The following is a 53,842-nucleotide window of genomic DNA, read 5'->3' on the forward strand; positions in this document are numbered from 1 at the left end:
CGAGCACTTGGCCGCCATTCGCCTTCACGACCTCCGACGTGTTCTTTTCCAACGCCTTTCCGAACGCATAATCGGCCGTCAGGAAGTACCAGGTCTTGCCACCTTGCTTCGTCACGGCCTGGCCGGTGCCGTTGGCAAGCGCGACGGTATCGTAGGCGTAATGGACCGTATAGGGCGTGCATTGCTCGTTGGTCAGCGCATCAACACCCGCGCCCACGTTGATGTACGGAATCTTCTTTTCAGCGGCAATCTGGTTGGTCGCGAGCGCGGTCGCCGAATTCGTGCCGCCGATGATCCCGTTGACCCCGTCGCGGTCAATCCACTCGCGCGCCTTCGACGCCGCAATGTCCGCCTTGTTCTGGTGATCGCCATAAAGCAATTCGATGGGCTTGCCGTTCACCTTGCCGCCGAAATCGTCGATCGCCATGCGGATGGCTTCGAGACCTCCTTGACCGTCGGAGTCGGAGTAGAGCCCTGAAAGATCTGTAATGAAGCCAAGCTTGACTGAGTCGGCCGCTGCATGCGCCGTGCTCGCGGTGATGCTCAGGATGGCTGCCGCAACGAGGCCGCACGCAGAGCGTCGGGCGAGTGTGTTGTTCATTCTTGTCTCCATCGGTTGTCATGGGCGGCTTCTGACCGCTAACCCAATGCTCGTGCTCGTACGAGCAATCCGTCAGCACCGAAAATATCCGTTGGAGAGGAATGAAGTCAAGGCGTACGACACGCTATTGCGGCTTTACTCCACATCGTCATCATCCGGGGCAGCGGTTTCATGAGTCATCGCGGCGTTTGCGAGCGAGGCCACGACCGGCGACGCTTGCTTGCGCTCGCTATACCGGTCAGTCAGGTAGGACGAACGATCGCGCACGAGCAGCGTGAACTTGATCAGCTCCTCCATGACGTCCACCACCCGGTCGTAATAGGCCGACGGTTTCATGCGGCCGTCGGCATCGAACTCCTTGTACGCCATGGCGACAGATGACTGGTTCGGGATGGTCACCATCCGCATCCATCGGCCGAGGACACGCAATGCGTTCACCGCATTGAACGACTGCGATCCGCCGCTGACCTGCATGACCGCGAGCGTGCGGCCTTGCGTGGGCCGCACAGCGCCAATTTCGAGCGGGATCCAGTCGATCTGGTTCTTGAATACCGAGGTGAGCGTTCCGTGCCGTTCCGGGCTGCACCAGACTTGTCCTTCCGACCACGCGGATAACGCGCGTAGCTCCGCTACTTTCGGATGCTCGGCTGGAACGCTGTCGGTGATCGGCAAGCCGTGCGGGTCGAAGACTTTTGTCTCGGCGCCAAAATGATTGAGGATGCGTTCGGCCTCCAGGGTGAGGAGGCGGCTGTATGAAGTGGGGCGAAGCGAGCCATACAGCAGCAGAATTCGCGGCGGATGGGTTGCAACAGATTCAGGCGCCAGCTTGTCGATACTCGGAACGTCGACATGCGCGTGGCTGATATTAGGCATTCCTGATGACATTAGCGAACCTGCTTGCCTTTGGCGTCGATCACAACCTCACCGCCTTCCTTGCTGAACGGCCCTTTCTGTGCATCGGGCAGTATCTCCAGAAGCAATTCGGACGGCCTGCATAAACGCGTGCCTGCAGGCGTCACCACGAAGGGGCGATTGATGAGAACAGGGTGCGCCAGCATGGCGTCGAGCAACTGTTCATCTGTCAGGGCCGCATTAGCGAGACCGAGTTCCGTGAACAGTTTCTCCTTCTCCCTGATCGCTTGCCGGACGCTGAGCCCCGCATCCTTGATCGTTTTGGAAAGCGTGTCGCGAGTCGGCGGCGTCTTGAGGTACTCGATCACTTCCGGTTCAACGCCTGCATTGCGGATCAGCGCAAGGGTATTGCGCGACGTGCCGCAAGCGGGATTATGGTAAATCGTGATGGTCATGCAATGAGTCTCCATGAATTGTTTAAGAGCGACTAGCTCTTTACGCACGCTGTTAGCGAGAACGTTTCGACAACATCTTCACCGAACACGTGCCGCCTTCGCAGCAATTTTCGGTGAGGAAGCCAATGAGCCCGCTCATGGCGTCGAAGTTCGCTGAATAGAAAATGTAGCGCCCATCCTGACGTGCATCCACCAGTCCGGCGTGCGAAAGGTCTTTCAGATGAAAAGATAGACCCGATGGCGAGACGCCGAGTTGCTGGGCAATGTCGCCGGCCGCGAGACCGTCAGGACCCGCCACGACCAGCGTCCGAAAGATTGCCAGCCGCGACTCGTGCGCAAGTGCGCCCAGTGCGCGGACTACGGTGTTTGAGTTCATGCGCCAAAGCGTACGACAAACGGTTTTACATTTCAATAATTATTGAAATGTAAACTAACGCGATGTAAGCAATCTCTAAAGAGACGCTCATGTTTGCCGTTAAAGGGTATGGGCCGGATGACGCCGCCAGCCTCGGTTGCGTTTCGCAGCATCGACGCGCGCCACCGCTCGGATATCGATGTGAGATATGAAAAGTGAGACGACATGTTTTCGACGATTAAAGGTCGCCTGGGTATTGCCATGGCGCTTCTGGGTCTGTTGCTGATCGTGATTGGCGGACTGGGGCTTTGGGGAATGAGCCGCGGTAACGACACGACACGCGGCCTCTACATGAACCAGATGCCTAGCGCTGTCGCGGCCGGCAACGCCGAAATGTTCACCGCCCGTGAGCGGCTCAGTTTCGATCGGGCGGCCTTGCTGGTTGGCAAGCCCGAGGCGGCGGAAACCGCCATTGGACGCGGCACCTTGATGCGCACGCGCGCGGACAAGGAATGGGCGACCTACGCGGCGCTGCCGCAGGGACCGGGCGAACACAAACTGGCTGAGGACTTCCAGGCCAAGCGCCTTGAACTCCAGAAGCTGATGGACGACGGTTACGCCAATATCAGGGCGAACGATGCAGACAAGATCGTCGCTTCCGCCGAAGCCATGCAGGTTGCGTTCAACCAGCTGGCCGCGTTTGGCGAAGCGCTTCGCAAGTACCAGTTCGACTCAGCCAAGAGCGACTACGACAACTCGCAGGAATCGTTCGGCGACTTCCGTCTTATCAGCATCGCGTCAATTTTGGCGGGTCTCGCGGCCGCCATGTTCTCGTGGCTGTCACTGCGTCGTTCGATCGGGCGTCCGCTCGAAGAAGCGCTTGCGCAATTCGATGCCATTGCCGCCGGCGATCTGCGCCGCGAGCTGATTGTCACCTCGCGTGACGAGATGGGACAACTGCTCTCGGGTCTCGCGAAGATGCAGGCCAGCCTGGTGAATACGGTACGCACGGTACGCTCGGGCAGTGAGTCCATTGCATCGGCGACCAAGCAGATTGCGGCTGGCAATATCGATTTGTCTTCGCGTACGGAAGAGCAGGCGTCGGCGCTGCAGGAAACGGCATCGAGCATGGACGAGTTGACCGGCACCGTGAAGCAGAACGCAGAAAACGCGCGTCAGGCGAGCTCGTTGGCCGCCAATGCGTCGGACATTGCGAACAAGGGCAGCTCGGTGGTTTCACAAGTGGTCACCACCATGGGTGACATCAACCAGAGTTCGACGAAGATCGCCGACATCATCACGATCATCGAAGGCATCGCGTTCCAGACCAACATCCTCGCGTTGAACGCAGCGGTGGAAGCGGCGCGTGCGGGCGAGCAAGGACGAGGTTTCGCGGTGGTCGCGGCAGAAGTCCGCAGTCTCGCGCAACGGTCTTCAGCGGCTGCGAAGGAGATCAAGGAACTGATCAATACATCGGTCTCGCGCGTGCAAACCGGCACGACGCTGGTGGGCGATGCGGGCCGCACGATGTCGGAAATCATCGGCGCGGTGCAGCGCGTGACGGACATCATGGGCGAGATTGCAGCGGCGTCCGAAGAGCAGAGCAGCGGTATTGAACAAGTAGCGCGCGCGGTCACGCAAATGGATGAAGTCACCCAGCAAAATGCGGCGCTGGTGGAAGAAGCCGCGGCCGCTGCGCAATCGCTGGAAGATCAGGCGGGCGCGTTGAAGGCGGCAGTTTCTGTGTTCCAGTTGGACGACCGGGGCCTGGATGTCAAGCCGGCGCTTGGCGCGAAACCTTCGCATGGCGCGGCGCACGGTGTTGCGCATCGTGCGCTAGCGGTACCGAAGAAACGCGCGATTGCTGTGAGTTCGAGCGTAGTTGCGGCCGCGGCAGGGCTCAAGACACCGGCGCTGATCAAAGAGAAAGCGAAGCCCGTTGCATTGGCTGGCGCTGCTGATTGGGAAGCGTTTTAACTAGCAGCGTTCTTGTTGTCTAGCGAGCGCAGGGAGGCGGTGAACGCCAGCGTCTCCCTGGTGCTTCAGGCTCGCGATTCACTTCACGGGCAAGGCCGGCGGACTCGTTCGCTTCATGCGCCTTCTTTCAAGGAAGGTCCATAGCGTCAATCCACCGTATGCTGCATATCGCAGAATGGTGGAAGCGACAGTAATCCACGTCGCGTCTTCCCAGCCGATATCAAGCACCAGCCGCACGGCATTCTCGGCCGTCAGCCCCAATCCCCATACCAGCGTCATCTTTTGAATGACCGCTACGAGATCGGGATTGTCACGCCACCATTGTTCGAACTGAGCCGTTCCTCCGTCCTGTTCGCGGGCGACGGTCGATCGTCCGAGATAGAACACGAGTGGCCTTGGAAACGCGAGTGAGATCAAAAACGCGATGCCGATCAAACCCGAGATGACAGGCTCTTCAAAAAGCCGCGCATGAGCGTTGTCGATAAAAGATGAAACCGCCAGCGACAATAAAGTACCGACCAGTACGATCGCGCTGAGCGCATCGAAGTGATGAAAGCGCAGAAGGTCCCATGTCATCCACGCTATCAGCGGCAGCGTGGACGCAGCCAATGCTCCCGAGTGGCCCCACTGCGGATACGCAAGGTGATAGGCGAGCCACGGGAAGAGTACGTTGATGCAGATCGCCGATAAATATCGGACCCGGTTGTTCATATGAATCGGCTGAGTGCTGACGCGGCCAGATCGTTAGACAAACAAAAATACCACGGCCCGTTTCACGCGTTGCTGGCGTAACCCTTAAGGGTTGAAACAAGAAATGCTGCTAACTGCTTAGCGCTGCTTGAGCGTTGAAGCATCAAAGCATCTGAATGCAAGGCTGATGCGCGGCCCATCGACGCCGCTCATCTTCGGTATGCCGTGATTATGCGTGAATTGCGAGGCGTAGCTCATGAGGAGCACGCTGCCCGCGTGCAGGTCCACATTGAGCGTGCGGCCCTTGCCCGACTTCGCGCGGATTGTCATGCGTCGGGTCGCCCCCAGCGAAAGGATTGCTATAGGCGCTTTCTGCACGAGCCCTTGGGTCTTGTCGTTATGAGGCGCGACGCTGTCGTTGCCATCGCGATACAGATTCAAACCGACGCTATTAAACTGCGCGCCGGCAATCGCGCGCACTTGCACGGCTGCCTCCATCAGCGGTTCCGGCAAGTCCGGTGCGTCCAGCGAGAAATGCGCCATCAGCCGCGGGACATCGACCTCGCGGTCGTACATCAAGCGACGCTGATTGCCCCACGTCACATGGTCAAGCGTCTGCTCAAACCACGCGCGTGAGATCGCCTGCGGGATCACGCCGGGCAGGTAACGAATCCCGCTTTCGGCGTCTTCCACAAGGTCGAGCGGTACGGCATCGAACAGATCGTTTTGAAACACGTCGATTCCTTTGCTGGCTATTCCTTGCTCTATTGATCAGTCCGCCGCGAACGGCAATTCGCCCTGAACGGATTGCGGCTCGGCGACATAGGACCCCGCCGGCAGTAACGCCGTCACGCGTACACCGAGCAAACGCAGGCGCCGGTCCAGCGGCACGCGCTTCAGGCACTCGGTTGCAGCGCGACGGATCTCCGTTGCATCGGCTGTTGGAAACGGGACCGTCAGGTCACGCGTGACCGTGCTGAAGTCGTTGTAACGCAGCTTGATGCCGACCGTGCGTCCCTCGTACCCTTTGCGACGCAGGTCGTCGGCCACGCGCGTACAGAGGTCGGTGAACGCCGCCGACAGCTCCGCGCGATCGTGGCGTGCATGCAGGTCGCGCTCGAAGGTGGTTTCGCGGCTCATCGACTTCGGCTCGGAGCTGACCACCACCGGCCGTTCGTCGAAACCTTGGGCTACTTCCATGAGCCATGCCGAGTAAGTCCGGCCAAAGCGGGCCTGCAGTATCTCGGGGTCCGCGCGTGCCAGATCACCGACAGTTTCGATGCCGATAGCCGCGAGTTTTTCATTCGCCTTCGGCCCAATGCCGTTCACCTTGCGTACGGGCAGCGGCCAGATTCGCAACGGGATGTCAGCGGGGGTGAGGATGGTCAGGCCGTCGGGTTTATCGAGTTCCGAGCCAATCTTCGCCAGCAGTTTGTTCGGCGCGACGCTGATCGAACACGACAGGGCGGTCGCGTCGCGCACGGCCTGCTTGATGCGTGCTGCGGTCTCGGCGGGATCCCCCGGCAGGTCCGTCAAGTCGATGTAGATTTCATCGATACCGCGGTTCTCGATCTGCGTGGTGAACGTGGCCACGGCCTCCTTGAAAAGACGCGAGTAGTGCCGATACGAATCGAAGTCGGTGGGCAGCAGGATGGCGTCCGGCGCGAGTACGGCGGCTTTCATCATGCCCATGGCGGAAAACACGCCGAACGCGCGCGCTTCGTAGGTCGAAGTGGTGACAACGCCACGGCCCGTGTAATCGCGCAGCCGCTTGAAGCGGCGGGTGCCGTCGGGCAGTTCTTCTGGCGTGGCGTTCCTGCCGCCGCCGATCACGACGGGTTGACCGCGAAGCTCGGGATAGCGCAGGAGTTCAACGGACGCATAAAAAGCGTCCATGTCCAGATGCGCGATGTGCCGCGTGGCTGTCACCGGAGCGCTCCGGGATGGGAGCGGTTCAACGCCGAAGACGCGCGAGGACCGGGAATGCTGATGTTTCCATTGGGATCGGACATGATCAATAGCTGTATGGATGTACAGTATTTTACATCAAAAGTTCGGGGAGCAATACCTTAGCTAAACCCGCTCAAGATCACGCGAGACGCGTACAGAAGCGTCGCACGGCAGGCCACTTGAAGTCTCGATCCTCATCTAACTCAAGACTTCTCCTGTCCCTCTCCCAACGTTTCCATGACGTGGTCAACAAAACAGCGCAGTTTGAGTGTCATTTGACGGTCGGCAGCGTAGAGCAGATGGATCGGTCGGAAAGGGCCTTCGTATTCCGAGAGTATCTGAATCAAGTGGCCCGACGCGAGGTCCTCGGCAACAGCATGTTCATAGCCGAGCAAGACGCCAAAGCCGTCGCGCGCTGCACGGTGCAGGGCGCTCCAATCGTTCATTCGCAAGCGCCCCTTCACAGGCACCTTTGTCACCCGGCCATTACGCTGGAATTGCCAGGTCCGGCTGAGTTCCGAGGCCCAAGGAGCAAAACTCAGGCATTCGTGACGAGCCAGATCAGCGGGTTGTCGCGGTACGCCATGTTTGCGCAGGTAATCCGGCGATGCGCAGGCCAATTTCATAGTTCGCATGGAACATCCGGAAGGAGCGCTGTGGAACAAGCACGTTCTTCCGCACATCGATTATTTGAAAACGCTGGTCGAACAATGCCGTTTGCTGGCGTCAGGTCCCGTCAGAGGCGCCCCGCTGCGGGCGGGTTTCCTGGTGATGCGGGCAGATAACCGCGGGGAGATACAAAGCATGATCGACGACGACCCGTTCGCACAGAAGGGTGTTATCAGCGCGCTGACCATCGAGGAATGGGACCCTCTCTTTGGCCTGCTTGCCGACTATTCGTCCAAACAGTCGCCGGCCGATTTGGCCGAGGCGCGGTAGTTCGTCCTTACTCTCCCCACCCGACACCCGCATTGACCAGTCGTTGGGCGGGATTTTATTCAGTTCAATCATTGGAGCCTGCCATGCAATACGAACTCACTACGCTTGCGTGCGCGCCGCTTACGGAGGGGGCTGTGGCCGCTGCGGCGCACGACTGGATAGCGCAAGGCGCCGGCCGATTACTGGGCGCATGGCGTACCGAGATCGGCGAGCTTTTCCAGGTCAAACTGCTGCGCCAGTTCGACACCGCAGATGCGCTTGAGGAAGAGCGCAGTCGCGCGCTCATGGATCCAGCACCGTTCGGAATCTCGGACCCGGCGATACGAATAAACATGGAACGCCATGCGCGGTTCCCCTTCTTACCGGAGGTCGAGCCCGCGATGTTCGGAAGCTTCTACGAGTTCAGAACCTATTTCCTGAAGCCCGGCGGTCTCGCGCCAACCCTAAACGGTTGGCGCGATGCCATCGCGCCTGCGGGCGATTACACGAGACATCTGGTCGTCAACATGTACGCGTTGGACGGGCCACCGCGCATCACACATATCTGGGGATTTTCCAGCCTGGAAGAGCGCGCTGCGCTGCGCACACGCCATTACGCCGACGGCCTCTGGCCGCCGAAGGGCGCTCCTCAGCAAATCGCGAAAGCGACATCAACGATTTGCATACCGGAACCTTACTCGCCGTTGCGATGAAGATCGGCAAGGCTCATGAGGTCATTAAAAGCGGGAAGCTATTGGAAACGCGGTGGTTGTTTTCGACGCTTAGGAATTGAAGTCGTGAGGGGATGCATGGCGATCTTTGACGACTGCACGGGGGCGGCAAGATTTATTCGAGTTTCCCGTCATCCGACGCTTTTAGGGGCGCGGATTCGGGATACGCGAATGACCGCAATTGTCTGGTCTTAAGTTATCGAGGAACGCTGAACTCAGGAACAGGTCTTCGCCGCAGCTAGCGGTCGCTTACTCAAGCACTTTGTTCGGCGTGGCGCTGAACGAGATGAACCGGGCAATGGACCACTTACCATCAGGCTGGCGCTTGAAAATGTCCATCCCCGCTTCCGTACTCACGCTCGACTCGCCACCCTTCTGCGCAGTCAGCGTCCAGAACAGCCGGACGACGGCGATATCGCCGGAAACGATGATCTCGCGAACATCAGGACTGTCGTAATGGAGTTGCCACCCAGGTTTCGCCAACACAGCACTGAGCTTCCTGCAGATCGCGTCTCGGCTGCCATCGAGCGCGTCAGGAACGGTCGAAACCAGATCAGGGGCGAACAGGTCACAGACTCCTGCTGCATCACGAGCGTTAAACGCCATCGTCCAACGCTGCAGCCGTTCCAAAATGGCGGCCTTGTCTGAATCCACGTCTGCGTGAGCCGGAGTCACCACGCTGACGCTGCTTAACACAACGGCAATCGCCAGCAGCCATCGGATCATGGGAGGTCTCCAATCAATCGGGGTTGCTGCCATTTTATAGGGATCGACAATGCGCGATATTGAGTGCGGGCGGCCAGCATTCGGTTACGGGACGGCGGCCACCATGATCACCCAGCCGTTCGAATGTCCGCTCCATCGTGAAAGCGGACCTGCCGGGCGCTGACTCGCGGTCCTGTAATCGCTAGCCGTGACGCCCACGAGAGACGCGTGTCAGCCTTGCATTCATCGCGTCGGCTTGCATTTATGCATCCAAACAAAAAAATCTTCCCTACGGCCGTTTTGTGATATCGGTCGAATTGAACGCATGCGCTCGGCCGCACTCACTTCGGTTCGTTGTTCGCGTCTGCGCAGCGACTCACTAACGCGAGATAGCTTGCCCCGCGAAACCAACTATGCGGCGCTCCGTCACCTTTAACAATCGGACAAAGGCTCCGTCATGGATACGATATTGCCTGCTGCTTCGCCGGCTTTTACGCGAGTTACTCGGATTGCCTTGGTCGCAGCCGCGATCACCCTCTCAAATGTTTCATTCGCTACTGCACCGGGTATACCGGTGCCCCCTGTCAGCAAGAAAATTCCTCACGGCCCGGTGGCAGGTACCCAGATGTCAGAGGCCTACGTACGTAACCTTGCGAAGGTCGCGTACATTTGGGGATGGCCGATGGTGAACATGCACAACCGCCACATCGTGTTTTCAAAGGTGCCCGAATCCGGCCTCGGTGATGGCGTGTTGCCGCTGGCTCCGCTGAACCGGTTGACGATGCTAACCGACTACATCAAGCCGGAAGAGCGAGCCGTCGCGACACCGAATCAGGACGTCGTCTATGGCTTCGGCCTACTGTGGCTGGAGAAGGAGCCGGTTGTATTCCAGGTGCCAGATTTCGGCGACCGTTTCTGGCTTTACCAGCTCGGTGACCAGCGCACCGATACGTTGGGCGGCGTCGGCAAGATGTACGGGACCAAGCCCGGCTTTTACATGGTGGTCGGTCCGAACTGGAACGGTAGTGTGCCCAAAGGCATCAAGCAGGTATTTCGCTCGCCCACCAATCTCGCGTATGTGATCCCGCGCGCATTCCTCGACGATACCGCACAGGATCGCAAGACCATTCAGCCACTGGTGAACCAGATCATGGCGTACCCGCTTGGCGAGTACGACGGCAAGATCAAGACCAAAGACTGGTCGAAGATTCCCACGTTATCCGATCCGTCCGGCGGCTCGCAGGGCGGAGGGGGCGAAACCCAGTGGGTCAAGCCGGAAGCCTTCTTCGCCGAACTGCCGGCGGTCATGAAGGAAGTCCCGCCACAGCCCGGCGAAGAGGTGATCTATGGCTGGATCGGCTCGTTGCTGGATGCCGCCGCGAAGGATCCGAAAATCGCCGACACACTCAAGCAGGCAGCCATCGACGCTGACAAGGAGATGATGCCCGAACTGCATCAGTACTCCTTTGCGGGCGTACCGGTGGGCAACGGTTGGGTTGCCCCGATGAACGGCGCGGAGTTCGGCACCGACTACTACAGCCGCGCCGCCGCTGCGAAGGCGAATATTTTTGCCAATCCGCGTCGCGAATCGGCCTACTACGGCCTCGAATATGCCCCGGACAAAACGCGCCTGAACGGCGCCAGCGCATATCGCGTTACCTTCGCAAAGGGTGAGTTGCCACCGGTCAATGGTTTCTGGTCGCTGACGCTTTATGACAATGAACATTTCTTCGCGCCGAACGACATCAACCGGTTCTCCGTCGGCACGAAAAACAAGGATCTCGTCTATGGCGCCGATGGTTCGCTGACGGTTTATGTGCAACACGAACGCCCTGCGGCGGACCAGGTGGCCAACTGGCTGCCGGCGCCCACAGGTGACTTCGAACTTTTTATCCGCGCGTACTGGCCGAGAGCCGAACTCCTGGAGGGCAAGTGGACCCCGCCAGCGGCGGAAAAGGCGAACTGAGTGAATGCGGGATCTCGGGCTCCGGTTTGGTGAGTCCGGCCGACCGATCAAAGCGGGATGCGTTACGTAACCGGCACCGCGCTGTGCGCCCATCGATAGGGGAAACTCAACGTGAATGCTGTCCGCACCTTGTCGTTGTCCGTCGCCACGTCACTATGCGTCGCGGGTTTGCCAACGCTCGCAGCCGCACAGACCGACGCGAACACGCCATCGTCAATCCAGACACCTCGGCCGCGCGCCGCGCAGACCGGCTTGGCATCGACGCTATTGAGTTGCATTGTGCCCACGGCTATCTGATTCATGAGTTCCTCTCCCCGATTTCGAACAAGCGGACCGATGAGTTTGGGGGGACGCTCGTGGATAGAATGCGGTACCCGTTGGAAGTCTATGACGCAGTGCGCGCTGTTTGGCCCAGGCACAAGCCTCTTGGTGTCAAAGTTTCGGCGACGGACTGGATAGACGCGGGGTGGGACATAGAGCAGACCATCGAGTTCGCGAAGGCACTGGAAACGCGTGGAATTGACTGGATCGACGTATCTTCAGGCGGAATTTCGCCCCTGCAGAAAATTGCGTTGGGCCGGGCTATCAGGTTCCGTTCGCCAACCAGATCAAAAGAGCAACTGGCGTGACGACTATCTGTGTTGGTTTGATAACGGACGCAAAGCAGGCTGAGGAAATTCTATCGAGTGGCCAGGCGGATGCCGTGACTATCGCCCGAGGCATGCTCTACCACCCACGTTGGGCGTGGCACGCGGCAGCGACTCTCGGCGCTACTGTCGAAGCCCCCCGGCCATATTGGCGCGCACCCCCGCAGATGCATGCTGCAGTTTTCGGCGAAGTCGTGAACGGCGCACGATGAAGGGTTCGATGCCTGACATTGCTCGCCCCGCGTTCTCCGATCGCGCGAGCGAACAATTTCAATCATCGCGCCCGACGGTCGCTAGCGAGACGGTTGAAAGTCTCTTGCGGGTCGAGGGCGGTCCTGCACAAATAGACCTTTAACAAGCTGAATCACGCATTCAGCATCGGCCGGGGCTCGGCCACCGTCGGACTTTCGCCGGCGCCTTCGGCATACGTATGTTCACGCAGGGCTTATCCCGAGAAGTTGGCGAACGGGGAATCACAGTCAACAATATTCAACCGGGTCCAATCGATGCGGATCTCAATCCTGCGGCTGGTGATTGGGCAACCCCTCAATTGGAGATGACGGCGCTCAAGAGATACGGGCAAGTTGGTGATATCGCGGCCATTGTCGCTTTTGTTGCCAGCGACGAGGCGGCGTATATCACCGGGGCGAATCTTACGGTCGATGGCGGCACGAATGCCTAGCTTTAGGATCGACTCACGGCAATGACGCTTCACTGCGCCGGAAACTTCGCCGCGCGCACAAACTCGATGAACCGTGCAGCCACGGCGTTATCCCGGCTCGCTTGCCACGCCAACCCGACTTGCCAACGGGCAGCCGGATCGCGCAACGGCAACACCCTGGCATCCCGCAACAAATACTTCGCCCGGGACGGCAAAAATGCAGCGCCGACGCCCGCGGCGACAGCAGCGAGAACGGACTGGATGTCATCGGTCTGCTGAATCACTCGCGGCACGAAACCATGCTCGCTGCACCAGCGATCTATCTGCGCTGCTAGTCCGGGGCCACTGCTGCGCGCGAGCGCGATCAACCCGGGTCCGTTGAGATCATTAAGGTCGGCTGGAAGGCGCTTCCATTTTGCGTGCTGAGGCACGGCGAGCGCCAAGGTCTCGCTGAGCAAGGGCACACACGACAATTCCCTATCGGCCGGCATGCGAAGGAAGCCGACATCGAGCTTCCCCGCAAGAATCCGGCGCGTCTGCTCGGCGGAAGAAAGATCATTGAGCGACACGCTGATGTTCGGATTCAGCCTTCGAAATTCCGCGATCAATTGCGGCGCCAGGGTCAAGGTTGAAAGCCCAAGCCCCACGCGCAGATATCCACGCTTGCCACTGCTCGCTTCGCGCGCCCGCGCGACGAGTTCGTCCGCATCGCGTACCAGCGTTTGCGCGCCGCCAAGGAACTCGGCGCCAAACGATGTCAGCTCGGCGCCATGCCTGCCGCGTTCGAAAAGACGCGCACCCAATGAGTCCTCCAGCGCCGCGACCTGTTTGCTGAGAGCAGGCTGGGTGACATTCAGCGCTTCGGCGGCGCGGCCGAAATGATGAAGCTCGGTCACGGTCAGGAAGGCGCGTAGAAGTTTGAGTTCCATTCCGTAAAGTAATTGAATATGTAAAATGATTCATTTTACTTATCGAATGCCTGGCGGTCCAATGGACTCTTCAAACGGCTCTTTCGTCAGGCGGTACACGGCATGTCCTCATCCTCATGTTCCCCCTTCAAGGTTGCGGCGGTCCCGCTTAGCTCGTTGCGCGGGAATGCATCGCAGAACGTCGCGAACATGTCGGCGTCGCTCGCCGATGCCGCGCTTCAAGGAATCTCGCTGGTAGTTTTCCCCGAGTTCAGCCTCGCTGGATACGGCGATACCCTGAAGCTGCGTCGCCGCGAACTTGTAATGCTCGCCGAGCCGCTTGATGGTCGCTCAATCGATAAAGTCGCTAATTCAGTGGAGCGCACCGGCGTGGCCGCGGGCGTGGGTTTTATCGAGCGTGCGCCGGATGGAAGGTTGTTCAACAGCTATGTGATTTGCATGCCGGACGGCGTGCGATGTTGTCACCGGAAATTGCAGATGGCAGAACATCCCGCCATTGAGCGCGGCGAGCAATACACCGTGCTGGATACGAAGTGGGGCGTTCGTATCGGCATCTTGATTGGCGCAGATAATTACCTGATCGAGAACGTCCGCGTGACAGCGCTGATGGGCGCGACATTGCTCGTTGCGCCACATCGGACCTATGGGTTGGACGGACATGGAGAGTCATCGCTACAGCGGCTTTCCACCGGGCAACGAGTCCGGCCGCCTGGATCACAAACCGATGCAGAAGCCGACTGGTTGCGACGATCCTTAATCGCTCGAGCATCCGATAACGGAATGTTCGTAGTCTTTAGCAATGGGTCGAACACGGGCGATCATCAACACGGCACGATCATCGATCCCGCCGGACAAGTGCTAGCGGAACAAGAAACCTCATCCAGCCCGACGGTTTCTGCAGAAGTGAACCCCGGCCTGATAGCGGAAAGCGTCGGCCAGCAATGCCTGACGGCCCGTCGCTCGGATAGCAACGGGCCGTTCGTCCGCTCGGTATTGCCACGCGGAAACACCTTTGCGGAGCGCAGCGGTGCCCCATCAAGAGGGGCAATCGCGCTGGGCTTCGCGCAGGTCAGCCGTATCCGCCAGACTTAGCGATTAATGCTCAACCTTCACTCCGCCGATCGCTTCCAGTTCAGCGAGCACCGCGTCCGACAAGCGCAACTGCGCGGCCTGCAAGTTCTCCCGCAGATGCACGACCGACGACGTGCCCGGGATCAGCAAAATATTCGGCGAGCGATGCAAAAGCCAGGCAAGCGCCACTTGCAAGGGTGTCGCGTCGACCGTTTTTGCGACTGTGGACAGCACGGACGATTGAATCGGCGAGAACCCGCCCAGCGGGAAGAACGGCACATACGCAATGCCCTGGCTCGCGAGTTCATCGACGAGGGTGCCATCGTCCCGTTGCACCAGGTTGTACTGGTTCTGAACGCAGACAATCTTCGCAATGCCCTGCGCTTCAACAATCTGCGCCGCGGTCACGTTGCTTAATCCAATGTGACGGACAAGCCCCTCGCGCTGGAGTTCGGCGAGCGCGGTGACCTGCTTTTCGATCGATCCTTCCGATGGCGAATGGATGCTTCCCATGATCCGCAAGTTGACCACATCGAGCACGTCCAGGCCGAGATTGCGCAGGTTGTCGTGCACGCCGCGCCGGAGGTCCTCGGGTTCCATCGCCGGCAGCCATGAGGCGTCTTCACCGCGAACGGCGCCAAGCTTGGTGACGATCACCAGATCATCCGGGTACGGGTGAAGCGCTTCGCGAATGATCTGGTTGGTGATGTGCGGCCCGTAGAAATCGCTGGTATCGATGTGATTGACGCCCGACGCCACTGCTTCGCGCAGGACGGCTATCGCCGCATCATGGTCCTTCGGCGGCCCGAACACGCCGGGACCGGCCAGTTGCATGGCGCCGTAGCCCAGGCGATGTACCGTGCGGCCAGCAAATTCAAAGGTGCTAGTGGGGATGGAATTCGACATGACGCTCTCCTTGGTGGATGTGCACGCAGTATGGAGATGTTTGCGTTGTTAGATAATCCGGTCTAAATTGCACGGGTTGTTTAAAAATGTGCACAGTGACCATGGAATTAAATGATCTTGCCGCGTTCGTGTCGGTTGCTGGCGCAGGCGGATTTCGCGACGCAGCCCGGATCAGCGGCGTTTCCGCCTCCAGCCTGAGCATTGCCGTGCGCCGCCTCGAAGCGAAACTGGGTTTGCGTTTGCTCAACCGGACCACCCGCAGCGTGGCTCCGACGGAACCGGGGTTACGTCTTATCGAAAAGCTGGCGCCGTTGTTCAGCGAGATGGAAGCATCGCTCGATGTCCTGAACCTGTTCAGGGACAAGCCAAGCGGTACGCTAAAACTCAATGTGCCATCGAGCGCGGCGCGGATCGTGTTGCCGACTGTTATCGCGTCGTTTCTTAAAGCTTATCCCGATATTCGCGTGGAAGTCGTGGTCGAGGATGGTTTCGTCGATGTGCTCGCAATTGGTTGCGATGCCGGCATTCGTTACGACGAACGGCTTGAGCAGGACATGATTGCCATTCCTATCGGTCCACGCGTGCAGCGCTTCGCGACCGCTGCGGCACCGGAATATCTCGATGCGCACGGTCGGCCCGAGCATCCGCGTGAGCTGCTTTCACACGCGTGTTTGCGCGGCCAGTTTGCGGGCGGCGCGAAGCCGACGTGGGATTTCGAGCGGGACGGGGAGGTGGTGCGGCTGGATCCTACGGGGCCGCTGCTGGTCAGGCCCGGCGCGGCAATGGAGCTTGCAATCAGTACCGCAGTGGCGGGCGTGGGCGTGTTCCACATTTTCGAGGGAATGCTGCGTCCGTATCTGGATAGCGGCGCGCTGGAACCGATCCTGGAACCGTGGTGGCCGTCCTTTTCGGGGCCATTTCTCTACTATCCGGGGCGTCGGCATTTGCCCGCGCCGTTGCGCGTTTTTATCGATTTCGTGAAGGCGGGTGATTTGTCATTGAACCTGCCGCCCCTTTGACCTACACCTCCGCTTCCACTTGCGGCACGATCGAACTCAACCAGTCCGACAGCGCGACGAACGGTTCGTCGTGGGCAATTTCATCGGGGGCGACGAGGTAATAGCCGGACTTGCCGGACATCGGCTTATTCAGCGGCACGACCAGCCGTCCGGATGACAATTCGTCAGCCAGCAAGATCTCCGGCAGCAGCGCGACGCCCAAACCGGCCTGAGCCGCGCTCGTGAGCATCGTGAACAATTCATAGCGCGCACCGCGTACCGCTCGTACATCGTGCTCAAGTGCGTTCAGGCGAAACCAGGTGCGCCAGGCGTCGGGACGTGTCGATAAATGCAGCAGCGGCAAATCCACCAGTTGCTCGAGCGAAATCGACGAACCGGCCGCACTCCCATTCCCGTTCCCATTCGCATCGAGCAGGGAAGGGCTGCACACCGGCACGACGTTGCCCTCGCGAAACAGCAGTTTCCCCTGCGTCCCGGGCCAGACCGAATCGCCGAAATACAGCGCGGCGTCGAAGGGCGAATCGCTGAACAGGAAGGGCTCGGTGCGGATGGAGAGATTCACGGTGATATCCGGCCGCAGCGCGCGAAATTGCGGCAGGCGCGGGATCAGCCACTGACTCGCCAGCGTGGGAACGACCGCTATCTCCAGAATCCGTCCCACGCCGCGTTGCGCCATCAATTCGAGCGTATCGCGCTCAATCCGGTCGAGATTCTTGCGCACGAGCGCCGCGTAATCACGTCCATGCACCGTCAGCACAATGCGCTTCTTGATGCGCAGGAACAAAGCGACGCCCAGCCGGCTTTCCAGTCCCGCAACCTGACGGCATACCGCGCTTTGCGTAAGCGAGAGCTCATTGGCCGCGCGGGTGAAGCTTTCGTGCCGTGCGGCGGCCTCGAAGATCTGCAAGGCGACCAGATTGGGAATACCTTTTCTCATGTTTTACCGGTACCGTTTGCGAGTCGCGTATAGACGCGATTAATCGACTTGGTGCAATTTGCGAATGAAGTGATGAGTTTATATCAATTGCGCGGCTTTTTGCCGCCCTCCAGAATCGGCTTCCATTGAATCGCCTTACCGGGTGTCGATCCGGGCCTTGGGCTCGCACCTCGCTTGATCAGCCGGAACTGGATAAATGAACTCGAATCTCGCCGCGTTGCTCGCTGTTGCCATTCCGGAATCCGATGTCACCGGGTTAGTGCGATTGATGAACTTGCCCTCTGTGCTCGCCGATGCCACCCCGGGCACCGTCACACGCGCCGAACTCGCGCAGGCCATGAACATGGCGCTGTTCGCCGACGTGCTCAAGCGCGTACCAACAGGCCGCGCTTATACCGATGACCTCCTGCACACCCAAACCCGCGTTCAGTTCGACCACGGCGCGTTGCGCACCGTGCGTTGGGCCGAATCCGGCGCGTTGCCCCCGGGCGAAGCCGCGTTCACACGACTCCTGAAGCCGCTGGGTTTTGTGCTGAATGGCACGTACCCGCTCGATCGCATCAAGATGACGGGGCGCTCGTACATGCACGTCGATGCCCCCGATGAAATCGCCCAGTATTTCGTGAGCGAGTTGCATCCCGAACGTTTCAGCGCCGAATTCCAGCAAGCCGTGACGAACGTGATCGGCGAAAGCGTAGATCCGCTGGCGCCGCAAGCGGTTGCATCGCTGGCCGAGCTGGAGCGCGACCATTCGCTGCCGCTGGCGATTGCCCTCGAGCTGCTGCCCGTGCTCGTGCGCTGTTTCGAGCGCCAGCACCCGGTGCCGCGTCTCGCGGACTATGAAACGCTGCGCGCCGAGTCGGCGGAAATGGCGTGGATCGCGACCGAAGGCAACGCGTTCAACCATGCGACCGACCGTGTGGACGATGTCTTCGCCGTTGCCGATGCCCAGCGCGAGCTCGGCCGTCCGATCAAGGACAGCGTCGAAATTTCGAAGTCAGGCCGGGTGCGCCAGACGGCGTTTCGGGCTGACCCTGTGCGCCGGGTGTTCGTTGGCGCGGACGGTGCGCGGATCGAACGCGACGTGCCGGGTTCCTTCTACGAATTCATCAGCCGCGATACGGTCATGGACGAGGCTACCGGCCGAGCCAGACTCGATCTCGGTTTCGATGCCGGCAATGCCACCGGCATCTTCAAGATGACGGCGGCCGCGTGAATTGCGCCGCTCACTCCGCCGACCTGTACGACTTCACGGGTCCCTTCAAGGCGCCGCAAGGCTCGGCGATCCGCGAGCTTTTCAAGTACCTCAGCCGGCCCGGCATGATTTCGTTCGCGGGCGGCTATCCGTCGAAGGATCTCTTCGACCGCGCGGGCATCGGCCAGGCAATGGGGGACGCTTACGCCTCCGATCCGATTGCGTGCCTGCAATACGGCGACACGGCGGGTTCGCCCGCCCTGCGCCGCGCGATCCTGCGTTTGATGAGCGATCGCGGCGTGACGCGCGAGGTGGACGACGTGATCGTGACCACGGGCTCGCAGCAGGGTCTCGACCTGCTCATCAAGATCCTGGTCGCGCCAGGCGATGCCGTGCTGATCGAAGAGCCGGCTTACCCGGCCGCGATCCAGGCGTTGCGACTCGCAGGCGCACGTTTGATCCCGGTGCGCACCGACGCCCAAGGTATTGACGTCGATGCACTCACCGGGCAGCTCGAAGCGCTCGATCCGGCCACGCGGCCGAAGCTGCTCTACACGGTGCCGACCTTCGCCAACCCGACCGGCGCGACCTTGCCGGCGGCGCGTCGCGAAGCGCTTGCACGGCTGGCGATGCGGTTCCGTTTTGTACTTGTCGAAGATGATCCCTACGGCGAGCTGCGTTTCTCCGGTGAGCCGGTAAAGCCGATCACGGCGCTCGCCGATGCCATCCCGGGTGCGAGCGACTGGATCGTCTATTTCGGCAGCCTCTCGAAGATCGTGGCGCCGGGCTTGCGCATCGGCTGGTCGATTGCGCCGCCTGCCATCACGCGCCGCATGCTCGTGGCAAAACAGACTACCGATCTCTGCACCTCGCCGCTCGCGCAGGAAACGGCGCGTCACTACCTTGAGCGCGGGCGTCTGGCGGAACACGTGCAGACCATAGCGCTGGCTTACCGCAAGCGTTGCGAGGCGTTGTGCAGCGCGCTGCGCCAGTTTGTTCCCGATGAAATCGAGTACGTGATGCCCGAAGGCGGCATGTTCGTCTGGGCGCGATTGAAGGGCGGCCGTCATTCCGCCGATGTCCTCAAGCGCGCGATCGAGCAGAACGTGATCTACGTTCCCGGACCGGCGTTTTACGCGCGTGACCCGGACGAATCGAGCATGCGGCTGTCGTTCGCCGCGGCGCCGGGCGAGGCCGAAGTGTTCGAGGGCGTGCGGCGGCTCAAGCTCGCGCTGGCGAGCCGGTAGATGCCGGTCCTGTTCAAAGGCAACCTGCCGCATCGTTTCCCCAAGGCTCGCCAGATCCGGCGAAACGCGTTCTAATCGGATAACCTGAACGCAGATGAGTGCTTGACTGAGTGTAGTTGGTTCCTTCAACGCACCAAGTCGTGCCGATTAATCAATTGCAGCGGTTTTTTTAAGCCCTGAAACTCTGCTCCGACGAATGTGTGCTTCAAGCGCTGGAGCGGGTTTCAGAGCGGTGTTGACGGATCGTGGCCTTCGGGCTGCATCGCAGCGCCCGGCAGCTACCCGACATAGAGAGGAAGTGATGAAACTGAACGATATTCTTGGCGAACTAGGTGTAGATCTCGGGCAATGGAAGGGCGATGCCCTGACGGCGCGTTCGCCGCTCGACGGCGCGACGCTGGCTGGTTTGGCCGTGGACACCCCCGCCGATGCCGCTCGCAAGATCGACGCTGCTCACGCCGCTTTCCTCAAATGGCGTACCGTGCCCGCGCCGCAACGTGGCGAACTGGTGCGCGTTTTCGGTAATGTGCTGCGCGAACACAAAGCTGCGCTCGGCGGCCTCGTCACGCTGGAAGCGGGCAAGGTGACGTCCGAAGGTCTGGGCGAAGTGCAGGAAATGATCGATATCTGCGATTTCGCCGTCGGCTTGTCGCGCCAGCTTTACGGCCTGACGATCGCGTCCGAGCGTCCGGGTCATCGGATGATGGAAACGTGGCATCCGCTGGGCGTGGTCGGCGTGATCTCCGCGTTCAACTTCCCGGTCGCGGTGTGGTCGTGGAATACGGCGCTGGCGCTGGTCTGCGGCGACGCGGTCGTCTGGAAACCCTCGGAGAAAACGCCGTTGACGGCTATCGCCTGTCACGCGTTGTTCGAAAAAGCGCTCCGTGAATTCGATAAAACCCATCCGGGCGTGGCGCCCGAAGGCCTGAGCCAGTTGCTGCTTGGCGCGCGTGACGTGGGCCAGGTGCTGACCGAGTCGCCGAAGGTGCCGCTGGTCAGCGCGACCGGCAGCGTGCGCATGGGAATTGAAGTGGCGCAAGTGCTGGCGCAGCGGCTGGGTCGCAGCATCCTTGAGTTGGGCGGCAACAACGCAATGATCGTTGCGCCCAGCGCCGACCTCGATCTGGTCGTGCGCGGCGTGACCTTCTCGGCAGTGGGTACGGCGGGTCAGCGTTGCACGACGCTGCGTCGCCTGATCGTGCATACCAGCGTGGTCGACCAGTTGCTGCCGCGTCTGGAAAAAGCGTTTGGGTCGGTGAAAGTGGGCAGCCCGCTCGAGTCGGATACGCTCGTCGGTCCGTTGATCGACCGTGCTGCGTTCGATGGCATGCAGAAGGCACTAGGCGATGCCCGCGAGCAAGGCGGCAACGTGAAGGGCGGCGAGCGTGTGGATGTAGGCGGCCACGCCGATGCGTACTACGTGCGTCCGGCATTCGTTCGGATGCCTGCACAAACCGCCGTGGTCGAACGCGAGACCTTCGCGCCCATCCTCTACGTGATGACCTACGACGACTTCGCTGAAGCATTGCAATTGCAAAACGGCGTGCCGCAAGGTTTGTCGTCGGCGATCTTCACGAACGACATCCGTGAAGCCGAGCAATTCATGTCGGCGGCGGGCAGCGATTGTGGCATTGTGAACGTGAACATTGGCACGAGCGGCGCCGAGATTGGCGGTGCGTTCGGCGGTGAAAAGGAAACGGGCGGCGGCCGTGAGTCGGGTTCCGACGCGTGGAAGGCTTATATGCGCCGCGCGACCAACACGATCAACTACAGCCGTGAGTTGCCGCTTGCGCAAGGCGTGAAGTTCGACGTTTGATGTAATCGAATTAGAAACAGAAAAAGATTTAAACCTGGCGTCCCACCCCTCGCCACTTCTTTCGTCCGCTTGCACGCGCCAACCGCGGCGCTTGCCCAAGCGGATGAAAGACCTCCGCGGTCATCCCCCGGTTGTTGCACTCGTTGCACTCGACTCTGTCCCTTGTCCCGTTTGACACCGCTGCATCAGAGGCGTGTTCCGCCTGTCCGCGTGCTGTTTTTGCATTGCTTTTGCGTGAATGCCCTGCGTCCGTTCAACTGTTTTTCTGCTAGACCCTGGAGGCCACCGTGTCGTTTCTCGTGCTGGACAAACTGACCAAAGCCTACGGCGACCTGAACGCCGTGAGCGACGTGAGCCTCTCGGTTGAAAAAGGCGAATTCGTTTCCCTGCTGGGGCCTTCGGGCTGTGGCAAGACCACGACGCTGCAAATGATCGCGGGTTTTATCGATGTCACGCGCGGGCGGATTTCGCTCGATGGCAAAGACATCACGAACGTGCGTCCGAACAAGCGCGGCCTGGGCGTGGTGTTCCAGAGCTACGCGCTGTTTCCGCACATGACGGTTGCGCAGAACGTGGGCTTCGGGCTGGAAATGCGCGGTATCGGCAAGGCTGAATGCGCGGAGCGGATTCGCGAGACGTTGTCGCTCGTGCGGCTCGATGCGCTGGCGGCGCGGTATCCGCGTGAACTGTCGGGTGGTCAGCGGCAACGGGTGGCCATTGCGCGTGCGTTGGTGATCAAGCCGCCGGTACTGCTGCTCGATGAACCCATGTCCAACCTCGATGCAAAGCTGCGCGAAGAGATGCAGTTTGAGTTGCGCGGGATTCAGCGCAAGGTCGGCACGACGACGGTCATGGTGACGCACGATCAATCGGAGGCGCTGTCGATCAGTGACCGCGGGTCGTGATGGAAGCAGGGCGCGTGACGCAGGTTGATTCGCCGTACCGGGCGTATGAACGGCCGGAGAATCGTTTTGTGTCGCAGTTCATCGGCAAGGCGAACATGCTTGCGGGCAAGGTGACCGAGGCGCGTCACAACGAAGTGCACGTGGACCTCGGGCATGACCTGACCGGCATTGCGTGCATTGAAGCGGGCACGATATGGCGTGAAGGCGATACGGTGACCTTATGCATTCGCCCGGAAAAACTGCACTTGTGCGCGGTGGGAACGGGGCGCCTGTCTGCCACTGTCACGAGCCGCTTTTTCCTTGGCAGCCAATGGTTGTATCGCGTCGATACCGCCATTGGTGAAGTGCTGGTTTGCAGCCAGAACGAAGGCACGGAGCCGGTAGCAGAGGGTGCGATGGTTGGTATCGACTGGCATCGTGACGCCGTGCGCGTGCTTCAGGAAGTGAGCCATGGCTAGTACCATCGACTCGACGGGTCCCGACAATAGCGGCGCGCTGAAGAACGATCGCGCGCCGTGGCACGCATTCGTGCCGCCCTGGCTGATGAGCCTGCCAGCGTTCATCCTGTTCGCGGTCCTCGTGCTGACGCCGCTCGCGATGACCGTTGTACTGACGTTCTATCGCTTCGATCCGGCCAGCGGTCCGATCGCGGCGTTCCAGTTCGGCAACTATGTTGAAGTGCTGACGGACAGCTACTACCAGATCATCTTTGCGCGCACGTTCGGCATCGCAATCCTGACCACTTTGTTGTGCGTGGCGATCGGTGCACCCGAAGCGTACGTGCTGTATCGCATGCGCGACCCATGGCGCTCGATGTTCCTGCTCGTGATCCTTGCGCCGCTGCTGGTGTCAGTCGTGGTGCGCGCATTCGGCTGGAGCATGTTGCTCAACACGGGCGGTATCGTTAATCAGTTTTTAGGACTGTTCGGCATGGGTCCGTACAAGCTGGAGTACACGACCTTCGCGATCGTGATTGCGCTCGTCCACGTCATGCTGCCGTTCATGGTCATCCCTGTCTGGACCTCGCTGCAGAAGCTCGATCCGCAAGTGGAAAATGCGGCGCTCTCGCTGATGGCATCGCCCGCGACCACGTTGCGGCGCATCGTGTTGCCGCAGATCGCGCCGGGCATTTTGTCGGGCAGCCTGATGGTGTTCGGTTTATCGGCGAGCGCGTTTGCGATCCCCGGCCTGCTCGGCGGCCGTCGCCTGAAAGTAGCGGCCACCGCCGTCTACGATGAATTCCTCGGCTCGCTCAACTGGCCGCTTGGCGCGACCATCGCGATCCTGTTGCTGATTGCGAACCTCGTGATCATGATCACGTATTACCGGGTTCTGGAGCGTCGTTACTCCAGAAGCCTCGGTTAAGGAAAGGAGACCGCTGCAATGCGAAAGAACGGCCTCGTTGCCCTGAGTTTTCACACGCTCGTGATCCTGTTCGTGCTGGCGCCGCTCGTGATCATCGTGCTGGTTGCGTTCACGCCGGACCAGACGCTGACGCTCCCCACGCACGGTTTCTCGCTGCGCTGGTTCCGCGCGATTCTCGATTACCCGGATTTCATTTCGGCATTTTTCAACAGTATCAGGTTGGCGTTTGCGTCGGCTACGCTGTCGCTTGCGCTGGCTTTGCCGGCGGCGCTTGCTATTGGCCGTGAGCGTTTTCCGGGGCGCGAATTCCTCAATGGTTTGTTCCTCTCGCCGCTAGTGATTCCAAGTCTTGTGCTCGGCATTGCGTTCCTGCGTTTCTTCGCGATGATCGGCGCCACCGGCTCGTTCACGTGGCTTGTCGCGGCGCACATGATCATCGTCACGCCGTTCGTGATGCGGCTGGTGCTGGCCTCGGTGAGCGGCATGGATCGCAGCATCGAGCACGCGGCGCAGTCGTTGGGCGCGGATCGATGGACATCGTTTCGCCGTATCACGCTACCGATGATCCTGCCGGGCATCACGGGCGGCTGGCTGCTTGCGTTTATCAACAGTTTTGATGAACTGACCATGTCGATCTTCGTCACGTCGCCGCAGACCATTACGTTGCCGGTGCGCATGTACATGTACGCGACGGAGTCTATCGATCCGATGATGGCGTCCGTATCCGCGCTCGTTATCTTTATTACGGCCGGCGCGATGATCGTGCTCGACCGCGTGTATGGACTGAACCGGATCCTGATTGGTACGCATTGATTCGCTCGGCTCCCACGACTTCACTCTACGCAATGACCAATCTTCCCAGCGCAACACTGACCGGACAGCCGCATACCGCAACCGATGCCGCGCCGCAATTCGTGCGTCTGACGGAAGTGCATCGCAAGCAGGTGACGTTGACGCTGGACGGCGTTGCGATCACGGCCTTGACCGGCGATACGGTGCTGAGCGCCATCCTGCTGCATACACGACGAGTGCGCGACACCGAGTTCAGCGGCGAACCGCGGGCGGGATTCTGCCTGATGGGCGCGTGCCAGGATTGCTGGGTACAACTGGAAGAGGGCACACGGATTCGGGCGTGCTCGACCTTCGTCAAAGAAGGCATGCGCGTCATGACCCGGCCTGCCGGAGCGAACGGAACGTGAGTACGACCATCGATAAAAAAAGCATGCATCGGGTCGTCATCGTGGGTGCGGGACCGGCCGGCGTGAGGGCGGCTCAGACGCTGGTGGCGGCGGGCATTGTGCCTGTCGTCATCGATGAAGCGCCGCGTGCGGGTGGCCAGATCTATCGCCAGCCGCCGGCCGACGCGGGTTTTGTCCGCAGCAAACGGCTGCTGTATGGCATGGAAGCAGCCAAGGCCGACGCGGTGCATTCGACCATGGCAGGGTTGCTATCCCGGCTCGACTATCGGCCGGACACGCTGGTGTGGGGATGCGGCGCGGCGCAACTCGATACCTTGCATGCCGGACGCCAGCGGACGGTGCCTTATTCGCACTTGCTGATTGCGACCGGCGCGACTGACCGCGTGCTGCCGTTTGCGGGCTGGACGCTGCCGGGCGTCTATACGCTCGGCGCTGCGCAGATTGCGCTGAAATGGCAAGGCTGCTCGATTGGGCGTCGCGTGGTGTTGGCGGGAACCGGGCCGTTGCTTTATCTCGTGGCGTATCAATACGCGAAGGCGGGCGCGCGGGTGGAGGCGGTGCTCGACACCAATCCGTTCTCGCGCCAGGTCGCCGCGACGCCGCGTTTGTTGCGGCAGCCGTCCACGTTCACCAAGGGTTTGTATTACGTCGGCTGGCTGATGGCGCATGGGATTCGTATCGAACGTGGCGTAACGCTCGTGCGTGCCGCGGGCGACAAAGCCGTGCAGGCGATGACCTATCGCATTGGTGATGACGAGCAAGAGCTGACCATTCCCTGCGATGCGGTTGGATTCGGGTATGGCCTGCGTTCTGAAACGCAGCTTGCCGATCTGGCGGGCTGCCGTTTTCATTTCGATGCCCTCAATCGTGCGTGGTTGCCGGAGCGCGATTCAGCCGGCCGCACGTCGGTGCCGGGTGTTTATATCGCCGGCGACGGCGCGGGTATTGCCGGTGCCGATGCTGCGGAACTGGCCGGCCGTCGCGCAGCGCTTGCGATGCTGGAAGACTTGGGGCATCGGGTTGAGAACGCTGACGTTCAGGCCCAGGCTGCGAAGCTCGATCGGCAACTGGCGAATATCGCAGAGTTTCGTATTGGGCTGGAACAGGCGTTTGCGCCGCCCGCCGATTGCGCGTCGCACTGGCCGGATGACATGACCGTGTGCCGTTGCGAGGAGATCGATGCCGGCACGCTGCGCCGCTGTATCCGAGCTGGCGAGGCAAGCGAGATCAACCGGCTGAAGGCGCTTACGCGCGTTGGCATGGGTCGCTGCCAGGGACGTATGTGCGGCGCGGCGGTGGCGGAATTGCTGAGCGCGGAGACGGGCAAACCGATCTCCGAAGTCGGACGTTTGCGCGGACAGGCGCCGATCAAGCCTGTGCCTTTATCGATAGCGATGATGGACGAGGCATCCGCAGCCGATCATCTCGCCGCGATCCCGGAGCACGCGCGCGATGACTGAGACTTTGCGGTTTGACGTGCTGGTGGTGGGCGGCGGGTTGGTGGGGTCATCGACGGCTTTGATGCTTGCAAGGCGCGGGCTTAAGGTTGGGCTTTTCGAACGCCGATATTGCGGCGCGCAGGCGAGCGGCGTGAACTATGGCGGCGTGCGTCGTCAGGGGCGGCCGGCCGAACAATTACCTCTGGCGGTGCGTGCACGAGCGATCTGGGATCAGTTGCCGGAACTCGTGGGCACCGATGGAGAGTTCGTTGTATCGGGGCATTTGCGGCTCGCTCGCAGCGAGGCGGATCTTGAGGCGCTCGACGCGTACGCGCAGCTTGCCAACCCGTTCGGCCTCGATTTGCAGGTGATGAGCGGACCTGCGTTCAGGCGTCGATACCCGTGGCTTGGAGCGGCTGCCGTGGGTGGCTCGTTGTGTCCGGGTGATGGTCATGCCAATCCGCGCGTGGTGTCGCCTGCGTTCGCGCGTGCGGCGCGTGCAGCGGGTGCGGATGTCCGTGAGCAGACTACGGTGACGAACATCGCGCGCGCGGGGGATCGGTTTGTTGTTGAGGCGCGGCATGACTCGGGGGCTGCGATCGAGGTTCAGAGTGACTGGCTGGTCAATGCTGCGGGCGCGTGGGGTAACACGGTGGCCGGGTACTTTGGCGAGACCATTCCGATGCAGCCGATCTATCCGAATATGTGGGTGACTGAGCCGCTGCCCTATTTCATCGATCACAATCTTGGGGTGTATGGCGGCGGTATTTATGCCCGACAGGTGTCGCGTGGCAATGTGGTGATTGGTGGTGGTCGTGGGATTGGCGATGGTGAGTATGCTCAGCCGCTCACGGAGACTACACGGACAGTGATGCGCGCGGCGTATGCGCTTTTGCCGGCGTTGAAGGATGCGTTGTTGTTGCGGACGTGGACCGGGGTGGAAGGCAGTACGCCGGATGATAATCCGGTGATTGGTTTTAGCGGAACCACGCCGCGACTGCTGCACGCGTTTGGATTTTCGGGGGGTGGGTTTTTGCTTGCGCCAGGGGTTGGAGCGGTGCTCGCTGATCTAATTGTTCAAGGGGAATCGGGGACGCCGATTGAGGCGTTTTCGATTGGGCGGTTTGGGAGGGCGGAGGGGTAGGGGGCGGCTGGGGTTAGCGGTCGGGGTCAATGCCCGGAGTTTGGTTCTGGGGCGGCGGTCGGGGTCAATGCCGGGTTGTTGCTTTCCAGGTTTTTGCGCGTTTTACGTTAGCTGTTTTCTTTATCACTATTAGCCACTGCGCGTGGCGGCGCGTCATTTCTTTGTCCAAAGCGACAAAGAAACGAAGCAAAGAAAACGCTTTTAACAGCACTACCCTAAGTGTCCACAGCGTGCAGTTCCATTTCATGGGTGCCCCAAAAGCACGGTGCTCGCCAGAGCGGAGGATGTGTGAAACCCTCTTTCTCGCGAATCCTGACAGTAAAACGCTTCGCCCCGTACGCTCTCGGGCAAGCACTCGTGGTCCGGGCACCGGCACGGTCTAACGCGTATTTGAGGATCCGTTTCGTTTGATAGGGTAGCCGCCCGGTTAGCGTCACCATGTTCGTGGGAACAGCCTGTTCTTTGAGTCCTAGCAAGTTGGATGCGTGGTCTGCACTGCAATTTCGTGGACTACTTCGTTGACCAAGTTATGGCCGGATGCAGATTGTTCGCTTCATTTTTTGTAGGTGTTGTTTAGCTGGCACGTTGCTTTCGTCGGCTATGGCCTTACGCGTTTGGCGGCCTTGTTTCTTGGTGGGTTGGCGACGCGGTTTGAAGTGCGTACAAATTCGGTGGCTGGTTCTAGGCGGATAGCGCGGGGTGTCCCTTGGGCAGGTTCAAACACTGGTGGCGCAGCGTGGGGTATCCGTGTTCGGAGAAAGAGGGGTTCACACATCGGTGGCTCTAGCGAGCACCGTGCTTTTGGGGCACCCATGAAATGGAACTGCACGCTGTGGACACTTAGGGTAGAGCGGTGAAAGCGTTTTCTTTGCTTCGTTTCTTTGTCGCTTTGGACAAAGAAATGACGCGCTGCCACGCGCAGTGGCTAATAGTGATAAAGAAAACAGCCAAGATATAACCCGCGAAGACTTGGAAAGCAGCAACCCGGCATTGACTCAGGCCGCTAACCCCAGAACCTAACAACCCGGCATTGACTCAGACCGCTAACCCCAGAACCTAACGCCGCAACACCAAAAAAAATTTCCAAGAAGTACGAACGAAACCACCCTGTGAGAAGGAGTTCAGTAAATGAAAGCGTTTCATACAGTAGCCACCGTTGGCATTGCCGCCCTGTGCGCAGCAGCCTTCACCTCCGCGCAAGCCGACACTAAAACCATATACATCGGCATGAACGGCGGCCCAATGGAAAAGGCCTACACGAGCGAAGTCCTGCCAGAATTCGAAAAGGCGAACAACGTAAAAGTGGTCGTAGTCCCAGGCACATCCTCAGACATCCTCGCCAAGCTCCTGGCGAACAAAGCCAAACCACAAATCCACGTAGTGTTCCTCGACGATGGCGTGATGGCCCGCGCAGTCAGCATGGGCGTCTGCCAAAAACTCGACGATAGCCCCGAGCTCAAGCAGCTCTACCCGTTCGCGCGCATGAAGGACGACATCGGCGCCGGCGTGCAACTCGGCATGACCGGTATCGCGTACAACACGAAACTCTTCGCGGCCAACGGCTGGGCGCCGCCCACCTCATGGCTCGATTTCGCCGATCCGAAATACAAGGACAAGGTCGTGTTCCAGTCGGCATCGAGCAGCACGTTCGGCCTGCACGGCTTCCTCATGATCAACCGCCTCGAAGGCGGCTCCGAGAAGAACGTCGAACCGGGCTTCACGAAATGGCAAAGCACCGTCGGCCGGAACGTGATCGAATACATCCCGAACTCGGCAAAGATCTCGGAGATGGTCCAGACCGGTCAAGCCGGCCTGTTCCCGCTCACCCCGACCGCAGTGGGTGACCTGCAAGCGAAGGGCATTCCCGTCGCCTACGTGAACCCTAAGGAAGGACCGGTCCTGCTGCTGGTCGATGAATGCGTGGTGGCAAACAACCCCGATCCGGCGCTCGCGCAAAAGCTCGCTCAGTTCATGATCTCGGCATCGGCACAAAGCAAGGCAGCAAGCGCCGGCCGCCAGATTCCGACGAACCGTCAAGCAACAATGCCCGACACAATGCAGAAGCAACTCGGTAATCTCGATGACCTCGTGAAGAAGGTCAACGTGGTCGACTGGGACGTGATCAACGCAAATCGTCCGCAATGGGACGCGCGCTGGAATCGTCAAGTCGAAAAATGATCTGAATCCTGATTAGCAAAACGGGCGTTGTCAGGGGTTTCCCGGCAACGCCCGTTTCCGTATACACCGCCTTCTTATTCCTTCGAATTGATGATGACCTTCGACACCGCATGCTCCTGCAAGCCCCATTTCTTCAGGATCTTCGTATAGGTGCCGTCAGCAATCAGCTTGCCGAATGCCTGGCTCAGTGCATCGTTTAAAGCCGGGCTGTTCTTCGACATGCCAATAGCCGTGTATTGCGACAGGAACGGCTGACCGATCGGCGCATACGCATCTTTCTCAAGCGTGTTCTGGTACGGCAGCGTTTCGCCGCCTTGCACGGCAGCGTCAATGCGTCCCTGGCGCAACTGCAGGCGAGCGTCGGCTGAGCCATCCGTACCCACAACTTGCACAGCCGGTTTCCCTGCCTTGACGCAGTGCTCGTCGCTCCACGTCTTGATGTCGTCGGGCCACGACGTGCGGCGGCTCGCGCCCACATGTTTGCCGCACACTGTCTCGATCGATGGGAAGTCGCCAGCGCGCGCCTTCAGCGTATAGAACTGCGGTCCGGACTTGATGTAATCAAGAAAATTGATTGCATCACGACGCGTCGGCAAATCCGTCATGCCCGACAAAATTACATCCACCCGATGCGTGGTCAGCGCGCTCATCATCTGGTCGAAGTTGGTCTCTTCCCACTTGAGCTTTACCCCCATCTTCGCGGCCAACGCGACACCTAAGTCGACGTCGAAGCCGGTGAGTTCATCGGATGCCGGGTCCTTGTATTCGAACGGCGGATAGTTCGGCACGATAGCGGCCGTGAGTGTGCCGTTACCCGCGACTGGGGTCTGCGCATGAGCCAGCGACGCACCAAGCGATACTGCGCCAAACGCGATGCTGACAAGAGTTCGCCGGAATAAGGATTCGATCATGAAAAGTCGCCTGAACGTGAGGTTGACGAAAATGAAAGGGTATAAAAAGCCGCTGCAATACGCGCCGTGGCGCTAGGAAAGCACAGCCGAAATGAACTCTTGAGTACGCGCTTGTTCTGGTCGCGACAACACCTGTTCCGGCGAGCCGCTTTCGACCACCTTGCCCTGATCCATGAAGACCACGCGGTTCGCCACTTCGCGCGCAAAGCCGAGTTCGTGCGTGACGACGATCATCGTCATGCCGCTCTTGGCCAGATCACGCATCACGCTCAATACTTCGCCTACCAGTTCGGGGTCGAGAGCGGAAGTGGGTTCGTCGAAGAGCATGAGTTGAGGGTGCATGGCCAGCGCCCGCGCGATGGCGACACGCTGCTGCTGGCCACCCGACAACTCGACCGGAAACGCATCGCATTTGTGAGCCAGTCCGACACGCGTCAGCAACGCGCGCGCTTCTTCAATCGCCTCGGACTTTTTCTTCTTCAATACCTGGACCGGCCCTTCAATCACATTTTCCAGCACCGTCATATGCGGAAAAAGATTGAAGCGCTGGAACACCATGCCGGTTGCAAGACGTTGACGCGCCATCTGCTTTTCAGAGAGCGGATACAGCTTGTTCTCGACGCGCCGGTATCCGACCAGTTCGTCATTCACCCACAGCGCACCGCCGGAAATGGTCTCGAGCTGGTTGATACAGCGCAGGAAGGTGCTCTTGCCCGAGCCGGACGGACCGATGATGCACAGCACTTCGCCCTTCGCGACATCGAGGTTGATGCCGTGCAGCGCCTGGAACTCGCCATACGACTTGCGCAGGTCGACCGCTTTGACTAATGGATTCATGGTTGAGTGGTTCGCGGTTGAGTGGTTACTTTTCTGCTATTGCTTCGCGGGTGGGCGGCCCGCGCCTCGCGCGAAGCGTCGTTCGACCCGCGACTGCAGCAAGGAAAGCACCGTGACAATGACCAGGTACCAGACGCCCGCGACCATCAGCAATTCGATCACGCGAGCGTTCGCATAGTAGATGTTCTCGGCGCTGTGGAGCATTTCCGCGTACTGGATCACGCTTGCCAGCGAGGTCAGTTTCACCATGCCGATCAGTTCGTTGCCAATAGGCGGCACGATCACGCGCATGGCTTGCGGCAGAATTACACGGCGCAGTGCCTGAAGCTTGGGCATGCCGATCGACTTCGCTGCTTCGTACTGGCCGGTGTCCACCGAGAGCAGGCCCGCACGCACGACTTCCGATGTGTAGGCACCCTGATTAATCCCCAGTCCGAGCAGGGCGGCCAGGAACGGCGTCATGATGTCGACGGTGCGGAATTCGAACAGGCCGGGAATGCCCATGACCGGAAACACCAGCGCGAGGTTGAACCACAACAACAATTGCAGGATCACCGGCGTGCCGCGAAACAGCCATACGTAGCCATGCGCGACGGCTTGCAGGACCGGGTTGGTCGAGAGCCGCATGATCGCAACGATGACCCCGAGCACAATCCCCAGCGCCATCGCGAGGATCGTCATGACGATGGTATTGCCAAGGCCCTTGAGGATCGACTTGGCTGTCAGGAACCGCCCCACGACGACCCAGTCGATCTGCCCGCGCGCAAACGCCACGACGATATAGGCCACGATCGCAACGATCACGACCGAGGCAAGATACCGCCCGTAGTAGCGACGCGGCACGTGCTCGAAGTTAGAAATATCGGTGAAGCTGTCGTTGTTGCCGGCCGCCGATGCACGGTCGTTCGAAGCACTCAGCATGAAGGTCCCTTGTAGTGAGCCGCCCACGCGACTTGTTCTTCAATAGCGCTGCGCAGGCGCGCGATCTGTTCGCTCACGCGTGCCGGCGCCGTGCCGCCATAACCGCTGCGCGCCGCCACCGCGGCGTCCAGCGTCACGTGATCGAGCACGCCGGGTTCAAGTCTCGCATCGACCGCTGCAAGCGTTGCCACGGAGACATCGCCGAGTTCAATGCCCTGCTGTTCGCAGGCCCGCACCAGCGCGCCGGTGATCTCGTGCGCTTCGCTGAACGGCACGCCGCGCAGCGCGAGCCAGTCCGCGACTTCAGTGGCGAGCGTAAACCCGAGCGGCGCCTGACGCCGCATTTCATCCACGTTCACGCGCATGGTGCGGATCATACCGGCCATTGCAGGCAAGACAAGATCGAGCGTGTCGATACTATCGAACGCGGCGATCTTGTCTTCCGCGAGGTCACGGTTATAAGCGAGCGGCAGCGACTTGAGCGTCGCGAGCAAGCCACTCAGGTTGCCGATCAACCTGCCAGCCTTTCCACGCGTCAGCTCGGCAATATCCGAGTTTTTCTTCTGCGGCATGATCGAGCTGCCGGTGGCATATGCATCGTCGAGTTCGACCCAGCGAAATTGCCGCGACGTCCACAAGATCACTTCTTCCGAGAGCCGCGACAGGTTCACCGCGAGCATGCTCGTGATGAACGTGAACTCTGCAACGTGGTCGCGCGAGGCGACGGCGTCGATGGAGTTTTCGCACGGGGCCTCGTAGCCGAGTTCCAGCGCGGACAGATCGGCTCGCAAGCAGATTGCGGACCCCGCCAGCGCCGCCGCGCCTAATGGAGAACGCGCGCTGCGGCGATCCCAGTCCACCAGCCGGTCGACATCGCGATAAATCGACTGCGCATGAGCGAGCAACTGATGCGCGAAAACAATCGGCTGTGCCGGTTGCAAATGCGTAAAGCCGGCGGTGATGGTCTCCACATGCGCCTCAGCCTGTTCAACCAGCGCGTGTTGCAATTCGATCACGGCCAACGCGAGCTTGCGAGCCTTGTCGCGCAGATATAAACGCAAGTCGTTCGCCGCTTGATCGTTGCGTGAACGGCCGGCGCGCAGCTTCCCGCCGATTGCCTTGAGCCGCTGGGTGAGTTCGCGCTCGAGGAAGGTATGGACATCTTCGTCGGCAAGGATAGGGGCGAGGTCGCCCGCGACGAACTCGTTCTCTATCTGCTGCATCGCGTCGAGCAGTTGCTGTAGCTCGTCGGCGGTGAGGATGCCGGCGCGTTTCAGTTCTTTTGCATGCGCGCGCGAACCGGCGAGATCGTAGGGCGCAAGACGGAAGAAGCTCGGGTCCGAGCGGGACAGGTTTTCAAGCGCCAGCGATGGACCTGATTTGAAGCGGCCGCCCCAAAGGCGTTCGGTTGTGTCGGTGGTGTTCATGCGTTTGCCTGGAAAGTGCCTATGAGTGCTTCAGAATGACGATCAGCTTATGACTCAACTTATGGCTCAACTTATGGTTCCCAGCTTACGCAAACAAATTTTTTGCTTGTAGAGAGAATTAAATTCGCTTTAAATCAAATTTTTCTCAGCATCTTCCCCGTTTCCCACGTTCTCCGGATTTACCCGATGCGCTATCGGCTGCCCCCGCTCAATCCCCTGCGTGCCTTCGAAGCCACGGCGCGCCATGGCACCGTTGCGAGCGCGGCGGCAGAACTCAACGTCACGCCAAGCGCCGTGAGTCACCAGGTCCGTGTATTGGAGAGCACCCTTGGCGTGGCGTTATTCATTCGCTCGAAGGCGCGGGTGAAATTGACACCTGCCGGCGAGGCGCTGCTGCAGCCGGTCAAGAACGCGTTCGACATGATCGCAACCGCTGTGGTCAGGCTCGAGTCGCCGGTCATTGCGGGCGATCTGGTGGTGTCGGCTCCCATGTTGTTCACGTCGCGGTGGCTCGCGCGGCACATTGGCGACTTCCTCGAGCAATTCCCCGCCGTTAACTTAAAACTGATCCCGTCCAACGATGATAAGGAAATCTATTCATCCGACGTCGACCTCTGCGTCCGATACGGCGAGGGCCGCTGGCGCGATCGCGACGTCAAGCTCATCACGCATCCGGTCCTGTTCCCGGTCGTGAGTCCCGCGTTGATGAACGGGCCGCGCGCGCTTCGCACGGTGCAGGACCTGGCGAACCGGACCTTGTTCTGCGAACACGCCGGGTCGTGGATGCGATGGTTGGCAGAGGCATCGGCTGACAAGCTCGAAGGTTTGCGGATCCTTGAAATCGGCATTGCGCATGTAGGAATCGAAGCTGCAATACGGGGACAAGGCGTAGCATTAGGCGATAGCTTTTCCGCCCGCGACGATCTCGCCGACGGCACGCTTGTTCGCCCGTTTCGTATCACCGTGCCGGCCAAGCATGCGTATTACTGGGTGCGCCGGCATGAGCTCACGGAAGCGCCGATAGTGGCTGCTTTTGTTTCATGGGTGGAGTCGAAACTGGCGTGAAGCCTTCTATTTTTATCGGGTATGAAAATCATCCCGATTGCACGAAAACGTTTGCCTCTGAAAAAACTGAGGAAAGATTTGTTTCCTGACATTTATGCCATTTTCGCGCCATGTAGGCGTTGGCACTCGCCCGTTAAGATCGGTGCGTGAGTAGCCTTTTCGCCAGCCTGTTGGCTGCATGAAAGGCCGCACGGCTTCGCGCCGCACTCGATCCGGCTCGCCGTGTGCGACATGCCGCTTGGGGTCTCGGCTTGAGAGGCCCTGCCTGAACGGCGTCGTTGCATTCCAGCGGTTCATTTTCCTTTCCTGCTTTTTTCGAGCGCGTCTCAATGTGGATCGTCAACGTTGCGCTAAAGCGGCCCTACACGTTTATCGTGATGGCTATCCTGATCCTGTTAGCGACGCCGTTTGCGCTCCTGACAACGCCGGTCGACGTCCTGCCGGAAATCAACATTCCTGTCGTCAGCATCATCTGGACTTACACGGGCCTGTCGGCCGAGGACGTGGCCAACCGCATCACGCAGGTTAATGAGCGCAGCCTGACGACCACCGTCAACGACATCGAACATATCGAGTCGCAGTCGCTGCCGGGCATCGCCATCCTGAAGGTCTTCCTGCAACCCACCGCGAACATCCAGACTGCCATCGCGCAAACGGTGGCGGTCGAGCAGGCGCAGTTGAAGCAGATGCCGCCAGGCGCCACGCCGCCGCTCGTGATCAGTTATTCGGCCTCCAGTATTCCGGTGATCCAGTTGGGATTGTCGAGCACCACGCTCTCCGAGCAGGACCTGAACGACACAGCACTGAACTTCTTGCGCCCGCAACTGGTGACCATTCCCGGTGCGGCCGTGCCGTATCCGTACGGTGGCAAAAGCCGGCTGATTTCGGTCGATCTCGATACACGCGCATTGCTGGCGAAAGGCCTGACGCCTTCGGACGTAGTGAGCGCGTTCAACGCGCAGAACCTGATCTTGCCGACCGGCACGGCCAAGATCGGGATGAAGGAATACACGATCAACATGAATGGTTCGCCGGCTACCATCGCCGCGCTGAACGACATTCCGGTGCGCACGCTCAATGGTGCAACCACTTACCTGAGAGAGGTCGCGCATGTACGAGACGGCTTCTCTCCGCAGACGAATATCGTGCGTCAGAACGGGCATCGCGGCGTGCTGATGTCGGTGCTGAAGAACGGCAGCGCGTCGACGTTGTCCATCGTCGATTCTCTTTATGCGCTGTTGCCGAACGCCCGCGCTTCGTTGCCGCCGGACCTCACGATTACGCCGTTGTTCGATCAGTCTGTGTTCGTCAAGGCAGCCGTGCAGGGCGTGATTCGCGAAGCGCTGATTGCCGCTGCATTGACGGCCGCGATGATCCTGCTGTTCCTCGGCAACTGGCGCAGCACCTGCATCATCGCGGTCTCCATTCCGCTGTCGATCCTCTCGTCATTGCTCGTGCTGCATGCGCTCGGCCAGACCATCAACATCATGACGCTGGGGGGACTCGCGCTGGCGGTGGGTATCCTGGTGGACGACGCAACGGTGACGATCGAGAACATCGAGCGGCACTTGCACATGGGCACGGACCTGCATGAGGCCATCCTTGAAGGGGCCGGCGAAATCGCGGTTCCCGCGCTTGTTTCGACGCTGTGTATTTGTATCGTGTTCGTGCCAATGTTCTTCCTGACGGGCGTGGCGAAATTCCTGTTCGTGCCGCTCGCTGAAGCCGTGGTGTTCGCGATGCTCGCCTCGTACATCCTGTCGCGTACGCTGGTCCCCACGCTCGCAATGTTGTTGATGGGCCACGCGCACAAACCGAAGAACGGGTCGAAGCCGAATATATTCATGCGGCTGTATCACCGTTTCGATGCCGGGTTCGAGCGCATGCGCGCCACCTACATCATGATCCTGAGCACGCTGCTCGTGCGGCGCCGCATGTTCGCATCGGTATTTCTCGGTTTTTGCGTGCTGTCGGTAGGACTGGTGTTCGTGCTGGGCGAGGACTTCTTCCCGACTGTCGATGCCGGCGATATCCGCCTGCATATGCGTGCGCCGACCGGCACGCGTATCGAAGAAACTGCGCGGCTGGCTGATCAAGTGGAAGAGGTGGTTCGGCAGGTCGTGCCGGCGGCCCAGCTCAATACAATCCTCGATAACCTCGGCCTGCCGTATAGCGGTATCAACTTGTCGTACAGCAACGCGGGCACGATCGGTACGCTCGACGGCGAGATCCAGGTCGCGCTGAAGCCGGACCACGAGCCCACGCAGAACTTCGTGGACAAGTTGCGCGCGGAGTTGCCGCGGCGCTTTCCGGGCGTCGAATTTTTCTTCCAGCCTGCGGACATCGTCACGCAGATCCTGAACTTCGGTTTGCCGGCCGCTATTGACGTGCAGATATCCGGCGCGAACCAGCAGGGTAATTTCGATGTAGCGGCGAAGCTGATGAAGGCGATCCGGCGGATTCCCGGCACCGTGGACACGCATATCCAGCAGAAGCTCGACGAGCCTGCACTCAACTTGCAGATGGATCGCACCCGGCTCCAGCAACTCAACCTGACCGCAAGCAACGTTGCACAGAACGTGCTGATTTCACTGTCGGGCAGCTCGCAGACAGCGCCGGGTTTCTGGTTCAACAACAAGAACGGTGTTGAGTATTCGGTCGCGGTGCAGACGCCTCAGTACCAGGTTTCATCGATTGACGAACTGCTGCGCACGCCGGTTTCCGGCAGCGCCAACGGGCCCACGCAACTGCTTGGCAACCTCGTGCAAGTCACGCCGAAAAACCAGTTCGCCGTGGTGACGCACTACAACATCCGCCCCGTCATTGACGTGTTCGTGAGCGTGGAAGGGCGAGACCTCGGCAGCATTGCGAAAGAGGTCGACAAGCTCGTGGACCAGTCACGTGCCAGCCTGCCGCGCGGCAGCCAGATCATCGTGCGCGGTCAGGTCGCGACCATGCGTTCATCGTTCTTCGGCCTGGGTGTCGGCGTGGCGATGGCGATCGTGCTGGTGTACCTGCTGATCGTGGTGAATTTCCAGTCGTGGGTCGACCCGCTGATCATCGTCAGCGCGTTGCCGGCGGCGCTTGCCGGCATCGCGTGGATGCTGTTCCTCACCGGCACGCACCTGAGCGTTCCGGCGCTTACCGGCGCCATCATGACGATGGGTGTCGCGACCGCGAACAGTATTTTGATGGTGGCCTTCGCGCGCCAGCGGCTGCAAGCCGGTGCGCCGCCGCTGACCGCGGCGCTTGAAGCGGGGGCGAGCCGTATCCGCCCGGTGCTGATGACGGCCTTCGCGATGATCATCGGCATGATTCCGATGGCGCTCGGGCTTGGCGAGGGCGCCGAGCAAAACGCGCCGCTCGGCCGCGCGGTGATCGGCGGATTGCTGTTTGCCACTGTTTCCACACTCTTTTTCGTGCCGCTCGTGTTTGCGGGTATTCACAGCCGGCTGGCCCGGCGGCGTGATCGTCTGGCAGGTGACGACGATCACGGCGGCGGTAGTTCAGGCGGCGGTTCAGGCAACCACCCAAGTCACGACGGCCCCAATCGTGGCGCCGGCGAGCATGCTCCAAGTTAAATATGGCTGACTGATATGACAGAAAAATCTCATGCTTCGCTAGCGATTCCCGCAAGGGAAACCGAGGACGGGCACGCGTTGCCGCCTCGCGGCCGTGAATGGAAACGGGCGAAGATCGCCATCATCGTGGTGCTGGTGCTGCTGGTGCTGGGCGCCGGGCGCACGGTGGTGTCGGACATCATGCAAAGCCACTCGGTCGCGGCGACCTCGCAGCAAAACGCGAAGGTGTACGTGAATGTTGTCTTGCCCAAGCAAGCGGAGGGCGGCGGTAACACCCTGCTGCCGGGCACGCTGCGCGGTTATGTGGAGTCGCCTATCTACGCACGCGCTACGGGTTATCTGCTGCACTGGTATGCGGATATCGGCACACGGGTGAAGCAAGGGCAATTGCTGGCCGATCTCGATACGCCTGAGATCGATCAGGAACTGAAGCAGGCGGTGGCTCAACGCGACCAGTCGTCATCCAGTCTCGTGCTCGCAAAAAGTTCGTTTGAGCGCTGGCAGCAATTGCGTCAACGCGATGCCGTCTCGCAGCAGGAACTCGATGAACGCCAGAGCACCTATAACCAGGACGTGGCGAACCTTGCGGCTGCCAACGCGAACGTGCAGCGTCTGACGCAGCTTGAATCGTTCAAACGTATTACGGCGCCGTTTGCTGGCGTGGTGACGCAGCGCAATGTGGATGTAGGTGACCTGATCGATGCCGGCAGCGGCGCGAGCCGTGCGCTCTTCGCACTGGCGCAGTCGGACCCGCTGAGAGTCTATGTTCAGTTGCCGCAGGCTTACGCCCAGAACGTGGCGCAAGGGCAGGATGTCATCGTCACGCAGGCGGAGTTGCCGGGCCAGCAGTTCCACGGTTCGATCGCTCATATCTCCGGCGCAATCGACGTCCCGACTCGTTCGCTGCAGATCGAAGTCCGCCTGCCCAATCCGGACAACAAGCTGCGACCGGGTGCTTATGTACAGGTCGCGCTGCCGGCGACCGTGCGAGCGCCTCTGCTGGTGCCGGGCAACGCGCTGCTGTTCCGCTCCGAAGGACCGCGAGTTGCCGTGGTCGATCAGAACGGCAACGTCAACCTGCACAAGATCGTGATTGCGCAGGACCTGGGGCCGTCGCTGGAGATTGAAAGCGGTATTGAATCGACCGACAAGATCATCATCAATCCGAGCGACTCCATTGCGGACGGCGACCATGTGCTGATCGCGCCGCTTAAGCAGCAGCCTGCCAAGAAGGGGACGTCGTGAAGCGCGCGCGCCAGTGGCCGATTCGGTCGGCACGGCTGAAGACCCTGATCACCAGCACGACCGTTGCGGCATCCGGAGCGTTGCTGCTGTCCGCGTGCACGGTTGGGCCGGACTACAAGCAGCCTCACGCCGACACACCGCCTGCGTGGCATACCGACGGATACTGGCGCGTCGCCGAGCCGTCGCACGCGCCGATAGACCCGCAATGGTGGACCAGTTTCGGCGATGACTCGTTGAATGGCTTTGAACAGCAGGCGCTGGCGCAGAACCAGACGCTCGCCGCCGCCAGCGCGCATTACGCGCAGGCACGGGCGACCCTCGCGAACAACAAGGCGCAGCAGGTGCCCGAAGTTGACCTTGGCGCTAACGCATCGCGTTTCCGGATATCGCAGAACCGGCCGCTGACCAACTACGCGACGCCGACCCAGTCGACGGTGCAGAACAACGTCCAGGTCGGTCCGACCATCGACTACGACACGGACCTGTTTGGCCGGATTCGCCGCGAAGTCGAGGGCGCGGAAGCGTCCGCCGAACAATCACGCGACGATCTCGCCAACGCGCGGCTCGTGCTGACCACGGACTTGGCGAGCGACTACTTTTCGATGCGCGAACTCGATGCCGAGATCGATGTGTTGAACCGGTCGGTCGTCCTGCAGCAGAAGGCGCTGGACTACGTGACGACCGAGCATGATCTCGGTTCGGTGTCCGGGCTCGACGTGCTGCAACAGAAATCCGAACTCGATTCCACGCGGGTCCAGGCTCGCTTGCTGCTGAACCAGCGCGCCCAGTTCGAGCATGCAATTGCTGCATTGATCGGCGTGCCAGCACCGCAGTTCGCGATTGCCCCGAAGGTGATCGCTACTACCGTCCCCACAATACCGCTCGGACTGCCAAGCGATTTGTTGCAGCGTCGTCCCGACATTGCATCGGCTGAACGCGCGATGGCGGCCGCCAACGCGCAGATCGGCGTGGCGAAAGCCGCGTTTTTCCCGAGCCTTTCGCTGACCCCGGGAATCGGCTGGGAAAGCACGCAGTTCGCCAGCCTGTTGAGCGCGCCCACGCTGATGTGGACGCTGGGCGCCGCACTCGGACAAGTCGTCTTCGATGGTGGCCGGCGCGCCGCCAATGTCGACTTTGCAAGCGAGGGTTATGTGGCGAACGAGGCAATGTATCGCCAGACGGTGCTCAATGCGTTCCAGCAGGTGCAGGACGGCGTGACCGGATTGTCGGTGCTCGACGCAGCATCGAAGGAATCGCAGGAAGCCGTCACCGACGCGCGGCGTCTGCTCTCACTCGCCAACGATCGTTATTCGGGCGGCCTGGTTGCCTTCCTCGACGTGATCACCGCCCAGCAGTCGCTGCTCACAAGCGAGCGTCAGGATGTGCAGATTCATGGCCAGCAATGGACGATGTCGGTGTCGCTGGTGAAGGCGCTGGGGGGCGGCTGGGACGTCAACACGGCAGCAGCACCGGAGAAGACGGCGGCGGCGACCAACCCGCCAAACTGATTTGACACGCGAGTGACGTGATCCGCACGGTTCGCATAGACCAGGTTCTGCACTCGCAGCAAGGGAGAGACAACGTTTTCTTATAATGGGAAAACGTACATAAGAAGGCGCGCATGAAACTGCTTATCGTGGAAGACGAACACAAGGTGGTTGACTATTTGCGCTCCGGCTTGACGGAGCAGGGCTGGATAGTCGACGTCGCCCTCGACGGCGAGGAAGGCACGCATCTCGCGATCGAATTCGACTACGACGTGATCGTGCTCGACGTGATGCTGCCCAAGCGCGACGGCTTCAGCGTGCTGAAGGCGCTGCGCGCGCACAAGGCCACCCCCGTCATCATGCTGACCGCGCGCGACCAGATCAACGACCGGGTGCGGGGCCTGCGCGAAGGCGCTGACGATTACCTGACAAAACCATTCTCCTTCCTGGAGCTGGTCGAGCGGCTTCATGCGCTCGCTCGGCGCACCCGCGTGCAGGAGTCGACGCTGATCTCGCTGGGCGACTTGTATGTCGACCTGATCGGCCGGCGCGCCACGCGTGATGGCGTGCGGCTGGACCTGACGGCCAAGGAATTCCAGTTGCTGAGCGTGCTGGCGCGCCGCCAAGGGGATATCCTGTCGAAGACGGCGATCACCGAACTGGTCTGGGACGTCAATTTCGACAGCCATACCAACGTGGTGGAAACTGCGATCAAACGCCTGCGGGCCAAGCTGGACGGCCCATTTCCGACCAAATTACTGCACACGGTGCGCGGCATGGGCTATGTGCTGGAGGTCCGCGAGGAAGCGGGAACATCATGAATCGATCCATCGCCCGGCGTCTGGCTTTCATGTTCGCGGCCGTCGCGCTGTTTGTCTTTACGCTGGTCGGGACCGGGCTTTTCCTGGTGCTGCGCACGCAACTCGAACTGCACTTGCGCGAGTCGCTCGACGACCGCACGCAGATCGCGCGGATCATCGTCTATCACGCGGTCACGCCTGAAAAGTGGAAGATCGCGCGCGAAAAACTCACCGACATGACGCCGCGCGACGGCGTCACGCTGTATTCGGTGTGGAGCGCCGACTCGTCTTATCAGTTCGGCAAGCCGGTCACCGGACAGGTCATGGATCGCTGGTCGGGCGGCTATGAACGGGTGCGAACCGGCCCCGGCAGCGAAAACGACATGCTTGCCAACACGGTGACACTGCCGGCTTATGGCCAGCGGCCGGCCGTGATGCTGCAGGTTGCCGCGGGTTATTCTGCGAACGCGCGGACCATGCGCGCGTTCGCCTTTGCGCTTGCCGCCTTGTCCGCCCTCGGCAGTCTCGGCGTGCTGCTGCTGAGTTATTCGGTCACCCGCATCGGGCTTGCGCCGCTGACGCGGCTGACTCGGGACGCGTCTGCGGTGAGCCCGAACAATCGCTCGCAGCGGCTCAATACGCGCTCGCTGCCGCTGGAACTCAACGATCTCGCCAATTCCTTCAACGGCGCGCTTGAGCGTCTTGACGGCGCTTATGGGCGGCTCGAATCGTTCAACGCCGATGTCGCGCACGAGTTGCGCACGCCCGTCACCATCCTGATCGGGCAGACGGAAGTGGCGCTGACCCGCAACCGCTCCGTCGATGACCTGCGTCACACGCTGCAATCGAACCTGGAAGAATTCGAGCGCATGCGGGCGATCATCAACGACATGCTGTTTCTCGCCCGGGCCGATCAGGGGGAGCGCGCGACGGGGCTTGTCGATGCATCGCTTGCCGCGGAAGTCGCCCATACGCTGGAATTCCTGGAGATTCCGCTCGAGGAAGCGCAGGTGCGCGCGGTCTATACGGGCGACGCGCTCGTGCGCGTGAACAAGTCGCTGTTTGGGCGCGCGTGTATCAATCTGCTGATGAACGCGATCCAGCACTGCGCGCCGGGCTCGAGCATCATGGTGTCGATTACGCGTGAAGGCGACCAGGTCCGCGTTGCCGTTGCCAATCCCGGGGAGCCGATTGAGCCGGCTGTGCTCGATCATCTTTTCGACCGGTTTTATCGCGCCGAGGTCTCGCGGACCAACAGTCGCGAGAACCATGGGCTGGGTCTGGCGATCGTCAAGGCGACTGCGGAAATGCATGGCGGCAAGGTGTCGGTGACGAGCAGCGCGGGCATCAATACGTTTGCGTTTTCCGTTGCGGCGACAGGAAGTGGGCAGGTGAGCTCAACTGGGATTCCTAACGTGAATGCGCCTGCGAGTGTTTCGTCCAGTGCGTCCCCCGCCGATGCTCCGATGCAGCCCGCCTCGGCAAATCACTGACACCGGCATGGCATCAATGCTTGCCCGGCGCTTCGCGCGCCGGGGAGCGGCCCTTCCGGGCAAACCTTTTCTTCATTCGATTATTCGGACGCGTTGCTAAACGCGCTCGTTTTTGCCTTTCGCTCAAAAGATAGGTTGTCGTACAACATGGCCGGTAGCACCGCGTCCCTATTCGATCTCGCGCCATCTTCGGAGTAGTCCATTCCAACGCTGCCTCAAATCGTGGGACTCAGCTTCCATAAGGGTTAAGCCGACATCCGTCCGACCTTTACAGGTCGTGGCAACCACCATGGTTAAGGGTTTACGGTGATAGAAAACACGCCCTGTCACAGTTATGTTCTCATACGACAACATACATCGATAAATGCACCGCGAAGCTGAGTTTTGCTGCGGTTCATTTGTGTCGCGTGGCGGCATCGGAGTGACTCGATCCGCAATAAAATCCATACAAAGAGCGAGGAGACGAAATGATTCTGTCCGGCCGTTTGTCGGCGAAGCTGGGGGTGCTGCACATGGCGTTGAGCGCCGTGGCGGCGGTTGCCGCGGTGTCGATGGTCACGGCACCTGCCGCGCACGCGGCGGACCCGGTGGCGATTAACATCGTGGACGTTGCGGGCAACCTGCAACTGACGCAAAAGGCGTTCGAAGCCTTCAAGGCGAAGTACCCGCAACTCGTCTCCAACATCACGTTCACCAACGCACCCGCGCCGCAGTTGCCCGGCAAGATCAAGGCGATGCAGGCGGCCGGCCGCTCGGATATCGACATCGTGCTGACCGGTACGGACGCGCTTGCCGCGGGTATCGAACAAAAGCTCTGGATGAAACTGCTGCCGGATCAGGCCGCGGCATTCCCCGGCGTACTCGATAAATACGCACCCGGTCCGCGCAAGATGCAGGATCTGGCGCAAGGCTACGGCATTGAAGTGACATACATGCCGGCAGGTCCGCTGATCGAATACAACCCGGCGAAGGTGACCGATCCGCCGAAAACGCCTGAGCAATTGCTTGCGTGGTGCAAGGCGCATCCGGACAAGCTGATCTACGCGCGCCCGGCTAACTCCGGTCCCGGACGCACCTTCCTGATGGGGCTGCCGTATGTGCTCGGCGACAAGAATCCGCAAGATCCGATCAACGGCTGGGACAAGACCTGGGCGTTCCTCAAGCAGCTGAACGACTGCATTCCTTACTACCCGGGCGGAACGTCGGCGGTGATGAAGGAACTCGGCGAAGGCTCGCGCGACATGACCGTGACCGTGACCGGCTGGGACATCAACCCGCGCGCGCTCGGCCTCGTGCCGGCTGAATACAAGGTCCAGGCCTTCGACAACATGACGTGGGTCAACGATGCCCACTACATGGTGATCCCGAACGGCGTGCCGAAGGAAAAGCTCGACGTGATCTACAAGATGATGAACTTCTTGCTTGAGCCCGCGCAGCAGGCAATGACCTTCGACGACGGTTATTTCTATCCGGGTCCGGTCGTGAAGGGCGTGACGATCGACCAGGCGCCGGCGAAGAGCCAGGAAGTCATCAAGAAGTACGGCCGCCCGGAATACGCGAAGCTGCTGGCTGACCGTCCGCACGTGGTGCCGTTGAGTGCCTCTGCCATGGTGGCCGCGTTCCAGAAGTGGGACCGTGAAATAGGCTCGCAGAAATCGAAGTAACTTTGGATACCGAAGTAATATCGAAGTCACTTTATACGGCCGTGCGGCGGCTTGATGATTGCGCTTAGCGATCAAGTCAAGTTCGTCGCACGGTGTCGTTCTTAGTCTCAGGAACCTGCCATGAAGCATCAGTTTGATGAGTTGCGTCTTGATTCGGTCAGCCGCAGTTTCATGAACGCCGAAGGTCAGGCGGTCGCGGCGCTCCGTGGTCTTGCCTTGAACATCCAGCGCGGCGAATTTATTGCATTGCTTGGGCCGTCCGGTTGCGGCAAGTCGACCGCGCTCAATTGCATCGCCGGCTTGCAACCGCTGACAGGCGGGCGGATCTGGCTCGACGATCAGCGTATTGACGTCCTGCCGCCGGAAAAACGCGGCTTCGGCATGGTGTTCCAGAACTACGCGCTGTTCCCGCATATGTCCGTGCTCGACAACGTCGGCTTCGGACTCAAGATGCGCGGCGTGGGCAAGAGCGAAGCCGCTCGACGCGCATATGAAGCGCTGCAAATGGTGCAGCTCGTCGGTCAGGAAAAGAAGCTGCCGGGGCAATTGTCCGGCGGCCAGCAGCAGCGCGTGGCTATCGCCCGTGCGATCGTGATCGAACCGGCGCTCGTGCTGATGGACGAACCGCTATCGAATCTCGATACCAAGCTGCGCATTGAAATGCGTGCTGAGATCCGGCGCATTCACAGTCAGCTCGGACGCGCGACGATCTACGTGACGCACGACCAGGACGAGGCGCTTTCGATGGCCGACCGCATTGTCGTGATGCGTGAGGGCACCGTGCAGCAGGTTGCATCGCCGAAGGAAATCTACGAACGGCCGGGCAACCTGCATGTCGCGCGTTTCATGGGATATCGGAACGTTGCTCAATTTACGCTCGACGGCATGCAGGGCGATGGGGTGGTCGTAAGCTCGGACGGTGTGCGCTTGATCGGCATGCCAATGGCGGGTTTCGACAGCAAGCGCGTGAGCGTTGCGATGCGTCCCGAAGATCTGGACCGCGCTGCGCCAGGCGCCGAAAATGCGTTCGATGCAGAGGTGCTGACCGTTGAATACGGCGGCCACGATTCGCTGATCCGCGTGAAGGCTGCGTTCGGCAATCTGTGGGCGCGCGTGACGGGTGACGTGGCGGTGGGTGAACGAATTTGCCTGCGGGTTCCGCCTTCGCGCACGCTGGTGTACGACGGAGAAACGTCATGAACTCGCCGATGGTTCCGCTTCCTTCCGCCGTTCCACGCGACGCGAAAGCGTGGCTGGTTTCGCCCGCGCTGATCTTCATCCTCGCGCTGTTTGTTTATCCGTTCGTGTACGGCCTCGTGCTGTCATTCCAGCCGATGAACGGCGGTTCCGCGTTCGCCAACTACATCGCCTTTTTCACCGATACCGCGATGTGGCCCACTATCATCGTCACCTTGAAGCTTGCGGTGCCGGCGACAATCATCAACGTGGGTCTGTCGGTTCCGGTTGCATTCGCATTGCGCCGGAATTCGCCGTATCAGAAGTTCGTGACCACGTTACTGGTGATTCCGGTGACATTGGGCACGGTGCTGATCGCCGACGGCATGCTGACCTATTTCGGCCCGAACGGCTGGTTCTCGCAGGCGGTGCATGGACTGCATTTATACGGCGATGAAGTGCGTCTCACGCATAATTATTGGGGCGTGTTGATATCGCTGATCGTGTCGGGATTTCCGTTCGCGTTTCTGCTGACGCTCTCGTATGTGACCGGTATCGACCCGACGCTTGCGCGCGCTGCGGCTACCTTGGGCGCGAGTCCTTGGGAGCAGTTTCGACAAATCTATTTACCGCTGCTGATGCCCGGGCTGACCATGGCCGCATGCTTGTCGTTCGTGCAGGCGTTCTCTGTGTTTCCGTCGGCTGTACTGCTCGGTGCGCCTGCCGGACCAACGCGCGTGATCTCTATCGCCGCGGCCGAAGCCGCATTCGAAAGTTACGATTACTCCCTCGCCTCGGCAATCGCGATGGTGATGGGCTTCGTCCAGTTGCTGGTGGTGGCAGGCATGCTGAGCACGCGCCGCTTCTTCTACACGGGTCCGGTGACCGGAGGTAAAGGCTGATGGCAACCGATAATCATGCACCCGCCTGGACGGCTTCGACTCATGCATCAGCACCTCGCGACAGTCGCAATGACGGCGCACAACCGGCCAAGCCGATGAAACCGCGCGTCAGCCTTGGCGACCGGCTCTGGAAGATGTTCGTCTGGGGCGCAATGGCATTTTTCTTATTCAACGTGTTGCTGCTGATTGCGACGGTTGCCGTCAACTCGATCGCGACGCGATGGTTCGGCACGCTGCTGCCGGCGGGATTCACGCTCCACTGGTACGCACAGGCCTGGAGCGACTTCCAGCTTGCGAGCGTGTTGTGGGTGACGGTCGAGGTGGTCGGCGCGGTCGTTCTGCTGTCGATTGCATTGGGCGTACCGGCCGCGTATGCGCTTGCTCGCGTGCAATTTCGCGGCAAGCGTTTCGCGATGCTTATCTTTCTGCTGCCGCTGATGGTCCCGCCCGTCACCTACGGCATCCCGATGGCAACCGTCATGTACAAGGTCGGTCTTGCCGGGACGTTGAGCGGCGTGATCCTTGCAAACCTGGTACCGGCGCTGCCGTTCGTTATCCTTGTGATGACGCCGTTCATTGAACAGATCGATCCGAATCTTGAAGCGGCCGCGCGTATATTTGGGGCGAACACGACGAAGTATTTCCGCTATGTGCTACTGCCGCTGCTGATGCCGGGCATGTTGGCGGCGGGCTTGCTGGTGCTGGTTCGCACTATCGGCATGTTCGAACTGACGTTCTTTACTGCCGGTCCGACCACGCAGACGCTGGTGGTCGCGCTGTACTACGCGGTCTTTTCGACGGGCGTTCGTGCGCCTCAATCCATCGACGCAATGGCGATGATCTACATGGCGATCACGCTGGTATGGGTATTGATCGCGCTGCAATTCGTGAGCCCGACGCAACTCGTTTCGCGCGTCAAGGAACAGCGGCAGTGATGGACGCGTAGTCACCTTAAGGTTCGATTGAAATGGAACAGTCTCCTCTCTACATTCGTGTTCATCCTCAGGACAATGTGGCGATTGTCGTCAACGACGGCGGCTTGCCCGAAGGCGCCGTATTCGCCGATGGCCTCGTGTTGCGCGAGCGTGTACCGCAAGGCCATAAAGTGGCGCTCGCCGATCTGGCCGAGAACGAAGCCGTGGTGCGCTACAACGTGGTGATTGGATACGCGTTGAAGGACTTGCCAAAGGGGAGCTGGATCAACGAACACGTGATCCGCATACCGGAGCCGCCGGGTCTGGAGAACCTTCCAATCGCCACGCGCGCGGCGCCCGATATGCCCGCGCTGGAAGGGTTCACGTTCGAGGGGTATCGAAACGCGGACGGGTCGGTCGGATCGCGCAATATTCTTGCGATCACGACGACCGTGCAATGCGTGTCGGGTGTGGTCGAGCATGCGGTCGCGCGGATCAAGGCTGAACTGTTGCCGCGTTATCCGAATGTCGATGATGTTGTCGGACTCGAACATACCTATGGTTGCGGCGTTGCCATCGACGCCCCGGATGCCATGGTGCCCATTCGCACCGTGCGCAACATCAGTTTGAATCCGAACTTTGGCGGCGAAGTGATGATCGTGAGCCTCGGGTGCGAAAAGCTGCAGCCTGAGCGCCTGATGCCCGTCGGCACGATTCCGATTGCAACGGCAGGGGACGATTCGAATGGCGATGTTGTCGTGCTGCAGGACAATGCGCACGTCGGGTTCCAGTCGATGATCGATTCCATCATGCGGACTGCTACGCATCATCTTGAACGGCTGAACCGTCGGCGGCGCGAAACATGTTCGGCCGCCGATCTCGTGATCGGCGTGCAGTGCGGCGGTAGCGATGCCTTCTCCGGACTCACCGCGAATCCCGCAGTCGGCTTTGCGACTGACCTGCTCGTGCGTGCGGGCGCGACGGTGATGTTTTCCGAAGTGACGGAAGTCCGCGATGGCGTCGACCAGCTGACGAGCCGTGCCGCCAACGCCGAGGTTGCGCAGGCGATCATTCGCGAGATGCAGTGGTACGACACATATCTGAGGCGCGGCGGCGCGGATCGCAGCGCGAACACGACACCGGGAAACAAGAAAGGCGGGTTGTCGAATATTGTCGAGAAGGCGATGGGCTCGATCATCAAGTCGGGCAACTCGGCCATCTCGGGCGTGCTGTCGCCGGGTGAGAAGGTGAAGCAGAAGGGGCTGATCTTCGCTGCAACGCCCGCAAGCGATTTCATCTGCGGCACGTTGCAGGTCGCCGCCGGTATCAACCTGCATGTGTTCACCACGGGACGAGGCACGCCTTATAGCCTGGCCGAGGTACCGGTGATCAAGGTCGCGACACGCTCCGATTTGGCACGCCGCTGGCACGACCTGATGGATATCGATGCAGGTCGCATAGCAACCGGCGACGCGACGATTGAAGACGTAGGTTGGGAACTGTTCCGTTTGATGCTGGACGTGGCGAGCGGACGCAGGCAGACGTGCGCCGAGCATTTGAAGCTGCATAACGCGCTTACGTTGTTTAATCCGGCGCCGGTGACCTGACCTGACCTGACCCGCAGCTCAGGCTATCAGGCGTCGATCATCAACTGTTTCGTATAGCTGATGAATGCGCGTACAGCAGGGGCACGTTCGTGCCGGCGAAATGCCATGGCGACCTCCGATACGATCGGTTTGCCGGTAATAGGCTTATAAATCACGCCAGGCAATGAAACGCAGTCGCTGAGCGTGTGCGGCACTATCGAGACATTTCCCCCTAGCGAAACGCAGGCCAGTACCGCGGCCAACGGTCCGGGCCTCGGACCCAGTTGCGGTTTAAAACGCCCCCTGCGCCCGACTTCAAACGTCCCAAAGTCCTGCTCGGGCAACGCGAAAACGCAGTCACGCAGTTGGCCGGGAGAAACGCCTGCCGATCCCGCCAATACCGAGTCTTCGGGAATTGCCAGAATGAAATGATCACGATATAGCGTGATCGCCTGGATACCCTCCGGATAGTGCATGGGCGGCCTGACATACGCGACGTCGATAACCCCTTCAGCGAGCATGGCCGGCACGCGGTCCATCGCCAGTTCGCTCAGAACCATCTCTATGCGCGGGTTGTCATGGCGAAATCCGCGGACGGTGCTTTGAAGCACGCCTGCGAATGCCGCTGATGCAACGTATCCCACCTCGATCCGGCCTAGCTCCCCACGCTCGGCTAACGCAGCAAGCTCCTGCCCGCGTGACAAATGGGCAAGGGCTGCCAGCGCTTCGGGCAAATAGGCCTCACCCGCGGCCGTCAACGCAACGCTGCGTTTGGTCCGATGAAACAGGCGCACGTTTAACAACCGCTCGGTTTCCTGAATCTGCTTGGTGAGCGAGGGCGGCGCGATCTCCAGTTCCTCGGCCGCTCGGGCAAAGTGGAGGTGCTTCGCAACGCATACAAAGCACCTGATATGGCGAAGTTCGAGTTTCACTGTATTAACATTTTCGTGAATAATTCTGTGATCTTACGTTAGTGACGGCTAACACGGGTACAGATAGGATGTGCGCTGTCAATTCCATCGCGACGGCGGTATCCATGTTTCGAAGAAGTCCGGGTAACAACCAACCGTCTCAACAGGTGCCTTCAAACGACTCTCCGCCGTCACCGGCCCCGGCGTTAAACGCGCGTGCAGCACGATTCGTGTTGGGCACCGCCTCGGCAACTTGCGCGCTGATCGTTCTCGATACCAACGTGGTCGCCGTCTCGTTGCCCTCGATTGCGCGATCGTTCCACGTCGGTTTTGCCGACGTCGAATGGGTGGTGAGTGCCTACATGGTCGCCTTTGCATCGTGCTTGCTGGCGGCCGGCGGCATAGCTGATCGCTTCGGCCGGAAAAAGCTGATGATGATCGGCCTGGGCGTTTTCTGCCTGGCATCGCTCGGATGCGGGCTTGCGCCTACCGCGCTTTTCCTGAATCTGGCTCGTGCGATAAAAGGCGTGGGCGCGTCGATGTTGCTGACCGCCGCGCTCGCCGTGATAGCCAACACCTTCCAAGAGGGGCCTTCGCGGGCGCGTGCGTGGGCCGTGTGGGGCATGTGCATGGGGCTCGCGACCACGGTCGCACCTTTAGTCGGCGGTGTGATTACGCAATGGCTCGGGTGGCGGTGGATCTTCCTCCTGAACCTTCCTGTTTGCTCGGTGCTCGCCTGGTGTGTGCATCGCTCGATCCGCGAGTCGCGCAACCCTCAAGCCGGAGCAATCGATGTAATGGGCAGCCTGCTGTTCGGTGCTTCTCTGGCGCTTGGCATCTGGGCGCTGATCGGAACACAAACAGATGGTTGGAAAAGTCTGTTCACGGCAGTCCGATTCGCCGGATGTGCAGGATTGCTGATCGTATTCTTGAAGCTGGAAAAGAGCCGCACGCATGCAATGATCGATCTGTCGCTGTTTCGTCAGTCGCGTTTTGTTGCTGCGGTGCTTAGCATGTTCGGCTATGCGGCCTGCGCTCAGGTCATGATGACTTTCCTGCCGCTGTATTTGCAGAACGCATTTGGATGGCCGGCGGTTAGCGCGGGCATCGGTATGCTTCCGTTTGCCACTGCCATGATCGCGGGTCCCTACATAGGTGCGTGGCTGGCTGGCCGTTTTTCCAGCGTCACGTTGCTGACGGTCGGGCTTGGGCTGATCGGTGTGGGGAATTTATTGACCGCGTCGGTATCAATGAGCCAGAAATACTGGCTGGTTGCGCTTGGCATGATCGTGACTGGTTGTGGTGCCGGCATATTGAACGGAGATACGCAGAAGGCGATCATGGCGTGCGTGCCGCCCAATCGGACGGGCATGGCTTCCGGCATTAGTACGACCACGCGGTTCACTGCAATTGTCACGTCGGTTGGCGTGCTTGGTGCGGTGCTTGCATCGCGGACGCAAACGGCTTTTGATCTAGCCTTGGCTAATGCACCCGCGGTGAGGAATTCGCTTGATGCGGACTTCATGTCCAGATTGCTTGCCGGTGACGCTGCTCATGCGACCGAGCATTTAGCGCCTGCCGCAAAGGTATTTCTTGCGGCTGCAGCTCCGGCAAGTTTCGCTAGTGGCTTCGCGTCCGCGCTATGCGTTGCCGGTGTGCTTGCACTGGTTATTGCTGCGGTTGTATGGGGGTTGGCCGGCCGGCGTGTTCGTCCTGCGACGCTGCCGCTCGGACAGGGGTGAGGTTGGATCTCTCTGCACTTTCTTTGGTTGCTGCTTTTTAGGTTTTTGCGGGTTCGGTGTTAGCTGATTTCTTTATCACTGTTAGCCACTGCGCGTGGCGGCGCGTCATTTCTTTGTCCAAAGCGACAAAGAAACGAAGCAAAGAAAACGCTTTCACCGCTCTACCCTAAGTGTCCACAGCGTGCAGTTTTGATTCATGGGTGCCCCAAAAGCACGATGCTCGCCAGAGCTTAGGATGTGTGAACCCCTCCTTCTCGCGAATCCTGACAGTAAAACGCTTCGCCCCGTACGCTCTCGGGCTAGCACTAGCGACTGAACCTGCCCAAGGAGCGCCCCGCGCTATCCGCGGAAAACCAATCACCGAATTTGTATGGATGACGAACCACTTCGCCAAGCACAAGGAAACAAGGCCACCCAAACACGTAACGCCGTACCCCACGAAAACGTCCATGCGATTCACCAGCCAAATCACCAAAAATTGAAGCAATAAATGCACATCATTCTGTGATCCGCAACGCAGGACATGCGACCCCTTCGGCGTGGACTGTTCAACCAAGCTACTAAGAACCGGCACCTCAAATATGCGTGGCGCCGTGCCGGTTCGTGGGGCAAGGGTGCTAGCCCGAATGGCACTTACTTAAGCCTGCAATGGAGGAGAAGACGGTGGTAAGTGCTTGAGGAGAAAGGGAGGCGGCTGATCGATAGATTGATACGATGGTTGTTACCAAGCAAACAGCGTCTCATTCCAAAGATCAGCCACCATGGATCGTAATGCACGCAGTCATCATAGGCAAACACGACGCACCGTTCAGAGCCGTGCGCGCCGCGCACAGGCCGTAGACTACTTCAACATACTGACGAGCCCGCAGCTGCTAGATATAACGGAAGCGTATTTGCCAGAGCATCGAGAACGCCTGTATCCGCCGACGGTGACGCTGTCGATGTTCATGCGTCAGGCGCTGGAAGCGGACGCTTCGTGTCAGAAGGCAGTCAACGGGTGGGCCGCGCAGCGAGCTGCCGACGGGCTGCGGCCCATGAGTGTGCGTACGGGCGGCTACTGCCGCGCTCGCCAGAGACTGCCGCTGACGATGGTGCGGGAGTTGGCGCGTGAGACGGGGCGTCAATTGCACGAGAAGGTCAAGCCGGCCTGGAAGTGGCGCGGGCGCCCAGTCAAGCTGGTTGATGGCACCGGGATCTCGATGCCTGATACGCCGTCGAACCAGGCCCGCTTCCCACAGCCCGGTTCCCAGGCCGAAGGCGTGGGATTTCCGTTAGCCTATCTGGTTGCGGTGATCTGTCTGGCAAGCGGCGCAGTGCTGGAG

48 protein-coding genes and 2 pseudogenes (1 of these 50 only partly in view) are annotated in these 53,842 nt (G+C 60.2%); 31 read left to right on the top strand and 19 right to left on the bottom strand.

What is annotated here, in order from left to right; all coding sequences use genetic code 11:
- The 4 genes from ACMX25_RS08910 to ACMX25_RS08925 form a co-directional block, all read right to left on the bottom strand.
- On the bottom strand, positions 1-601 hold the beginning of the coding sequence (locus tag ACMX25_RS08910) for an ABC transporter substrate-binding protein (protein ID WP_414949331.1). The gene continues 611 nt to the left of window position 1, outside the view; 601 of the gene's 1,212 nt are visible here — the first part of the coding sequence; it begins with the start codon at positions 599-601; its stop codon lies beyond the left edge, outside the window.
- A 135-nt stretch (positions 602-736) separates the two neighbouring features.
- Positions 737-1,486 (bottom strand): arsenical resistance protein ArsH, encoded by a 750-nt coding sequence (gene arsH / locus ACMX25_RS08915; protein ID WP_414949333.1) that lies wholly within the window; start codon positions 1,484-1,486, stop codon positions 737-739.
- Entirely contained in the window at positions 1,486-1,908 is a 423-nt protein-coding gene (gene arsC, locus ACMX25_RS08920; protein WP_414949334.1) for an arsenate reductase (glutaredoxin), read from the bottom strand. The genes arsH and arsC overlap by 1 nt, the downstream gene beginning before the upstream one ends.
- A gap of 52 nt (positions 1,909-1,960) precedes the next feature.
- Positions 1,961-2,284 (bottom strand): ArsR/SmtB family transcription factor, encoded by a 324-nt coding sequence (locus ACMX25_RS08925; protein ID WP_414949336.1) that lies wholly within the window; start codon positions 2,282-2,284, stop codon positions 1,961-1,963.
- A gap of 204 nt (positions 2,285-2,488) precedes the next feature.
- Here ACMX25_RS08925 and ACMX25_RS08930 point away from each other — a divergent pair, with 204 nt between their 5' ends.
- The gene (locus ACMX25_RS08930) at positions 2,489-4,240 is read left to right on the top strand and encodes a methyl-accepting chemotaxis protein (RefSeq protein ID WP_414949337.1); all 1,752 of its coding nucleotides are present in this window, start codon (positions 2,489-2,491) and stop codon (positions 4,238-4,240) included.
- Positions 4,241-4,318: 78 nt separating this feature from the next.
- Here the strand turns inward: ACMX25_RS08930 and ACMX25_RS08935 are convergent, their stop codons facing one another.
- The 4 genes from ACMX25_RS08935 to ACMX25_RS08950 form a co-directional block, all read right to left on the bottom strand.
- Positions 4,319-4,951, bottom strand: coding sequence for a VC0807 family protein (locus tag ACMX25_RS08935; protein WP_414949338.1), 633 nt, complete (start codon positions 4,949-4,951; stop codon positions 4,319-4,321).
- 117 nt (positions 4,952-5,068) lie between these two features.
- On the bottom strand, positions 5,069-5,665 hold the full coding sequence (locus ACMX25_RS08940; RefSeq protein WP_414949339.1) for an alpha-ketoglutarate-dependent dioxygenase AlkB family protein: 597 nt from the start codon (positions 5,663-5,665) through the stop codon (positions 5,069-5,071).
- Positions 5,666-5,701: 36 nt separating this feature from the next.
- Positions 5,702-6,859, bottom strand: coding sequence for a DNA polymerase IV (gene dinB, locus ACMX25_RS08945; protein ID WP_414949340.1), 1,158 nt, complete (start codon positions 6,857-6,859; stop codon positions 5,702-5,704).
- 224 nt (positions 6,860-7,083) lie between these two features.
- Complete coding sequence (locus ACMX25_RS08950; protein WP_414949341.1) at positions 7,084-7,515, bottom strand: LysR substrate-binding domain-containing protein; 432 nt, start codon at positions 7,513-7,515, stop codon at positions 7,084-7,086.
- On the opposite strand from ACMX25_RS08950, the gene ACMX25_RS08955 reads away from it, so the two are divergent.
- The gene (locus ACMX25_RS08955) at positions 7,514-7,819 is read left to right on the top strand and encodes a YciI family protein (protein WP_414949342.1); all 306 of its coding nucleotides are present in this window, start codon (positions 7,514-7,516) and stop codon (positions 7,817-7,819) included. The genes ACMX25_RS08950 and ACMX25_RS08955 overlap by 2 nt on opposite strands.
- Positions 7,820-7,902: 83 nt before the next feature.
- A complete protein-coding gene (locus ACMX25_RS08960; protein ID WP_414949344.1) occupies positions 7,903-8,511 on the top strand; it encodes an NIPSNAP family protein in 609 nt (202 codons plus the stop codon).
- A 267-nt stretch (positions 8,512-8,778) separates the two neighbouring features.
- Here ACMX25_RS08960 and ACMX25_RS08965 read toward each other — a convergent pair whose 3' ends face one another.
- Positions 8,779-9,255 (bottom strand): YybH family protein, encoded by a 477-nt coding sequence (locus tag ACMX25_RS08965; RefSeq protein ID WP_414949345.1) that lies wholly within the window; start codon positions 9,253-9,255, stop codon positions 8,779-8,781.
- Positions 9,256-9,859: 604 nt separating this feature from the next.
- Here ACMX25_RS08965 and ACMX25_RS08970 point away from each other — a divergent pair.
- Positions 9,860-11,200, top strand: a complete 1,341-nt coding sequence (locus ACMX25_RS08970) for a DUF1254 domain-containing protein (RefSeq protein ID WP_414949347.1) — start codon at positions 9,860-9,862, stop codon at positions 11,198-11,200.
- A gap of 62 nt (positions 11,201-11,262) precedes the next feature.
- Here ACMX25_RS08970 and ACMX25_RS08975 read toward each other — a convergent pair whose 3' ends face one another.
- The gene (locus tag ACMX25_RS08975) at positions 11,263-11,502 is read right to left on the bottom strand and encodes a hypothetical protein (protein ID WP_414949395.1); all 240 of its coding nucleotides are present in this window, start codon (positions 11,500-11,502) and stop codon (positions 11,263-11,265) included.
- Here ACMX25_RS08975 and ACMX25_RS08980 point away from each other — a divergent pair.
- Positions 11,428-12,059: pseudogene (locus ACMX25_RS08980) on the top strand (oxidoreductase); the annotation flags it as partial. The gene ACMX25_RS08975 and the pseudogene ACMX25_RS08980 sit on opposite strands and share 75 nt — an antisense overlap.
- 218 nt (positions 12,060-12,277) lie before the next feature.
- The gene (locus ACMX25_RS08985) at positions 12,278-12,529 is read left to right on the top strand and encodes an SDR family oxidoreductase (protein ID WP_414949348.1); all 252 of its coding nucleotides are present in this window, start codon (positions 12,278-12,280) and stop codon (positions 12,527-12,529) included.
- Positions 12,530-12,558: 29 nt separating this feature from the next.
- Here the strand turns inward: ACMX25_RS08985 and ACMX25_RS08990 are convergent, their stop codons facing one another.
- Positions 12,559-13,437 carry a LysR family transcriptional regulator gene (locus ACMX25_RS08990; protein WP_414949349.1) on the bottom strand — a complete coding sequence of 293 codons (879 nt, stop codon included), beginning with the start codon at positions 13,435-13,437 and terminating at the stop codon, positions 12,559-12,561.
- A 102-nt stretch (positions 13,438-13,539) separates the two neighbouring features.
- On the opposite strand from ACMX25_RS08990, the gene ACMX25_RS08995 reads away from it, so the two are divergent.
- Positions 13,540-14,529 carry a nitrilase-related carbon-nitrogen hydrolase gene (locus tag ACMX25_RS08995; protein ID WP_414949350.1) on the top strand — a complete coding sequence of 330 codons (990 nt, stop codon included), beginning with the start codon at positions 13,540-13,542 and terminating at the stop codon, positions 14,527-14,529.
- Between the two features lie 3 nt (positions 14,530-14,532).
- On the opposite strand, the gene ACMX25_RS09000 is transcribed toward ACMX25_RS08995, so the two are convergent.
- The gene (locus ACMX25_RS09000) at positions 14,533-15,414 is read right to left on the bottom strand and encodes an aldo/keto reductase family oxidoreductase (protein ID WP_414949351.1); all 882 of its coding nucleotides are present in this window, start codon (positions 15,412-15,414) and stop codon (positions 14,533-14,535) included.
- A 101-nt stretch (positions 15,415-15,515) separates the two neighbouring features.
- On the opposite strand from ACMX25_RS09000, the gene ACMX25_RS09005 reads away from it, so the two are divergent.
- Entirely contained in the window at positions 15,516-16,433 is a 918-nt protein-coding gene (locus ACMX25_RS09005; RefSeq protein ID WP_414949352.1) for a LysR family transcriptional regulator, read from the top strand.
- Position 16,434: 1 nt separating this feature from the next.
- Here the strand turns inward: ACMX25_RS09005 and ACMX25_RS09010 are convergent, their stop codons facing one another.
- Complete coding sequence (locus ACMX25_RS09010; RefSeq protein WP_414949354.1) at positions 16,435-17,370, bottom strand: LysR family transcriptional regulator; 936 nt, start codon at positions 17,368-17,370, stop codon at positions 16,435-16,437.
- A gap of 268 nt (positions 17,371-17,638) precedes the next feature.
- Here ACMX25_RS09010 and ACMX25_RS09015 point away from each other — a divergent pair, with 268 nt between their 5' ends.
- From ACMX25_RS09015 to ACMX25_RS09055, 9 genes and pseudogenes are all read left to right on the top strand, one after another.
- Positions 17,639-18,586 (top strand): DUF1338 domain-containing protein, encoded by a 948-nt coding sequence (locus ACMX25_RS09015; protein ID WP_414949391.1) that lies wholly within the window; start codon positions 17,639-17,641, stop codon positions 18,584-18,586.
- Complete coding sequence (locus tag ACMX25_RS09020) at positions 18,583-19,812, top strand: aminotransferase-like domain-containing protein (protein WP_414949356.1); 1,230 nt, start codon at positions 18,583-18,585, stop codon at positions 19,810-19,812. The genes ACMX25_RS09015 and ACMX25_RS09020 overlap by 4 nt, the downstream gene beginning before the upstream one ends.
- Positions 19,813-20,113: 301 nt before the next feature.
- Positions 20,114-21,628 carry an L-piperidine-6-carboxylate dehydrogenase gene (gene amaB / locus ACMX25_RS09025; RefSeq protein ID WP_414949358.1) on the top strand — a complete coding sequence of 505 codons (1,515 nt, stop codon included), beginning with the start codon at positions 20,114-20,116 and terminating at the stop codon, positions 21,626-21,628.
- Positions 21,629-21,915: 287 nt separating this feature from the next.
- Positions 21,916-22,991, top strand: a pseudogene (locus ACMX25_RS09030) (ABC transporter ATP-binding protein).
- Positions 22,984-23,898: an ABC transporter permease gene (locus ACMX25_RS09035; RefSeq protein ID WP_414949359.1), complete on the top strand. Its 915-nt coding sequence runs from the start codon at positions 22,984-22,986 to the stop codon at positions 23,896-23,898. Before ACMX25_RS09030 ends, ACMX25_RS09035 begins: the two are co-directional and overlap by 8 nt.
- Positions 23,899-23,916: 18 nt before the next feature.
- Positions 23,917-24,711 carry an ABC transporter permease gene (locus ACMX25_RS09040; RefSeq protein ID WP_414949361.1) on the top strand — a complete coding sequence of 265 codons (795 nt, stop codon included), beginning with the start codon at positions 23,917-23,919 and terminating at the stop codon, positions 24,709-24,711.
- A 32-nt stretch (positions 24,712-24,743) separates the two neighbouring features.
- Positions 24,744-25,097, top strand: a complete 354-nt coding sequence (locus tag ACMX25_RS09045) for a (2Fe-2S)-binding protein (RefSeq protein WP_414949362.1) — start codon at positions 24,744-24,746, stop codon at positions 25,095-25,097.
- A 23-nt stretch (positions 25,098-25,120) separates the two neighbouring features.
- The gene (locus tag ACMX25_RS09050) at positions 25,121-26,557 is read left to right on the top strand and encodes an FAD/NAD(P)-dependent oxidoreductase (RefSeq protein ID WP_414949392.1); all 1,437 of its coding nucleotides are present in this window, start codon (positions 25,121-25,123) and stop codon (positions 26,555-26,557) included.
- Entirely contained in the window at positions 26,550-27,680 is a 1,131-nt protein-coding gene (locus ACMX25_RS09055) for an NAD(P)/FAD-dependent oxidoreductase (RefSeq protein ID WP_414949363.1), read from the top strand. The genes ACMX25_RS09050 and ACMX25_RS09055 overlap by 8 nt, the downstream gene beginning before the upstream one ends.
- A 64-nt stretch (positions 27,681-27,744) precedes the next feature.
- Here the strand turns inward: ACMX25_RS09055 and ACMX25_RS09060 are convergent, their stop codons facing one another.
- A complete protein-coding gene (locus ACMX25_RS09060) occupies positions 27,745-27,927 on the bottom strand; it encodes a hypothetical protein (RefSeq protein WP_414949364.1) in 183 nt (60 codons plus the stop codon).
- Positions 27,928-28,808: 881 nt separating this feature from the next.
- Between ACMX25_RS09060 and ACMX25_RS09065 the strand changes: the two genes are divergently transcribed.
- Positions 28,809-29,858, top strand: a complete 1,050-nt coding sequence (locus tag ACMX25_RS09065) for an ABC transporter substrate-binding protein (RefSeq protein WP_414949365.1) — start codon at positions 28,809-28,811, stop codon at positions 29,856-29,858.
- A gap of 74 nt (positions 29,859-29,932) precedes the next feature.
- Here the strand turns inward: ACMX25_RS09065 and ACMX25_RS09070 are convergent, their stop codons facing one another.
- From ACMX25_RS09070 to argH, 4 genes are all read right to left on the bottom strand, one after another.
- Positions 29,933-30,769 carry an ABC transporter substrate-binding protein gene (locus tag ACMX25_RS09070; protein ID WP_414949366.1) on the bottom strand — a complete coding sequence of 279 codons (837 nt, stop codon included), beginning with the start codon at positions 30,767-30,769 and terminating at the stop codon, positions 29,933-29,935.
- Between the two features lie 72 nt (positions 30,770-30,841).
- Positions 30,842-31,606, bottom strand: a complete 765-nt coding sequence (locus ACMX25_RS09075; protein WP_414949368.1) for an amino acid ABC transporter ATP-binding protein — start codon at positions 31,604-31,606, stop codon at positions 30,842-30,844.
- 36 nt (positions 31,607-31,642) lie between these two features.
- Positions 31,643-32,527, bottom strand: coding sequence for an amino acid ABC transporter permease (locus ACMX25_RS09080; RefSeq protein WP_414949369.1), 885 nt, complete (start codon positions 32,525-32,527; stop codon positions 31,643-31,645).
- Positions 32,521-33,954 (bottom strand): argininosuccinate lyase, encoded by a 1,434-nt coding sequence (argH, locus tag ACMX25_RS09085; RefSeq protein WP_414949370.1) that lies wholly within the window; start codon positions 33,952-33,954, stop codon positions 32,521-32,523. The genes ACMX25_RS09080 and argH overlap by 7 nt, the downstream gene beginning before the upstream one ends.
- A 186-nt stretch (positions 33,955-34,140) precedes the next feature.
- Between argH and ACMX25_RS09090 the strand changes: the two genes are divergently transcribed.
- The 11 genes from ACMX25_RS09090 (at position 34,141) to garD (ending at position 49,888) form a co-directional block, all read left to right on the top strand.
- A complete protein-coding gene (locus ACMX25_RS09090; RefSeq protein ID WP_414949372.1) occupies positions 34,141-35,019 on the top strand; it encodes a LysR substrate-binding domain-containing protein in 879 nt (292 codons plus the stop codon).
- A gap of 329 nt (positions 35,020-35,348) precedes the next feature.
- The gene (locus ACMX25_RS09095; protein ID WP_414949373.1) at positions 35,349-38,600 is read left to right on the top strand and encodes an efflux RND transporter permease subunit; all 3,252 of its coding nucleotides are present in this window, start codon (positions 35,349-35,351) and stop codon (positions 38,598-38,600) included.
- 15 nt (positions 38,601-38,615) lie between these two features.
- Positions 38,616-39,845, top strand: coding sequence for an efflux RND transporter periplasmic adaptor subunit (locus ACMX25_RS09100; protein ID WP_414949374.1), 1,230 nt, complete (start codon positions 38,616-38,618; stop codon positions 39,843-39,845).
- 35 nt (positions 39,846-39,880) lie between these two features.
- On the top strand, positions 39,881-41,353 hold the full coding sequence (locus ACMX25_RS09105) for an efflux transporter outer membrane subunit (protein WP_414949393.1): 1,473 nt from the start codon (positions 39,881-39,883) through the stop codon (positions 41,351-41,353).
- A 113-nt stretch (positions 41,354-41,466) separates the two neighbouring features.
- Positions 41,467-42,153, top strand: coding sequence for a heavy metal response regulator transcription factor (locus ACMX25_RS09110; protein ID WP_047846805.1), 687 nt, complete (start codon positions 41,467-41,469; stop codon positions 42,151-42,153).
- Positions 42,150-43,625 carry a heavy metal sensor histidine kinase gene (locus tag ACMX25_RS09115; protein ID WP_414949375.1) on the top strand — a complete coding sequence of 492 codons (1,476 nt, stop codon included), beginning with the start codon at positions 42,150-42,152 and terminating at the stop codon, positions 43,623-43,625. Before ACMX25_RS09110 ends, ACMX25_RS09115 begins: the two co-directional genes overlap by 4 nt.
- A gap of 512 nt (positions 43,626-44,137) precedes the next feature.
- Positions 44,138-45,289 carry an ABC transporter substrate-binding protein gene (locus tag ACMX25_RS09120; RefSeq protein WP_414949394.1) on the top strand — a complete coding sequence of 384 codons (1,152 nt, stop codon included), beginning with the start codon at positions 44,138-44,140 and terminating at the stop codon, positions 45,287-45,289.
- 120 nt (positions 45,290-45,409) lie between these two features.
- Positions 45,410-46,489, top strand: coding sequence for an ABC transporter ATP-binding protein (locus ACMX25_RS09125; RefSeq protein ID WP_414949377.1), 1,080 nt, complete (start codon positions 45,410-45,412; stop codon positions 46,487-46,489).
- A complete protein-coding gene (locus tag ACMX25_RS09130; RefSeq protein ID WP_299711522.1) occupies positions 46,486-47,367 on the top strand; it encodes an ABC transporter permease in 882 nt (293 codons plus the stop codon). The genes ACMX25_RS09125 and ACMX25_RS09130 overlap by 4 nt, the downstream gene beginning before the upstream one ends.
- Positions 47,367-48,302 carry an ABC transporter permease gene (locus tag ACMX25_RS09135; RefSeq protein ID WP_414949378.1) on the top strand — a complete coding sequence of 312 codons (936 nt, stop codon included), beginning with the start codon at positions 47,367-47,369 and terminating at the stop codon, positions 48,300-48,302. Before ACMX25_RS09130 ends, ACMX25_RS09135 begins: the two co-directional genes overlap by 1 nt.
- 32 nt (positions 48,303-48,334) lie before the next feature.
- Positions 48,335-49,888, top strand: coding sequence for a galactarate dehydratase (gene garD / locus ACMX25_RS09140; RefSeq protein WP_414949379.1), 1,554 nt, complete (start codon positions 48,335-48,337; stop codon positions 49,886-49,888).
- Positions 49,889-49,914: 26 nt separating this feature from the next.
- Here the strand turns inward: garD and ACMX25_RS09145 are convergent, their stop codons facing one another.
- Positions 49,915-50,799, bottom strand: a complete 885-nt coding sequence (locus ACMX25_RS09145) for a LysR family transcriptional regulator (protein ID WP_414949380.1) — start codon at positions 50,797-50,799, stop codon at positions 49,915-49,917.
- Positions 50,800-50,903: 104 nt separating this feature from the next.
- On the opposite strand from ACMX25_RS09145, the gene ACMX25_RS09150 reads away from it, so the two are divergent.
- Together ACMX25_RS09150 and ACMX25_RS09155 are read left to right on the top strand one after the other, a co-directional pair.
- Entirely contained in the window at positions 50,904-52,520 is a 1,617-nt protein-coding gene (locus ACMX25_RS09150; RefSeq protein ID WP_414949381.1) for an MFS transporter, read from the top strand.
- Between the two features lie 761 nt (positions 52,521-53,281).
- Positions 53,282-53,842: transposase (locus tag ACMX25_RS09155; RefSeq protein ID WP_462686292.1), on the top strand; the 561-nt coding region annotated here is incomplete at its 3' end.

The organism is Caballeronia eucalypticola (assembly GCF_047608185.1).
Lineage (GTDB): Bacteria > Pseudomonadota > Gammaproteobacteria > Burkholderiales > Burkholderiaceae > Caballeronia.

Coding starts and splice junctions, on each gene's coding strand:
- ACMX25_RS08970 (WP_414949347.1), top strand. CDS start 9,860: ATGTCAGAGGCCTACGTACGTAACCTTGCGAAGGTCGCGTACATTTGG.
- ACMX25_RS08990 (WP_414949349.1), bottom strand. CDS start 13,437: ATGGAACTCAAACTTCTACGCGCCTTCCTGACCGTGACCGAGCTTCAT.
- ACMX25_RS09110 (WP_047846805.1), top strand. CDS start 41,467: ATGAAACTGCTTATCGTGGAAGACGAACACAAGGTGGTTGACTATTTG.
- ACMX25_RS09135 (WP_414949378.1), top strand. CDS start 47,367: ATGGCAACCGATAATCATGCACCCGCCTGGACGGCTTCGACTCATGCA.
- ACMX25_RS09120 (WP_414949394.1), top strand. CDS start 44,138: ATGGCGTTGAGCGCCGTGGCGGCGGTTGCCGCGGTGTCGATGGTCACG.
- ACMX25_RS09010 (WP_414949354.1), bottom strand. CDS start 17,370: ATGAGAAAAGGTATTCCCAATCTGGTCGCCTTGCAGATCTTCGAGGCC.
- ACMX25_RS09150 (WP_414949381.1), top strand. CDS start 50,904: ATGTTTCGAAGAAGTCCGGGTAACAACCAACCGTCTCAACAGGTGCCT.
- ACMX25_RS09050 (WP_414949392.1), top strand. CDS start 25,121: ATGCATCGGGTCGTCATCGTGGGTGCGGGACCGGCCGGCGTGAGGGCG.
- ACMX25_RS09080 (WP_414949369.1), bottom strand. CDS start 32,527: ATGCTGAGTGCTTCGAACGACCGTGCATCGGCGGCCGGCAACAACGAC.
- ACMX25_RS09100 (WP_414949374.1), top strand. CDS start 38,616: ATGACAGAAAAATCTCATGCTTCGCTAGCGATTCCCGCAAGGGAAACC.
- ACMX25_RS09065 (WP_414949365.1), top strand. CDS start 28,809: ATGAAAGCGTTTCATACAGTAGCCACCGTTGGCATTGCCGCCCTGTGC.
- ACMX25_RS09115 (WP_414949375.1), top strand. CDS start 42,150: ATGAATCGATCCATCGCCCGGCGTCTGGCTTTCATGTTCGCGGCCGTC.
- ACMX25_RS09005 (WP_414949352.1), top strand. CDS start 15,516: ATGGAATTAAATGATCTTGCCGCGTTCGTGTCGGTTGCTGGCGCAGGC.
- ACMX25_RS08985 (WP_414949348.1), top strand. CDS start 12,278: ATGTTCACGCAGGGCTTATCCCGAGAAGTTGGCGAACGGGGAATCACA.
- ACMX25_RS08995 (WP_414949350.1), top strand. CDS start 13,540: ATGTCCTCATCCTCATGTTCCCCCTTCAAGGTTGCGGCGGTCCCGCTT.
- ACMX25_RS08965 (WP_414949345.1), bottom strand. CDS start 9,255: ATGATCCGATGGCTGCTGGCGATTGCCGTTGTGTTAAGCAGCGTCAGC.
- garD (WP_414949379.1), top strand. CDS start 48,335: ATGGAACAGTCTCCTCTCTACATTCGTGTTCATCCTCAGGACAATGTG.
- ACMX25_RS08950 (WP_414949341.1), bottom strand. CDS start 7,515: ATGCGAACTATGAAATTGGCCTGCGCATCGCCGGATTACCTGCGCAAA.
- ACMX25_RS09015 (WP_414949391.1), top strand. CDS start 17,639: ATGAACTTGCCCTCTGTGCTCGCCGATGCCACCCCGGGCACCGTCACA.
- ACMX25_RS09045 (WP_414949362.1), top strand. CDS start 24,744: ATGACCAATCTTCCCAGCGCAACACTGACCGGACAGCCGCATACCGCA.
- ACMX25_RS08955 (WP_414949342.1), top strand. CDS start 7,514: ATGGAACATCCGGAAGGAGCGCTGTGGAACAAGCACGTTCTTCCGCAC.
- ACMX25_RS09090 (WP_414949372.1), top strand. CDS start 34,141: ATGCGCTATCGGCTGCCCCCGCTCAATCCCCTGCGTGCCTTCGAAGCC.
- ACMX25_RS08930 (WP_414949337.1), top strand. CDS start 2,489: ATGTTTTCGACGATTAAAGGTCGCCTGGGTATTGCCATGGCGCTTCTG.
- amaB (WP_414949358.1), top strand. CDS start 20,114: ATGAAACTGAACGATATTCTTGGCGAACTAGGTGTAGATCTCGGGCAA.
- argH (WP_414949370.1), bottom strand. CDS start 33,954: ATGAACACCACCGACACAACCGAACGCCTTTGGGGCGGCCGCTTCAAA.
- ACMX25_RS09125 (WP_414949377.1), top strand. CDS start 45,410: ATGAAGCATCAGTTTGATGAGTTGCGTCTTGATTCGGTCAGCCGCAGT.
- ACMX25_RS09095 (WP_414949373.1), top strand. CDS start 35,349: ATGTGGATCGTCAACGTTGCGCTAAAGCGGCCCTACACGTTTATCGTG.
- ACMX25_RS08960 (WP_414949344.1), top strand. CDS start 7,903: ATGCAATACGAACTCACTACGCTTGCGTGCGCGCCGCTTACGGAGGGG.
- ACMX25_RS09075 (WP_414949368.1), bottom strand. CDS start 31,606: ATGAATCCATTAGTCAAAGCGGTCGACCTGCGCAAGTCGTATGGCGAG.
- ACMX25_RS09035 (WP_414949359.1), top strand. CDS start 22,984: ATGGCTAGTACCATCGACTCGACGGGTCCCGACAATAGCGGCGCGCTG.
- ACMX25_RS09000 (WP_414949351.1), bottom strand. CDS start 15,414: ATGTCGAATTCCATCCCCACTAGCACCTTTGAATTTGCTGGCCGCACG.
- ACMX25_RS09040 (WP_414949361.1), top strand. CDS start 23,917: ATGCGAAAGAACGGCCTCGTTGCCCTGAGTTTTCACACGCTCGTGATC.
- ACMX25_RS09060 (WP_414949364.1), bottom strand. CDS start 27,927: ATGAAATGGAACTGCACGCTGTGGACACTTAGGGTAGTGCTGTTAAAA.
- ACMX25_RS09055 (WP_414949363.1), top strand. CDS start 26,550: ATGACTGAGACTTTGCGGTTTGACGTGCTGGTGGTGGGCGGCGGGTTG.
- ACMX25_RS08925 (WP_414949336.1), bottom strand. CDS start 2,284: ATGAACTCAAACACCGTAGTCCGCGCACTGGGCGCACTTGCGCACGAG.
- ACMX25_RS09070 (WP_414949366.1), bottom strand. CDS start 30,769: ATGATCGAATCCTTATTCCGGCGAACTCTTGTCAGCATCGCGTTTGGC.
- arsC (WP_414949334.1), bottom strand. CDS start 1,908: ATGACCATCACGATTTACCATAATCCCGCTTGCGGCACGTCGCGCAAT.
- ACMX25_RS09130 (WP_299711522.1), top strand. CDS start 46,486: ATGAACTCGCCGATGGTTCCGCTTCCTTCCGCCGTTCCACGCGACGCG.
- ACMX25_RS08935 (WP_414949338.1), bottom strand. CDS start 4,951: ATGAACAACCGGGTCCGATATTTATCGGCGATCTGCATCAACGTACTC.
- ACMX25_RS08975 (WP_414949395.1), bottom strand. CDS start 11,502: ATGAATCAGATAGCCGTGGGCACAATGCAACTCAATAGCGTCGATGCC.
- arsH (WP_414949333.1), bottom strand. CDS start 1,486: ATGTCATCAGGAATGCCTAATATCAGCCACGCGCATGTCGACGTTCCG.